Below are 53234 nucleotides of genomic sequence, written 5' to 3'. Positions count from 1 at the left end.
GGGGTCGCCGTAGCGTCGCGATTCCCGGCCGCCCGAGCAGGTCGGCGAGGAGCGGGACCGGGCATCGGACATGCTGCGCACCTAGTTTGGAACCGGTCCTGGCGATCGTCCGACAAGCCGAAGATGGAGCTGGGTTAGGCACGGGCGGCCCCTTCCACGAAGGGACGGAACCGCGCACCGGCCCATGCGTAAAACCCTCCAGGCCACGCTTACCGGGGATCAACCAAGGGAGCCGGGCCGCCAGCCTCAGCAGAATGCCGCGGTTGAAGTTCGGGTAGCATGGTGCTACCTCTTGGAGGCTGGATGGCGCCGCACAATCCCCTGGCAAAGGTCCGCGCGCTCGCCGCCGACGAGGAGGCCTGTTCGTTCTTTTCTCCCGTCCTCGAAGAGCTCAGGACCCGTAAGCTCGACACGGACGACCTGCGGGCGATCATCCAGACGGAATTGGGCGAGGCGCACTTCAGCAAGTCCGAGCCGACGCGAAGACACCACCCGACCACCGTGTCGGACTACTACTCGATCTGGGTCGACGACTGCGCCGACTGGATGTTCCTGAAGCTGCTGGTCACCGGCGCTGACGTCCTGGTCGTCACCTCATTCAAGAAGGATATCGATCGATGACGATGGAGGCCTGCCAAGCCTGCGAGGCGATCGCGGTCTGCGAGCGCATCGAGCCCTTCGTGGTCGAACGGTCGGGGAAGAGCCTCGCCATCCAGGACCGTCGCATGGTCTGCGTCGAATGCGGGAACGTCAGCTATCAGGGCTCTCAGATCTCCGAGCACGAGCTCGCCGTCGCCAACGCCGTGCGAGAGATGGACGGGCTCCTGTCCGCCGCCGAGCTCAACGCCATCCGCCTCAAGTACAAGCTCCGCCAGGCCGACATGGAACAGATCCTCTCCACCGGCCCGAAGACCTGGACCCGCTGGGAGCGCGGCAAGGTTCCTCAGAGCAAGGTCGCCGACCGCTACATCCGCGCTCTAGCCCGGGACCCCTACCTCGCCCGCCGCGAGATGCTTGCGGCCGGGGTCGTAAACCCGGAGGCCGAGGGCGTCTTCGCCCAGATCGAGCTTGACGATCGCAAGCGCGCCCACGCCGTCATGCGCGACGCCCTCGGGCGGCGCACCGAGATCGACCACGAGCGCTTCGCCGCCCTCGCTGCCGACGCGGCCTTCGACGCCTTCCATGGTAACCACGCGAACCCGGAAGCCGTCGCCGCATGAGCGAGAAGCCTCCCATGGGCGTGCTCCACCACCTTCCGCCGAGGAAACCCCTCGCGGATATGGAGGATTTCCGGCGCGACGTGGGAGAGACCATCGCGGCACAGTTCCGGGAGCAGAACGAGATCCTCCGCGCCGAGCGCGGTGAGCATCTAGCGCGTGTCCGGGAACAGGATGAGCGCCTCCAGCGGCAAGGCGAGCTCATTGAGCGGCTCACCCGCGGCGTCGAGCTCCTCGTCACCGAGATGCACGGCGTCCGGACCGGCAAGGCGGAGGAGGCCTTCGCCCGCGTCGGCGGCGAGGGCGCCGCCCCGGACCTGCCCACCGTCTCCGCGGAGTCCGCAGTGGTCTACATCTGTACCGCGGGCAGTATCGGCCGGAAGCTCGACTTCCGCGCCAGCGAGATCGGTACCCTGCTCGGCGCCAAGGGCCTGCGCTGGGCGGGCAACGGCGCCTACCAGGAACTCGGACGCGAGGTCGGCCCGAACCATACCAAGTTCTGGCACCGCGACGTCCCCGCCCGGCTCCGGCGCGTCCTGGACGAGAACAACCCAGCCCGCCACGGCATCACCGATCGCAGTGTCCTCGCGATCTTCCGCAAGTGGAGCGCCCGCCGGACCGGCGGCCCAGACCTCCTCGACAGCATCGAGGCGCTCAAGGCCTGAGCCCGGGCATCAGTTTCGGTGTGCCGCGGCGATTTGCTGTAACCTTGGTGACGGGGTTTTGATGAAAGCGCATCTAAGAAGCTATAAGCGTTGTCACGCGATCTATCTCATCGGATTGTATTGTACTTATACATATCCATCCCGGACTAATTATCACGCATTCGCTACGCGAACCTCTCAACCAGAGATAATAATGGCATGATAGGTATCGGAGGCGAAGAATTCTACAAAATATTTCACGAGGAAATTGAAAAACCTCGAATATTTGCTGATATAAATCAGCTTGCGCCGTCCGACATCGAACTCAGAATTCGCGCAATCTTCACTGGGCATAATTTCGATTTGGATGCTGTCGGCTTCGTACAAGCCTGTATGTATCAGCGAGAACAGAAGCTACCTTTCATAAAAATTGGACCCAAGCGACTTACTGAAGATGTTGACCTACTCGTTAAGGCCGTCGCATTCGGAATAGTTGCCTGTCAAGAAATATCAACCGATCTCAGATTTAGTCTGTCAAGACCAGATTCGAATCTATATGTAAACGGATTTCCTGCATGTTGTTTGAGAGATATAAATCGGATGCACGATGATGATCAAGATATGGATCACTTAGAATTCACACGATTACATGGAGCTGCCGTGCTTGATCAAATCCAGCCTGTCATTCGTGATTTAAAAACATATTGGGGGAACGAACCTCTCAATAAAAGCGTCCTGAAAAAGAGGTTTTTCTTACCAATAAAATATCAAACAATTTCAGATATTCTCGAAACTGTCCCCGGTGAAATCATGCAAAGTTCACTAAGAGGACAAATTGAAAGGGCAGCACATGTAAGACATGAAAGATTGAGACTGCTTAGGAGCCCCCGGTTACCTTCGATAGACGATGAAAAGGCGATTTTTGATATTTGAAAAATTGCCTTTTACACTGATCGGTGCGAACTACAAACGGCCGGAAGTGAACAGAAGCCGGGGCTGGCTCGATAGCCGGGAAGTCAGCCGACGACGCTGGTTCCCATCGCGTCGGGAGCCTTCAGGTCACACGACTGCATCCCGTGGGGCGATCACGTTAATTACGCGGCCTCGAAGGGCGGCACGACGACGCTGAAGTGCACCCTCGCCCAGGAATTCGCCCCGCGCGGGGTGCGCGTGAACGCCATCGACCCGGCGCCGTGAGGACCGGCATTAACGCGGGCCAGATGCAGGGTAAAAATCTGCGCAGTGCGGTGTCGCAGATCCAGTATGGTCGCATCGGACGGGTCGAGGACATCGCCTCAGCCATCGCGTTCCTAGCCTGCGACCTGTCCGACTACATCGTCGGCGACACCCTTCTCGTCGATGGTGGGATGACCACTCCTGGCACGATGCCTATCGGCGGTAGGCCGGGGCCCGTACCTCCAAATCCGATTGATAGGTGAAAACCGTTAAGGCGCATCAGGGCTCGTCGCGGCCTGCGATGTTCCGGTCGGCATCCCGCTCGAAGGTCGAGGTGGTCAGCGCGTCGGGGATCCGCTCGGCGATCATTAGAAAGGGGCCTTGCGTGGTGTCGGGGGCTAGCAGGGCCAAGCTGCCGCGGCGGAGGGCGCCGTCGATCTCAACTAGGTGGCCGCGGCACCTACTGCGGTAGGCGACGATGACAGAAGGCCGTCAAACGCCCTTTTGCTGCTCACGAAGCTGATCCACCCAGGCCCTCAGGTCCCCGACGGCCTTGAGCAGTTCGTCTGGGCGCAGGGGAGCAGCGTTCCGCCCGGGAGATGGATCGTGGGCTTCCGTCTGATTGCAGCACCGTTTGAAGCCGGCGGCGAAATCCTCGACGTTGGCAACGGTCAGGCTCGCCACCTTTCTCAGGTCCTTGGTGCTGATGTAGTCGCGGTGCCTTTGGATGACGCAGTTGAAGGCCACCTCCTCAAGGGCCCGTTCCCAGGTGCTTCGTAACCTGCTGAAGAAGTGGGAGGCCGCAGCCCCGTACTCATCATCCCGATTGTCGTCGTAGAGGACCTTGGCCGCCCGCGCGTCCTTCTCAAGAGCGTCGAGGCGCTCCCGGACCTTAGCCCCGATCCAGGGCAGTCCCTGGTTCACGACGCCCGCGCCGGCAGAGGTGTGGGTGAGCGAGATCAGGGAGACCGGGATCCTGCCGTCGATTGACAGCGCATGCAGGTCGTTCAGGAAGACGAGGTCATGCGTGAAGACGATAATCTGCCGGACGCCCCCTTCCTCGACCAGCCGCTCGGCGACCTTGCGCCGCCACCGATGGTCCAGCGAGGAGACCGGATCGTCGAAGACCAGCGTCGATCCATGAGCCGCGGTAGCGAGCTCGGTCAGGAAGGCGGCCAGGGCCACGCAGGTCTGCTCGCCCTCGCTCAGGATCTCGCCGACCTTCGCCCTCTCGTTGGCGAACAGCCGGACCTGGTACTGCGGGGAGCCGTACCTGCCGCCCGAACGGACGATGTCGACCCTCACCCTGTGGGCGGCCAGCTTCTGGATTTCTTCCTGAAAGCGATCGCGGACCTTCGGCGTGATGACCTTGTCGGCGATCGTGTTGCCGAGCGTCGTGATGGCATTCGTCGCCATCTCGGACAGGCAGTCCTTCAAACCCGCCAGCTCGCTCAGCCGTGCCATCTCGATCCTCGCCTTCGGCAGCAGTGCCTCCAAGAGTGCGCGGTCACGCAACTCGTCCCGTTCCGCAACCAGCCGTACCCGACCGGCGGGATCGACCGCCGTCAGAAGCTCCTTGGCATAGGCCTGCGTATCATCCGCAAGAGTCGTCAGCGTGCCGATGATGCCGGCCGCAACCACGGGCATTGGACCCGCCCCGCGGTCGGCGAGTGCCCGCGTGCAGATCCATCGCCGAAGCCGGACGGTCGCCAGCCCGCGCAGGATCGCGGCGGCGACATCCGGATGGGTCACCGACAGCTGGCGGCGCAGCGGAAACCCGGACATCCGCAGCGACAGACCCGACAGCTTCCCCAGGGCCTCCTCGTAGGCGACCTCGGCCTTCCGCGCCTCGCGCTCGCTGTCGGCCTTCACAAACTCCTCAAAGATCAGCTTCAGATCCCCGGTCCCTTCGGAGATCGGCTGGTGGCAGAGCACGCAGACCGCTTCCGCGTCCGTTCGCGGGAAGTCGTGCCCCTCGTAGGCGACATGCTCCGAGTAATGCCGCGCCGCGTCCCATAGGGCTCGCCAGGTCGCCTCCCCGACCCCCTTCAGGGCGCTTCCGCCGAAGGCGCGTTCGGCCGCGAGCGAGGCGGCGGAGCGTTTGGAGCGGGCGGTCCCGGCGAGCGCCGCAAGCTGCGCGAGCTCCGCATCCGACACCGCCCCGAAGACCCTATCAAGCTCCTCGGAGAGGCGGCGTACGGCCCGGGCCAGCTCGCGCTGCTCCCCTGAGGCCCGGACCAGGTCGCGAGCCAGGTCCTCCTCAAGCCGGCGAAGCCTTGCGCGCTCCTCCGCTGACAGGTTCGACAGCTTTTCCAGGGGTCCGAGGTCGGTACCCGGAGCGAGCGCGCCGAGAAGCCGCCCGACCCGGGTCCCAGACCCGAACGCGGGTTCCGTGAACGCCGAATCCCGCGCCTGCTCAACCGCCCCCTGTTCCGCCGTCAGCGCCGTGCGGATCGCTTGGCAGACGCCGGCGAGCTCATCGGGGATGTCGAGCCCGAACGGACGGAACGCGACCTCGTTCCTCTCGCGCACATGGACCATTCCGCATTCGCGGTCGAAGACGCTGACGCTGGAAAGGATGGCGTGGGGAGAGCCCGCGGCGGTCCAGGCCAGCGGCGCGATCGGATCGCCCGATACGACGCATCCGATCGTGGCGGATCCCGCATCGGCACCGCCGCCGAAGGCATTCGGCAGGATCTCGCCGGGGGAACGTGCCCGGCACGCCCGCTTCAGGATGCGGGCATACCCGGATTTTCCTACCCCGTTGTCGCCGTAGACGATCGTAATTCCATCGGGTTCAAACGAGAGTTCCTGGCCGGGAGCGAGCCGATTGACGCCCATGACATCCCTGATCGAGGTCAGCGCTACCTTCTCACCGGCGGTGGCCATGGACGGAACATGCTCGGCGCCCAAGGGCGACGGTGTCACCTCGATACCGGGAAAGCCACATCCCCTCTTGCAGAGCAGTGCAAGCTCTTGGTGATCGTCGGCGTCGAGGGTGCGCTTGGCCACTATGCGACGTAGGGCGTCCCGCTGCCAGTCAGGCTTATTCCTCGACCATTGCAGGATGATCTCGAAGACCGAACCCGTCGCCGCCATCGAGACTCGTTCCCCCGCACGGGTTCGAGCTTAGCAGCAGGGCCCTCGGATCCGTAAGGGGCGACGCGTCAGTTGAGTGTTTTCGACCAGGCCATCTCCTCCCCCCGTTACTCCTATCCGGTGTAACGCGGAAATTGCGAACTCCCGGACCTCAGGGATCCAGTCCGAGGCGGGCCGCGAGGGCGGTCGCGACGGCCTCGCGCCGGTAGACGACCGCCGGCTTTCCGGCCGCGATGGCCCGTTCCGTGCGGGCCTTGAGCGCGGCGGCCGCCGCCAGCAGAACCCTTCCCGCGTCGATCGGGCTCGCGAGGCGGTACCCCTTGGGCGCGCCTGCGATGACGACCGCCAGCCCGTCAGCGATCGCGCGGTCGAGCGTCGCCGGGTCGGGCGCGCCCGCCTCCGCCGCCCGGGCGCGGGAGGCCGCCTTGACGGCGCGGTTTGCCTCGCGTGCACGGGCGGCCGAGGATGAGGTGCGGGGTGCGGTCATGGGCGTAGGATGCCGTGACGAGGTGCAAGGCACCATGACATGTCACGCCATCGGCACTCACTCGGCACTCCCTCGTGCGCACGTCGTGCTGAGCTCAGCATTTCCTCAGCATATTTTTGGGCGTTTCAGTCTGCATGATCGGCGATTCATCAAGAGCGAAATCGCGATCCGTTCAGGACGCATGCTGCAGCCCCCCCGGAAACGGGGTGTTCACCATCCCATGTGGATCCACGTGGCACCGGGTTGACGGGGAGTCCCGCCCAGGCGCGAATTGGGCGGTGAGATCCGCCCCGCCAGGAGAGACGCCCATGTCGCACCAGACCCGCAGCTTCGCGATCGACAGCAGCATCCGCGTTGGCCAGGGCCTGGCTCTCGGGCACTCCGCGATCCAGGGTGCCTTCGACGGCCTGCGCGCTCGGCAGGACACGGACCGGCACGCCGTCTCGCGCCTCGCCGGCCGCCTCGGGCAAGCCCGCCGGGATGCCGTCGCGGTCGAGGCCGAGGCCGATGCCCTTGCCGCTGAGGCCGCCGAGCTCCGCCTCCTCCTCGGCGCCGCCCTGCAGCGCGCCGCGGCGGCCGAGGCCCGGGCCGAGCGGGCCGAGCGCGCGGTCGTCGCCGCCGCCCGGCGCCAGGGCCTCGTCTAGCCTCAAGCCCCCCCAGACATGCGAAGGGCCCGCCGGGATGACCGGCGGGCCCTTCGTCGTTCGGTCGCTGACACGTCACATGCGGCAGGCGGCGACGCGGGCGTGGGCCTCGGGGGTCTCCAGGAGCCTGTAGGCCTCCTCGATGACCCTCTTGTCGTCTGCGTCGTACTCGCCGGGGCGAGGCTTCGGGGCCTCGGCATCAAGGCGCGCCTGAAGGGACGGCATCAGGGGCAGGCCCCCATGGATCTCCGAGAGGGACTCGGCGCGGAGATGCTGCTCGACGCGGAACGCGGGCACGAATGCCAGATTGCACCGGGCGCCAGTGTCGAGGCCGGCGAGCCAGGATGCGACGTCCCGCGGGAGCGGGGCGAGATCCCTGCCGGAGCGGCCAGTCGGGTCCATCGCGGCTCGGTTGTGCGCGATAACGAGCTCTCCGAGGCCAAGCGCGACCGGGCGCGGGCCGGCCGCGGCGCGGTTGTCGTTGGCCAGGGCGACCTCGGCGACGTCGGACGCGTGGACGGCCGGACGGGGCAGCAGGGCCCCGAGGACACCGCCGATCCCGGAAGCCGTGAGATCCAGCGCCCGAGCCGGGCCCTCCAGGCCGGCTCCGACGGCGGTGGCGGTGCGGTCGACCGCGGCCTTCGCGACGCCGGCGACGCGCTTCACGTCCCCGTACAGGGACACGGCGGCCTCGCGGGCGTCGCCAAAAATGGCGGCGATGAGAGCGGCGATGAAGGCCAGGATTTTCTTGAGGTCGATCATTGCGGGACTGCCTAAGTTGAACTGAGGGAGACGGAGAGACAGGGGCGAGGGTATCGTCAGGCCGGGGCTAGCAAGTCGCCAGCTGGGACGCGGCGCCGGCCTCGGCGCACCGGGGCCTCGCCGAGGGCGCGCTCGCAGAGCTCGTCGGGCAGCTGCAGCCTGTGCTGATGGATCAGCGCGAGCCCGTGGGCGGCCTCGCCCCGGTCGAGGACCTCGCGCTCGGCGAGGACGTGACCGCTCCAGGTCGTGGTCTGGCTGAAACCCTCGCCGTTCTGGATGGCGGCCCAGTCCTCGTCGAGGGAGGCGAGGTAGCGCAGCCCCTCCAGGGTCGCAGCGCGCACCGCCGGGTCCTCTGCCCGGGCGTAGAAGTGCGGCATCGCCGGGCGCCCGATCCTCTGCTCCGCGCGGACGCGGTTGGCCTCGGCGTTGGACAGCCAGCGCTCCGCACGCTCAAGATCGTAGGGCCCCCATTCGGCCCGGTGCGCGGTCTCGGCCGCCTCCGTCAGGGACCGGCCGAACTGCCAGGGTGCCGCCCCGACGAGCGCCTGAAGCCGCTCGCGAATCGGTCCCGCCATCTCGTCGACGCGAGCCTGCGCGGCGAGCCGGCGTTCCTCGGCCCGAGCGTTGGCCTCGTCACGGGCGGCGCGGGCCTTAGCGATCGCGGCGTCGGCCGCCGCCCTGAGCGCCGGGACGTCCACGTCCTCGGCCGAGATCCCCCACCAGCACGGCGGCAGGTTCGGGGTGCCGGCGCGGTCCGTCCAGGAGAAGCCCGCCGCGACCATCAAGCCGCGCTCGGCTCGGTAGGCGTCCGAGAAGGTCTGCGGGGCCTCGTCCATGACGAAGAGCGCCATGGCGTGGCCGTAGCGGAGGCGCTCGCCGACGTGGCGCCAAGGGAAGCCGTCGAAATCGAGCGGGGGAGCGGTCAACCGGGGCATGGGGCGTGTCCACCGGGGAAATGGTTAACGCAAGCTTATGCTCCGAAATAAGCCCGGCCAATAGTCTTGTTGACAAAGCTGGTGCATTGGCTGCATGTTGATCTGCGTTCGTTAGGAGACCCCCGGTGCCCCGTACCCCCATGCCCCTCCATCCCCACACTTGGTCGCCCGACCTGGTCGAGCGCGTCAAAGCGCTGTGGCTCGCCGGCGTGTCCGCCCGCTCCATCTCGGCCACGCTCGCCGCCGAGGGCATCGCCCGTAGCCACAGCTCGGTCATCGGCCGGATGCGGCGCGAGAACGTCAGCTTCCAGGGCCCCGGGGCCAGCAGGCCCCCCCTTGCACGTAAGCCCCACGAGGGCCCGCGGAAGGCCCCGAAGGCCCTCGTGGTTAAGGCGCCGCCGCCCCCGCCGAAGCCCGCGCCCCGCCCGGCCGCATCGGACGTTCTCCTGCCGGAGTCCCGCCGCGTCTCGATCCTCGACGTCCGAGACGGGGTCTGCCGCTGGATCGCCGGCGATCCCCGTCTGGACCCGACGGCCTGCGGGCACCCGGCCGATCTCGGCTCGCCCTACTGCCCGGCGCACCGGACCGTCGCGCCGAGGTCGCGCGAGGCCGCCTACGTCCCCGCTTTCCGGAAGGCCGCCTGATGAGCCGCATGAGCGACCGTGCCATCGACCTTCAGCACAACCACCAGGTGATGGAGCCGGACGACGAGGACGAGGCGCTGCCCCCGCACCTCGATCCGGACCGCCTCGCCGCTGAGCACCGCGCCCACGTCGAGGCGCTGCTCACCGACCTCGCCAAGCCGGAGTGATCCCCGTGCCCGAGCAGCCCCCCGCCGACGAGTTCATGACCCTCTGGGATTACGTCCCGGATCCTGGCCCGATGGTCCGCGATCCGATGTGGCGCCAGATCGCGCTGCAGGAGCTCACCCGGCCGGCCGACTGGACGCCGCCGGTCCCTCTGATCCGGGAGGCGGCCCCCCTGCCGCCGTGCGCCCGCCTGACGGCCCTCATCGACGACGCGGGCGTCGGGCGCCGGCGGCCCCGCGACGTAGCCATCGTCGAGGCCGCGATCGCGAGGAGCCTGCCGGCCGACGTGCCGACGTTCGTCTCGGCGGTTCTCTCGGTGCGCCGGGACGGCGAGGTCCTGGTCACGCGCGTGCGCCTGTTCGATGGGGGCGTCGTCGTCCTGAGAGTGGACGGGGGCCCCGAGCCCCACGTGCGTGGGTGGGATCCCGAGGGCGAGGACAGGCGCGCCTTCCACTACGTCGACGGCGCGTGGACGCGCGTCGAGAACGCCTGTGTCGGGGAGGTCATCTGATGGCGGGCGGGATCCTGACCGGTTCCGGTCTCGACGAGCTGGTGCGCCAGATCGAGGAGCTCCGGACGAGGCGCTACGAGGGGGCGTTCGACGAGGGCCTTGAGGCAGGTACGCCGCTGGGCGAGGCCGGTGCCTACGCTCAGATGGTCGCCGTCTGCGAGGACGTCCTCTGGCTCTACGGGGTGTACGGGGACGGCGAGCCGGTGGACGTGCTCGGCATCGATCGGATCGTGGAGGACCTCCCCAGGATCAGGGAGGGACGTCGGGCCCTCGTGATCCCCCGCGACCCGGAGACGCCCTGGCACGATGCGGGGGTCATCGTCCGCTACGGCCTGCGTGTCGACATGCTGGCGGCCGAGACGGGGCCCGAGGGGCAGCGCATGTGGCGCCTGCTGACACACGAGCAGACGTGGATCAAGTTCCGCGACGACGACGGGCGGACCCACTACATCCAGGTCCGCGGGCTCCCGCCGGTCCAGCAGGCCGCGCGGCACGCGTACGAGGCCGAGGTGCGCGAAGCGGAGGCGGTCGCGGCGGCGCTGAGGTCGGCGCGGCCACGCGGGCGGGTTGCCCGGTCGTACTTGGAACTCGACGCCGCTGTTGAGCCCCTTCTGCGCAAGCTGCTGGTGCTCGATCCGGACGCCCTCGTGGGGCACGCCCTCGTCAGGATCGGCGCGTTGCCGCCCGAGTTCCGCACGGCGCGGGTCGACGCGGCGGTCCCGACGCTCGCGGCGCACCACCGCCACGCCGGGTTCGACGTCGCGACGTGCTTGCACTGGCTCCGGGTGATCCGCCGCCGGGTGGCCGCGGTCGAGGCGGCGGGGCCCAAACCGCCCCCCTCCGACGATGCCGATGCCCTCGGTAGCCTCGCGTGGTGAGGCGCCGGATCCTCCCGGGCACGCGCCGAGGCTGCGCGTTCCACCGAACACCCTCCCGGGCACGCGCCGAGGCTGCGCGTTCCACCGAACACAAGGACACCTGACCATGGCCACCAAGAAGAAGCCCGCCCCGACCCCGTCCGCTCCCCTGTCGATCACGTTCGACATGAGCATCACCGAGGCCCACAGCCTCGATCGCTGCGTGATCAAGCATGGGCATCTGGTGACGGCCAGTCCGCCGTTCACGGCGAGGGATGACGGGGACTCCCACCTCTCCCGCGATCCGGAGGACGAGTTCCTGGGGGAGATCCTCGGCGTCGAGGAGGGGCGGCTCCTGCTCTTCCGCCGGCGGGACCCGGACGCATGCCCGGCCCATTTCGGATGGCGGCCGACCTTGGGGCGGCAGTACATCGTCTTTCGGTTTTCGGAATCCGACGACGGCGATGCGTCGGCGGAGCTCCTCGCGGACGATAGCGCCGAGGCCGTCGATGACGCGATGCGGCAGATCTACCGCCGGTACCGCCCGAACCGGACCTACACGCGGACGGCCGAAACGCTGGGACTTCGAGCATGTCCCAGTAACCATCCCCCGCCGTGTTAACCGCAGCCTCTATTTGCCGTTGCAGTCGAAGCCCCCTCGATTCAGAATCGCACCATGCTCAATTCGAAGCCCACATTCGTCCTTCACGCCGGCCCGTTCGACTTCTCGGACGGCGCCCGCGACGAGGCCTCCATGGCCGGTACGGACACGCTGATGTCGCTCGACGTCGCCGCGTGGGCCCCCGAGCTAGCGGACGCCCTGGGCTTCCCGACCTTCTCCACCGCGCAGCTGCGGGCCGCGACGCGTGCCCCGGATCCTCATCGACTGAAATCGATGCAGCCCGGACACGCGATCTACACGACCCGCCAATACCTGCTCGACTGGAGAAATACGTGGCTCGCCCCAAGCAACCCTCCCGCCTTGTCTTCGACCGGAAGCGACAGGTCTGGGCAATCGCAGACTTCATCGATGGCGAGCGCTACAAGCGCAGAACACGACACGGCCTTGCAGCTCGCGGCGCGGCTCAAGAGGAGCTCGCGCTCCACATCGCGGAGCAAGGGCGCCTAGCCCGAGAGCGGCTCATGGCCTCGCCGGATCACGACGACCCGGCGAATTCCAACCCCCGCCTGGTGTCCGTCGCCGCTTGCTTGACGTTCTACGGCGCCCGCATGGAGGGCACGAAGAATGCCGCCTTGGTCGGCCAGCACATCGTCCACCTACTTCGCATCCTGAGGGGCCTGACGCTGGCGCAGATCCGTGGATCGACGTGCCGCGACTACGTCGAGAAGCGGACGAGCGAGCGCTACACGAAGCCCGGCTGGAAGATCTCGAAGCCGATCTCGACGTCGACGGCCCGGCGCGAGCTCGGGACCCTGTCGGCCGCCATCAACGCCTGGCATCGGGAGTACAACCTCTCGTCGGTTCCGGTGCTCGAACTGCCCAAGGCCTCGAAGGGCCATCCGGACTGGCTGACCGAATCGGAGTTCGAGCGCCTCCTGAAGGCGGCCTCCGGGTTCCGCTGGTTCTCCTCAGACATCGCCACGCGCGAGCCGTACTGGCAGCCGATCGAGGGCCTGCGCCACGAGCCCGGCGACCAGCTGGTGCGGTTCCTCCAGATCGCGTTCTACTCGGGCACCCGGAGCGCGGCCGTCCTCGACCTGCGCTGGCGCAAGCACAAGGTCGCCGGGTACGTGGACTTCCCGACGGTGACGATGTTCCGCGAGGGCCCCGAGGCGCCGGCATCCCGCAAGACGCAGCCCCCGTGCCGGATCCACGATCGCCTGCTCCCGCTCCTCAAGGAGTGGCGCGAGGAGGACCTGGCGGCCGGCGTGTCGCGCGTCGTCCATCGGAACGGTGCCGCCGTGAAGCGGGTCAGCAAGGGGTTCAGGATGGCCGCGATCCGGGCCTGCCTGGACCGGCGCGACATCGACGGGACGCACCGCGTCACCGACCTGTCGGCCGGCCTCGCCGCCGACCTGCCCGAGGAGGAGGAGGGCTACCTCTCGGAGGAGGCCGAGGGCGACGCCGACGAGATGGGTTGGCCGACGCCGCACATCCTCCGGCACTCCAGGGCAACGATCATGCTCCGCGCCGGCGTGCCTCCGGTGGAGGTGAGCGAGTACCTCGGCATGTCGCTGGCCATGGTCCTCAAGGTCTACGGCCACACGTCGAGCGCCTACCAGAAGGCGGCTGCGGCGGCCTAACGCGGAGCTTTATTTTTTACAAGCACCCCTTGCTTTCGGCCCCGTTGCTTGTATATTTACAAGCAACGGGGAGACGGTCTCCCCGAGGGAACCGCACCGATGTCCAAACTCACCGCCGCCAACGTCGCCCACAACCAGGCCGTCGAGCACGCCCTGAACGAAATCATCACCCAGTCCGACCTCGACACCGCGCTCGCCGAGATCGCGGCCCTCTCCGCCCCCACCGAGACCGCCACGGTCGACCTCGACGACCTCGGCTCCGATGCGATCGCGGTGCTGGGCGACGGCTCGGTCCTCTGCTGGGGCAATGAGCACAGGATCAACGGCCGCACGTACCGCGACATCGTCGTCGCCGGCGGCGCCGAGGACGGCCATGGCGTCATGAACGCCGAGCTCCAGGCCGAGATCTGGGAGGACTCCCAGGTCTGCGCCGACTGAGGGCGCGGACCGGCCGGGGGATCGCCCCCCGGCCTCAGGCGAGAACCCTACCCCCCAGCACAGAGGATCCGGACATGGCCAGGATGGTGGACTTCGACAACGACGGCGTGGACTTCGACGACGGCCTGCGCCTGACGACCGAGGGCGAGTTCAGGTTCGACGGCAATTGGATCGTCCGGGTCGGCGTCTACCGCCGCTACCAGGGCGAGCGGGACTTCGAGCGCGAGGCGACCGTGCACGTGCGCACCGGCCTGACGGCCCGCACGATCGAGGCCTCCGTGCTGCGCAAGCGCGCCGAGCGCCGCCTCTCCGGCGACTGAGGCCCGCCCCTCGGGAGGGGTGTGAGACCTCCCGATCCCGGGCCTCAGGACCGAACCCAGCCCTTCCGGAAGGACCACACCCATGAAAGCTGTCATCCCCGCCATCGAGGCCGTGCTCGCCGCGTCCCCGTCCCGGGACGAGGACGCGACCGTCTACGCCATGTTCGGCGCCCTCGGCACGATCGACGCCGAGGGTCGGGCCGCCGCCAAACGCGCCTTCCCGGAGCACCCCGCCGTTGCCGCGATCCTCACGTTCGACTTCTGCACCTCCGACGACCACGCTACCGTCGCCGCCGCCCTGGAGCCGCACGCCGCCGCGGCACCGACGCTGCGCCAGTCGACCGAGGACGACGAGTGGACGGCCGCTGAGAGGGCCGTCTACGCCGCCAGGACCTTCGTCGGAGAGGTAGCTCGGATGACCGGCCACGGACGCGCCGGCCACGACCGCTGGGAGGCACGCGAGCACTTGATTGCGACTCTGCGAAACCTGCAGGTGCGCCATCTTGAGGAGGTCGCGTGCGATCTCATCGGCCAGTTCCCCGGGTACGACGTCCGCGGTCAGGGGTGGTGGGCGTGGGGCGCGCCGGGAGGCATGAGCATCCAAGTCCGCGTGGGTGGCAGGCCGATCCTCTCGCTCCCCGGAGACGTCACGCGCCGCGAGGTCGAGATGGCGATCCTCGGCTGGAAGGCCGGCAACGACCAGGGCCTGCACGAGGGCGCCGAGCGCATCCGCCGGGGGATCAAAAACCTCCTCGAAGTCGAGGCCGCCTGAAGCCTGCACCTCCACCGGCCCCCCATCACGGGGCGGCCGGTGTAGAATTGAAACGCCCGTCCTGCGCAGGAGCCCGCACCGTGTCCTTCGATTTCCCCAAGCCGATCCGCGAGGCCAAGGTCGACCTCTCGGGTTTGACCGAGGCTCAAATCCTCATCCGACGGGGCGTCATCAGCCTCGGCGAGCGAGCCTTCGGGCCGCGCTGGCAGAGCTTCTTCGCGACGGCGCTCTCGGAAGTTGCGGGCCGGCGCATCACCCAGGCGCAGGTGTCGCAGTGGATTTCGGGCTCCCGCCCCGTGCCCGATGCCCTGTTCGAGCCCACTCGGCGTCTCGCGATCCGAGCGGCCGAGGACCTGGAACGCCGCGCGGCCGAGATCCGGATGGAGTGGGCCCCGGCGGCGCCGGAGGAGGACAAAGCCGACCTCGCGACACTGGCCTGAGGGCGGGCCCTGCGTCGGAAGGACCAGGGACTAGACAAGCGTAGTCGAAAGTCGATATAGGGGGCTATGTCGACTTTCGAGGTACACCATGGCTGAGGACGTCCGGCTCTCCGACACGACCCTGCGCGCGCTCAAGTTCCTGCTCTCGGCTCCCCTTGAGGGGAGGTCGGGCGCGGAGATCAGCAAGTCCGCCCGCATCGGGTCGGGGACGATGTACCCCATGCTCGCCCGGCTGGAGACCGCCGGCTGGGTCGAGGGGAAGTGGGAGGAGGTGGAACCGAGCGAGGCCGGGAGGCCGAGGCGACGGTTCTACACGCTGACGATGGCAGGGCGCGCCCGGGCCCGTGCCGCGTTCGCCGAGTACCAGGTCGCGCCGGAAGGAGCCCTCGCATGGAACTCCTGATCGGGCTGCTCATGAACATCCTGGGCGCGGACCTCTACGACCGCTGCCCGAGGCTCGCCCGCTTCCTCATCCGCAAGGCGGCCGCCCGGCTGCCGGAGGGCAAGCGGGAGTCCTACGCCGAGGAGTGGTCATCGCACCTCGCCGACTGCGACACCAAGCTCGATCAGCTCCGGCATGCTCTCGGCTGCTGGTGGAGCGTCGGCGGGATCCTGAGGACCGAGCCGCAGCCAAAGCGGGCTTACAGCCTCGACGCGCTCATCCTCGGCTCCGGCCTCATGCTGGTCGGATCCACCGCGGAGGCGATCATGTCCGCGATGGCCGGCGCGCCCTGGCTGTACCTGGTGAGCTACCTGTTCCAGATCCTGCCGGGAGCCTTCGTCGTCGTCCTGGGGATCCGGATGCGTCTGAAGGATGGGCGGTACGTGTATATCTGACGCCCGGAGCGGGGTCCCGGAATGGCCCCGCAATTACGAAATCCGGCCCGCATGGCCGTGCATGGCGCTCGATCCAATCGAACGGCGTTGCATGGGAATTGACGGGCCGGACGCCGGTCCCTAGGAAAGTTGCGGCGGGGTGAGAGCCTTGCCAAGGTTGGGGTCGAGGGTTCGAATCCCTTCGCCCGCTCCAATTCATCCAACCGACTTATAGTACTGCGACAGGCCGCCTTCGGGCGGTCTTCGTCGTTTTCGCCTTGTAACGCATCTCCTGGCAGACGGTTATGATGCGTCGGCTTCCCGCACATCGCTTCATCCGGTAGCGACCTTCCGGACCTGTCGATGAACCAATACGGCCCTCTGCATGTTGAGTGAACGACAGCAAGGGAAAAAACGTATGACATCAACGTGGATGACCCTCGAAGAACTCGCCTTGAACCGCCGGATTACGGTGAATGAGGCTCTCCGAATCGTGAACGAGGCCCATTGCCCCAAAGTGTTTCGCGCGTCGGCGACTCTCTATCTGGTTTGAGGGTCATACGGGCAGGTTTGGGTTTCGTTAACGATTTTTACCTTCTATGCCCGTCCCGGCCCTGAACCACTGAATCCAGACCGAAGGAATACGACGCGATGAAATCATTCCGGATTGCCGCCCTCACGGTATTCGTAGCCTGCGCCGGCTTCGCCTCCGCATCCCAGGCTGCCCCCATATCGCTCGGCAAGGTGGATATCGCTCCGTCGGGCGCCGTGGAACATGTGCAGTATGGCTACGGCTATGGCTATGGTCACAGCGCCCGCTATTTGCGACGCAAAGCCATCCGGCAGGAAATCCGTCGCGAGCGTCGTTGGGACGCCCGCCGCCGTGCTTGGCGCTACGGTTATTGAGCGTTACGCCATCGTCACGATTTGAATGAACTTAACGAAACAGCTCGGCGCCATCATTTGGCGCTGAGCTGTTTCGCTAGGCAGGTCTCTGCTGCTCAGCATTCGTACGGGACAGAGCGGGAATACAGACCCGTATCCGGGTGATCTCAGAACCGGCGTTTCCGCCCCGGCCTTGTTGGATCATATCGATATTTGGCAGGGTCTATCTCGTGATGAGATACCCCCAACTCATGGGATTTACCCTGATACCGGACGCCAAGCGAGTTCATCATGCTTGAAAGCCTCCAGACAGAGCTCTCGTTAAAGCGCTTGCCCGCCGGTCTGACGCATGGGATCGCAGATTTTCGCCGAAACCTTATCGAGATGCTCGCAGGCATTCTTCAGGTACCAAGTTTTCAGATCCGGCCGGGTTGGTGCGACGAACATCGCCACGAGGACGAAGCCGACGAAGCCGAGGACGACGAGCGTCAGAAGATTCCGCATCAACTCACTCCATAAAAAGGCGTTCTCTCCCGCTATTGGAGCAATAGCCCCTAGAAGATAACGCAAAACGGCCAGCCAATCGCCTCAACGGACAATTCGGCTGACCGGTTCGATAACACTACGGCTTGCAAAAGCCGACATGGGAAAGGCTGTTGAGACCTGATTCATCAACGATCTTTGAAGTGCATCGGTTCCCAATAGGAGTTTTAGGCCTCTACGGGTTCGAATAGCGGCACAATCTCCATGGCTGGGACCAATACGATGCCCTTGTCGGTGATCCGAATTTCCGGAATGACCGAGAGGGGGATCAGGTTGAACCCCATATAGGGAATCGTGCACCCGGCCCGCTCCCAGCCCTTCTTCAGCAGTCGGACTTCCTCGGCGACGATACTGACGCGCTTGTCCGAGAGAAGTCCCGCCACTGGCAGCGGAACCATGGCGGTCACCTGGCCATCCTCGACGACGCAGACGCCCCCTTGGATCGCCGACAACGCATCAATGGCGACGCGCATATCCTCCGCGTTCAGCCCCGCGACGATCACGTTGTGCGAGTCGTGGCCGACACTGCTCGCGACCGCGCCATGCTTCAGCCCGAAGGCACGCAGCAATCCGTGTGCGACGTTGCCGGCTCCGCCATGGCGCTCAATGACGGTGACGAAGCACAGATCGTTGTCCCGCAGGGTCGTCGGCCAATCCGAAGCAGGCGTCAGGTCGTACCGCTCATGGGTCAGTTCGATTCCGGGAAGCGTGGTGCGGATGGCGTTGACGACACAGCGGCCTTTGGGGAGCACCGGGACCAGGGCTGGTAGGGGCAGTGGCAGATGCATCGTCGCATAGGCCGGTGCAGGGTATTGGTAGGGACGCGAGAGCGCCGCATCGAGGAGAGGCGTGATCGTGCGATTCTCGACCACGCAACGGCCACCGTACCAAGTGGTCTGCGGAATGAAATCGTCGTCGAGGAGTACGAGATCGGCCCGGCGACCGCCACCGAAGCCACCGATCTCGCTATCGAGCCCATACCGGGTCGCCGGATGCAGCGAGCCCATCGACCACGCCTGTTCGCGGGGAATACCCATGCGGATGGCCTCTCGCACCACCCAATCGAGACCGTAGGCGAGGAGATCCTGGGCGTCCCGGTCGTCGGTACAGACGCAGACCCGCTTGGCCGAGGCCCCCAGTTCGATGATCGTGCCGATGGCCTTGGGCAGGCTGTGCCAGGGCGTGGTCGGCGGGCCTCCGCGCAGGTAGATCCACAATCCCGCTTCCAGCAAGTCGTCGGCAATGTCCCGGTCGATGGCCTCGTGGGTGTCGGTGACGCCGCTGGCGGCATAGGCGCCGACAAAGCCGCGTCCGTAGATGTGACCGGAGACCGGTCGCCCACGCTGCAGTGCAGCCGCGATGATGGCATGAGCCCGCTCGTCCCCCTCGGCCACGGCGACGAAATCCATCTTCTCGCCGAGGCCGATCGCCTCCGGCCACGCATCGAACAGGGCGCCAATCTTCTCCGCCGTGAGGTCGCCGCCGGCGGTCTCGAGTTCCGGCGAGGTGGCCGGAACCGTGCTCGGAACCGTCAGGTAGATATTGAGCGGCGCCGCGCGGGCATCCTCCAGCATCCAGGCGATCCCGTCCGTGTCGAGGACGTTGCCGATCTCGTGGCTGTCGCAGACGATCGTCGTTGTGCCATTGAGGAGCGCAGCTTCGGCATAGGCACAGGCCGTCACCATGCTGCTCTCGATGTGCAGATGGGGATCGACCAGGCCGGGAGCCAGAATGCCGCCGCCGGCCTCATAGCGTGGCGCACCGCCCCTGTAGGCTCCCGCCGTCTTCACGGCGGCGATGCGCCCGCCGGTGATCCAGACCTCGCTGTCGGGCCGCATCCGCTCGGAATAGGTGGACAAGATGCGCGCGCCGGTGATGACCAGATCCGGCTCGGCCCGTCCGCCTGCGACACTGGCGAGCTGGCGGGTCATCCGGCTCAAGGGAGCGACGGAGAAGCGCGTCAGCGGTTTCGGATCGGTCATCGTGCAATCGGCTCCTCGCTTCGCCCGGCCCCGTTCCGACGGGAGGGGTCCCAGCGGGCGGTCCGCACGCATCATGCCACCGTTCAGCACTTGCGGCAGGCTGCCTTGCGCCGCACCGTGCCGGAGGGGGATACGGGTTGCCTTAACGTCGCGACGGGATCATGTAGCGCCGGAGCCCGGTCGCGACCCTTCCGATCTATCGGCGACGGCGAAGAAGGCGGGATGCCGGCGGGACCACGAGGTCGATCGCCAAGCATCGTGCTTTGAGAGCCGTCGACCGGGCACCCTTCCGGTTTTCATCGTCCGAGCATCCGTCATGGCCAAGCGCACCAAGTCGAAACCGCAGGAGCGTGGCTCCGTCCTGTTCGATGTCCTCTACGAGGACGAGTCCCGCGCCTCGAACCGGCGGGTCCCCATGGAGATCCTCGGAGGCCTCGACGGCGACGAGCCGGCCCGGCACCTTATCGAGGAGCAGGATCGCGCCATCGCCGAGAAGTCCGGCCGCCCCTCCCGTGCCATCCGCAGCCTGAGCCGCTCGCCGATCCGCGCGCCGAGCGCCGTCTCCGGCGATTGATCTCAGGCCTTCTTAAGGAACTGGGCCTTCAGGACGAGCCCCTTCACCTTATCAGCGTTACACTCGATCTCGTCGGGATCGTCCGTGATGCGGATGTTTTTGATCAGCGTTCCCCGCTTCAACGTGGTCGACGTGCCCTTGACCTTGAGGTCCTTCACCAGGGTCACGGAATCTCCGTCCGCCAGCTTCGTGCCATTGGCGTCCTTGGTGTCGGCCATGGCTCAGGCGTCCGCGTCGGAGATCGGCGGCATGTACGGCTGACCGGCATTGGTCAGCGCCCGGTCGACCGCCTCGATCGCCAGCAGGATGCGCATGAAATCCTCCGCCGCGGAAGCAGCGGCGAGTTCGCTCGAACCGATCCGCTTGGCGAGGGCGCTGCGCTGCCGCGAGAGGCTGGCGCGGGCGCGGTTGAGGTCTGCAATCTCGTCGGGCGTCATGGCGGGGTCTTTCTGCCGATCGACCGTCCAGGCGGTCTCGGGTGGGGAGCGATGCAGTCTTTATCGGCGGGATGCAATGGCGCGTCCCCCGGAGAACGCCTTGCCTGCGTGGAGGGTCACAATTCCGCCGACCGCCCCGACAATTCGGCCCGCAGGAGCCGGGCCGCGTCAGTGAGGGCCGTATCCCGGCGCAGGCGCGGGCGGGGAACGTCGATGGGCATGTCGGCGGCGACCCGTCCGGGACTCCCCGCGAGCACCACCACACGGTCGGCGAGGGTTACCGCCTCGTCGATATCATGGGTGACGAACAGGATGGTCTTGCCCGTCGCGGCCTGGATGCGCTGCAGCTCGTCCTGCAGGCCCTCGCGGGTGAAGCTGTCCAGCGCGGAGAAGGGTTCGTCCATGAGGAGCACGTCCGGGTCGACGGCGAGCGCGCGCGCGATGGCGACTCGCTGGCGCTGACCGCCGGAGAGCTGGTGTGGCCAGCGCTGCCCGAGGTCGCCGAGACCCACGAGGGCGAGCATCTCCTGCGCCTTGGCCAGGCGCTGAGCCTTCGACAGGCCGCTGCCCTCGAGACCGAAGGCGACGTTGGCGATCACCCGGCGCCAGGGGAGCAGGCGGGCGTCCTGGAACACCAGCGCCATCGGCGTGCGGCAGCCCTCGCGCGTGGCGAGGCGCACGGTTCCGCCACTGGGCTCGGCGAGGCCGATCAGCACCCGAAGGACCGTGGATTTGCCAACGCCGGATTCGCCGACGATGACCACGAACTCCCCGCGCGCGATGGAGAGGTCGAGCTCCGACAGGATGACGTTGCGGATTCCGTCGCGCTCGTAGGCGAGGCTGAGGCCGCGGATGTCGATGATCGGGTCCATCAGGCGCGCCACCGCAGGAGCCAGCCCTGGAGAGCGACGAAGCCGGTATCGAACAGGCCGTAGAGCCCGGCCATGGTGAGCATGTAAACGACCACGATGTCGGTGGAGAGGAGGCTGGAGGCCTGCATCATGCGGGCGCCGACGCCGGGCACGCCGAAGATCTCGGCGGCGACCACCGCCATCCAGGCTTGGCCCAGCGCCGTGCGCAGGCCGACGAGGATGCCCGGCGTGGCGGCCGGCAGCACGATCTTGGTGAGACGCGACCAGGCGGAGCGGAAGCCGAAGGCCTGGGCCACCTCGATGAGGTCGCGGTCGACCCCGCGCACCGCCCCTTGCGTCGCGAAGAACACGATCCAGAACACGCCGATGGCGATGATGAACACGGCGGCCGAGGGCTGGACCCCGAACCAGATGATGGCGAAGGGCACCCAGGCGAGGCCGGGGATGGGGCGCAGCAGGCGCACGATCCAGGCGGTGAGCGCCTCGAAGCCGTGGAACATCCCCACGACGATGCCGAGCGCGATGCCGGCCCCGGCGCCGACGGCGAGGCCGACGAGGTAGTGGCTCAGGCTCGACCACACCGCCTCGCCCCACACCCCGAGCCGGATCTCGTTGAGAAAGGCGGCCGGGATCGTGCTCGGCGGCGGCAGGAAGGCCGGGTTGATCAGCCCGAGCCGAGGCATCGCCTCCCAGAACAGGAGGAAGGCGACGAGTCCGAGAGCCGCGAGGGCGGGTGCGCGAAGGGCGGTCATCCGATCAGGGCGCGATGGCCTTCTCGTAGTAGCGGGAGTCGAACAGCCCATCGAGGGGCACGTCCTTCTCCAGGGCGCCGATGGAGACCTGATAGGCCTGCATCGCCTTGGTGGCGACGATGATGGCGCGCGGATCGACGGTGAACTTCGCCGCCGGGGAGGTGAGGGCCTTCTGGATCGTGGCGAGATCGACGATGCCCTTGCCGAGGGCGGCGAGCACGTGGGGCGCGGCCTTGGCCGGGTCGGATTTCAGCAGGGTGTCGGCGCGGATGAGCGAGCGCACCAGGGATTCCACGGCGCCGGGATTCCGGTCGGCATAGGCGCCGTAGACGCCCACCACCGTGCCCGGCTGGTCGGGGAACATCTCGGCCCCGTTGGCGATCAGCGTGATCGCGGGGTTGCGGCCCTGGACGATGGTGAGGGCCGGCTCGCGGATCGAGGCGCCGTCCACGGCGCCGGCGAGAATCGCCTGCTGCGTGGCGTCGATGCCCATGGACACCACTTCGGCATTGGCCTTGTCGGCCTTGGCCACCTGCCACAGCCAATGCTGCAGGGTGGTGTTGGGCACCGAGCCGAGGGGCTGGGTGGCAAGCCGCGCGGAGCGGCCTTCCTTGGCCTTGAACTGCGCGAAGGCCTCGGCCTTGCTGGCGCCGCTGGCGAAGAACGGGGCGAGCTTCGGGCCGGCCACGAACACCATCTCCTCCACCGCCGTGGAGGCGACCACGCGGACGTCGATGTTCTTGGTCCGCGCCACGGCGAGCGGCGCGACCCCGGCGACGTAGACGTCGATAGTGCCCGACGCCAGCGCCTGGATCATGTTCGGGCCGGATTCGAAGGTGGTGAAGGTGGGGCTGAGGCCCGCCTCCTTGAGCCAGCCCTCGCCGTTGGCCACGAAGATCGGCGCGGCGCCGATGACCGGGATGACGCCGATCCGCATGGGGATCGGCGCGGTCTGCGCCTGGGCGGGGGCGGCGAGGACGAGCCCGACGAAGGCCGTCAGGAGCGTCGCGAGGACGGGGAGGGGAGAGCGCATCGGGGGATCCGGATTCCGGAGCGAAGGGTGGCCCGGCAAGGAGCCGTGAGCCCGGCCATGCCACAGGCGGCGCATTCTTCAAACACCCGTGAGCGAAAGAACGGCTTGCGTTCCTCAATCGGGGAGGGCGTTCCACGCTCGAAGGTCGCCGCGCGGTCTTTATTCCCCGGTGCCGATCTGGAACGGCCTCGGCCCGATTCCGTTAGGAGCAGGAGACCGGCCGCACCTCGTCGCGGCCGGCCAACGACAAGGACACAACGCCATGAGCTTTCTCGGCAGCATCGTCAGCAAGATCCTGCACCCGTTCGGCGGCGGAAGCACCACGGCTGAGGCCGCCCCCGCCGACGCCCCGGCCGGCACGGCCACGACCGACACGACCGGCGCCGCGGCGGCGAAGCCCGGCGAGCCGGTGGACGTGGAGGCCGTGCTGAACGGCATGGCCGCGAAGAACTCCCAGACCCTCAACTGGCGGACCTCCATCGTCGACCTGATGAAGCTCCTCGACATCGATTCGAGCCTCAGCGCCCGCAAGTCGCTCGCCGACGAGCTGCACTACACCGGCGACAAGGAAGACTCGGCCACGATGAACGTCTGGCTGCACAAGCAGGTCATCAAGAAGCTCGAGGAGAACGGCGGCAAGGTGCCGGCCGACCTGAAGGATTGATCCACTCCGAACCCTCCCCCCACGGACCTCGGGCTTGCCCGAGATCCGTCTTTGGCTGGCCAAGTCGGGCAGGCCCGACTTGGTGCGGGGGAGGGTGCCTGCGGAGCAGACGGGAGAGGGGGCGACATCTCCGGACAACGCGCTCCCCTCATCCGATCCGCTTCGCGGACCACCTTCTCCCGCAGAGGGGAGAAGGACACGTGCGCCACCGGCTCTCCAAACACCTTCACCCCCGCGCGCAACAGCGCCGGGGGCATGGCCCAAGAGAAGTCCCAACAGGGGGACGCGGGACGCCGCGGAACCCATTGAGCGCTAGAATTGTTTGCCGGTCCACCGGCGTCCCGACAGGCTCCGGCATTCCCGCCGGGGCCTGTTTTTGCGTCGCGGTGTCTCCAGCGGTCCTCGCGTTGCGTCGCGCCTGAGGTGGTCGTGTTGCATCCCAGCCCGGCTGTTCGAACCCGCACGCCCTCTCGTATTGGAGGGGCCGCAAACCTCATCATGGCAGCCGAGATCAGGGTCAGTGCCGGGGCATTTAACTCCCGACCTACCGCGCCCCCATCCGAGCCCCCAGACTATCGAGCCGCCGCCCGGGGCGATGGTGACCGACACCACCGACGCAGGCACCGCCCCGCCGCCCCTTTCGGCCCACCCGGTCGGTCACCGGACAGGCCCCCTTCGCTGGGCGGCAGGTGTGGGGATATAGGCATGGAATAGGAATTTTGTCAAGGTCGGATCGAAAATTCACACGTGCAAAGCCCCTGTACCGAGTTGCACCGCCGTTAAGAATATGAAAATTTGCCAACAGATCGATGATGCTGACCCAGTTACAACGCCTAACCTAAGAACCGCACCTCAGAGTAAACCTGCTAATATCGCAATATAGTGATGTTTTCGCAACAATCTAGGATATGTAATATAATAAAATGTCACGTTTGAAGAAAATCCATTATAAAAATCAGCCTATAGCGATTGATTTATTTAGCGGATGCGGAGGCGTGACCTGTGGCCTAAAGCAAGCTGGCTTTAAGGTTTTAGCATCCGTTGAAATTGAGCAAAAGGCGCGCGCAACATATAGTTTGAACCATAATTCGGTGGTAAGTCTAGGAACGGACATAAGAACAACTGATCCGGCAGAGCTCCTTAGCCGCTTTGATCTTCAGCCTGAACAATTAGATCTAATTGCTGGCTGCCCCCCGTGCCAAGGATTTTCCCGCATACGTCATCGAAATAGCTCTCAGCCCGCCCTCGATCCACGAAATAATCTGGTGCAAGATTTTTCTCGGTTTGTTGAAGTTATAAGACCGAGAATGGTAATGATGGAGAATGTACCGGGTCTATCAGGATATTCCGGCTACCATCAATTCAAGGAAACGTTGATCTGTCTTGGATACAACATCGTAGACTGTATAATCGATGTTTCTCAATATAATGTCCCACAACGCCGAAAACGGCTAATCCTTGTAGCATCTTTGGATCGCAGCCCGGTGCTTGCTCCACCCGAAAATCGCGTGATGACGGTGAGGGACGCAATTGCTTTGCTGCCTGAACCAGGCAGAAGTGGAGACGCGCTTCACGATCTTCCAGAGCGCCGTTCGGAACGAATCAAAACATTAATTCAAGCAATTCCTCAAAATGGAGGAAGCAGACGCGATCTTCCAGATTCTAGCAAACTTGCTTGTCATATGCGAACTAACGGTTTTTCAGACGTTTATGGAAGAATGTCGTGGGATCTACCATCTCCGACTATCACGGGCGGATGCTACAACCCGTCCAAGGGACGTTTTTTACATCCGGTTGCAGATCGGGCTATTACGCTGAGAGAAGCAGCGATACTTCAAGGCTTTCCACCGGACTACAAATTCGACATCACGCACGGTCGCGAAGCAATTTCCCTTATGATCGGAAACGCCTTACCACCCCCCTTTATATCTGCTCATGCACGCTCCCTCCTAGCAAGTAAGCAGTAAAAATGCCCTTTATTGAACCAAATATTGACGAATTACTTAAAACTCTAGAGCGATTTCGCCCTGGCTCTCCTTTGGATAAATTTATTGGCGAGGCAGTATTCCCAAATTTTAAAAACATCGCTCCTCATACTCGAATCAAATTTGAATTTCCTATAACTGCGTTAGTGGGCGCGAATGGAACTGGAAAGTCGTCCATTCTCCACGCCCTCTGGGGCATGCCCATGAAATATAGTACCGCCAGATTTTGGTTCTCTACCGCAATAGATCCGATCGATGACGGGGGCGATGCCGGAGTTCCAAGATATTTTTATAAGCATTGGATCGCGGAACTGAATCAATTTGTTGAGACAAAAAAAGTCAGGGGTAAAAGGAGAGCGGATTATTGGGAACCAGCTCGTGCTTTAGAAAGCGATGGCATGGCACCTATGCCACCGATAGACGATGCCTCGCGCCCTTTTCGGTCAAAAGAAAGATGGAATCCCACGGAAAGACCAGTCAAGTATATTAATTTTAAATGCGAATTTAGCGCCTTTGACCGCAATTTTTATTACCCATACCAATCTGAAGCTAGGGCAGAACGGCAAAAGCGGTTCCAGAACGGGGCGCGGCGCCTTAAAACTGTAATGAAGTACAATCTTAGCAAATACTCTCCCGGCGGGAAAAATGCAGTATTCGTAAATCGTAGCTTAAGTGAAATTGAACTATCATGGGTAAGCTATATTCTTGGACGTGAATATATCCGGGCTCGATATGTATTGCATGGCCTCTATGGGCGAATTGAGTCACCCTCAGTCTTTTTTGAACGAACTAGTGGGGCATACTCGGAAGCTTTCGCGGGCAGTGGGGAGTTAGCCGTAGTTCGGGCTGTCATGGAAGTAGTCGCGGCAGCTAATCTCACACTTGTATTACTAGACGAACCAGAAACTTCGCTTCATCCGGGGGCACAAGTAAGACTACTAGCTTTCCTAATGAAAATGACCGTAGAAAAACATCTTCAAATCGTGATCTCGACTCATTCCTCTACGATTGTTGAAAGCCTACCCCGAAAGGCCATCAAGGTATTGGAAGATGGTCCGGACGGTCGAGCTAGAGTTGTGTCGGTAACACATCCGCAAGTAGCTTTTAATAGGATTGGTCACTTAGGAACCAAAATTCTGCTTGCTGTTGAGGACGTATTGCTCAAAGCTCTAGTTGAAATTGCAATGAAAAATATGGATGCAGGTGAGCGGAGTGCTTTTCAAATTTTTGTTCCCGCTGGCGGAGCCGACGCTATTTTGACTTTCAATATACCAAACTGGATTCACGAAAGCAGAGATGCATACGTGATGCTAGATGGAGATAAAATTCCCAGCAAACCAATCCCTGATCCTGACACCTTTACTCCTCAACAGAAGAAGGTGGCCGGACAAACAATATTAGAATTGTTTAATGTACGACCTATACATTGCTCAAATTCGTTGCCGGATAATTCATCCGCATATTTAAAGTGGGCTTCGACAAGAGTTTTTTACCTAGATGCTGTTTGCCCTGAATTTGTAATTTTAGAGGTCCTCAGTACTGAGAAATTGAAAAACTCCATGACAAATCAAGAAGCAAAATCCGCGTTAATTGCCCATCTTGAAAAAGAAGATAAACCCCACACCGCTCAGGCGTTAGAGATCAGCGCACACTGGTTGTTGAAACCTTCAAATCCACATATAATGTATATTGCAGACCAATTGCGCGAAATACTTCGCAAAAGCAAATCATAGACATCACTATAAAAGTGGCCAAGAGCGATTCAAATCACCGCCCCGTCCGCACCCGCGTCCAATTCCGCGTGACAAACCGCTGCGTCCGGTCATCCCAGGCCTGGTTCGTAAACAACCGCTGCATCGTCGCCTCGTCCGGGTAGATGCCGGCATTCGAAAGAATCTCCGGCTTCACCAGGGGTTTGGCGGCGAGGTTGCCGTTGGCGTAAGCGACGAAGTTGGTGTTGGCGGCGGCGACCTCGGGGCGCATCAGGTAGTCGATGAAGCGGTGGGCCTCCTCCGGGTGGGGGGCGTCCTTGGGGATGGCGAGGGCGTCGAACCACATCAGCGCGCCTTCCTTCGGGATGAAATAGGCGATCTCGACGCCGTTCTTCGATTCCTCGGCGCGTTTCTTGGCCTGCATCACGTCGCCGGAATAGCCGACCGCCAGGCAGAGGTCGCCGTTGGCGAGCCCGTTGATGTATTCCGACGAGTGGAATTTTCGCACCGAGCCGCGCACCTTGAACAGGGCGTCGGTGACCTGGGAGATGTCGTCCCAGCGCTTGGTGTCGGGCTTGAAGCCGTAGGCCGGCAGCATGCTGGGAATCAGGTCCTCGGGGCTGTCGAGCATCATCACCCCGCAATCCTTCAGCTTGGCCATCAGCGCGGGGTTGAGCACCAGGGTCCAGGTGTTGAGGGGCTGATTGGGGCCGAGGCGCTCGCGCACGGGGCCGAGATTCACGCCGATGCCGGTGGTGCCCCACATGTAGTCCACCGCATAGGCGTTGCCGGGATCGTAGACCGCGAGGCGCTGGGCGATCTCGGGCCAGGCGTGTTTGAGGTTGGGGATCTTGGCCTTGTCGAGGGGGCGGAACACACCGGCCTTGATCAGCCGCTGCAGGAACGGGCCGGTGGGCACCACGAGATCGTAGCCGGACTGGCCGGCGAGCAGCTTCGTCTCCAGGATCTCGTTGTTGTCGTAGGTGTCGTACACGACCTTGATGCCGGTCTCCTTGGTGAAGGCGTCCAGCATCTTGGGGTCGATATAGTCCGACCAGTTGTAGATGTTGACCACCCGCTCGGGGCCCTTCTGCTCCTGGGCCTGCGCCGAATTGAGGAAGGCGAAGGCCAGGAACAGCGACCCGGCGAGGCTGAGCGCCAGCGCGATCAGAAGGATGACGAAAACGATCCGGCGCATCGGCTGGCTCCTCGCGTGTCGGTGCGTCAGGCGGGGAGTTTGGCCGCGACGACGACGATCTCCACGAGATATTCGGGTGCGGCGAGCTTGGCCTCCACCGTGGCGCGGGCGGGCGGGTTCTCCTTCGAGACCCAGGAATCCCAGGCGGCGTTCATCTCGGCGAAGGTGGCGATGTCGGCGAGATAGATCGTGGTCGAGAGGATCCGGCTCTTGTCGCTGCCGGCCTTGGCGAGCAGCCGGTCGATCTCAGCGAGGATCTCCTGCGTCTGCGCTGTGACCCCGGCCCCCACCACCGTGCCGGCCACCTGACCCGCGAGGTAGACCATGTCGCCATAGGTGACCGCCTGGCTCATGCGGGCGCCGGATTCGAAACGGGTGATGGTGGTCATGCGGGGAGACTCGACATTGGGGGAGGGTGCCCCCGCGTTGTGCCGTGCGGGAGGGGCGCCCGTAAAGGGGCAGGGGGACGCGCCCCCTCGCGGAATGAGACATTCTCGCCACGCCGGGCGCAACCCATCCCGCGATGCGGCGTTGCTTGACCAATACGGCCAAGTCCGGCGGGGACAATCCCGGCCGCCGCGTATCGGGGATCATCTCATGGGTATCATCTGGACCATCATCATCGGCTTCCTCGCCGGTGTCGTCGCCAAGTTCATCATGCCGGGCGACAAGGAGCCCGCGGGCTTCATCCTCACCACCATCCTCGGCATCGTCGGCGCCTTCGTCGCCACCTTCCTCGGCCAGGCGCTGGGCTGGTACGGCCCCAACCAGGGCGCGGGCTTCATCGGCGCGGTGGTCGGCGCCATCGTGGTGCTGGCTATCTACGGCTTCATCGCCAGCCGCCGCACCACCACCCTCTGAGACTCGAACGGCGTGGGTCGTGTAACCCGCGCCGGAGATCGGACGAAAGAAAGGGGCGCCCCATCGGAGCGCCCCTTTTTCGTGTCTTGGGTTCAGGAGATGTAGCCGGCCGACTTGACCGGGCAATGACCGGTGGCGCCCCGGATGGCGAGGCCGGCGCCGACCACGAGGGCGGCCAGGCTCAGCCACTTGTTCGGCCGGGGCTGGGCGGCGGCGGCCGCGATGCCGAGGCCGAGCACAACGGACACCGCCCGCTCGGTGGTGGACAGGTTCGCTTCGCCCTCGAAGATGCTCGGAATCATCGGATCGGCCATGGTGCAATCTACTCCTCGTGTTGCGTCGCGGGGCGAACGCGGCGGGAGGATGGGTGTTCCGAGAGAACGCATCCGAGCGGGCGCTCATCCTCGCCCCAAATAAAAAAGCGCGGCCCCTTCCGGAGCCGCGCTTCTCATTCTCGATCACCCCTCAGGGCTGAGACGGTTTACGCGTCCTGGCGAGGGCCGCGGGCGCGGTCCTGCTCGGCGTTGCGCTCGGCCTTGAGCTTCTCGGTGAGGTCCTCGCCGGTCTCCTGGTCGACGACCTTCATGGACAGGCGGATCTTGCCGCGGTCGTCGGCGCCGAGGAACTTGACCTTCACCTTCTGGCCGTCCTTGACGACGTCCGTCACCTTGGCGACGCGCTGGGCGGCGAGTTCCGAGATGTGGACGAGGCCGTCCTTGGCGCCGAAGAAGTTCACGAAGGCACCGAACTCCATGCACTTCACGACGGTGCCGTCGTAGATCATGCCGACTTCGGCTTCCGCCACGATCGACCGGATCCAGTTATAGGCGGCCTTGATGGCCTTGCCGTCGCTGGAGGCGATCTTCACCGTGCCGGTGTCGTCGATGTTGATCTTGGCGCCGGTCTTCTCGACGATCTCGCGGATCACCTTGCCGCCGGTGCCGATCACTTCCCGGATCTTGTCGGTGGGGATCTGCATGGTCTCGATGCGGGGCGCGTATTCGCCGAGCTCGGGACGGGCATCGGTGAGGGCCTTGGCCATCTCGCCGAGGATGTGCACGCGGCCTTCCTGCGCCTGATGCAGGGCGACCTTCATGATCTCCTCGGTGATGCCGGCGATCTTGATGTCCATCTGCAGCGAGGTGATGCCGGCTTCCGTGCCCGCCACCTTGAAGTCCATGTCGCCGAGGTGATCCTCGTCGCCGAGGATGTCGGACAGCACGGCGTAGCGCTCACCCTCGAGGATGAGGCCCATGGCGATGCCCGCCACCGGACGGCGCAGGGGCACGCCGGCATCCATCAGCGACAGCGAGGCGCCGCAGACGGAGGCCATGGAGGAGGAGCCGTTCGACTCGGTGATCTCGGACACGACGCGGATCGTGTACGGGAACTCGTGGGCCGGCGGCAGGACGGGGTGCACGGCGCGCCAGGCGAGCTTGCCGTGGCCGATCTCGCGACGGCCCGGGGAGCCCATGCGGCCGGTCTCGCCCACCGAATAGGGAGGGAAGTTGTAGTGCAGCAGGAAGGTCTCCTTGTAGGTGCCTTCCAGCGCGTCGATGAACTGCTCGTCCTCGCCGGTGCCCAGCGTGGCGACCACGAGGGCCTGGGTCTCGCCGCGGGTGAAGAGCGACGAACCGTGGGCGCGCGGCAGCACGCCGACCTGGGACACGATCGGGCGCACGGTGCGGACGTCGCGTCCGTCGATGCGCGAGCCCGTGTCGAGTATGTTCCAGCGCACGACCTTGGACTGCGCTTCCTTGAACGCGGCCTTGACCTTCTCAGGGCTGAACTTCTGCTCGCCCTCGGCCGGGCACAGAGCCGCGATCACCTTCGCCTTCACGGCGTCGACGGCGGCGTAGCGCTCCTGCTTGACGGTGTTCTTGTAGGCGTCGCGGAGCTCCGCTTCGCACACGTCGAGGACGGCCTTCTCCACGTCGCCGTTCTCGGGCGCGGAGAAGTTGCGGGGCTCCTTGGCGGCCTTCTCGGCGAGGCGGATGATCGCGTCGATGACCGGCTGGAAATGCTTGTGGCCGAACATCACGGCGCCGAGCATGACGTCCTCGTCGAGCTCCTTGGCCTCGGATTCCACCATCAGCACGGCGTCCTGGGTGCCGGCGACGACGAGATCCAGGGTCGAGTTCTCGAGCTCGGGAACCGGCGGGTTCAGGATGTACTGGCCGTTGACGTAGCCGACGCGGGCCGCGCCGATCGGGCCGGTGAAGGGCACGCCCGACAGGGTGAGGGCGGCCGAGGCCGCCACCATGGCGAGGATGTCGGGATCGTTCTCGAGGTCGTGGGTCAGGACGGTGACGACGACCTGGGTGTCGTTGCGCCAGCCTTCGACGAAGAGGGGGCGGATCGGGCGGTCGATGAGGCGGGAGACCAGGGTCTCCTTCTCGGAGGGACGGCCTTCGCGCTTGAAGTATCCGCCGGGGATGCGGCCGGCGGCGTAGGCGCGCTCCTGGTAGTTCACGGTGAGGGGCAGGAAGTCGATTCCGGCCTTGGGCTCCTTGCCGGAGACGACGGTGGCCAGCACCGAGGTCTCGCCATACGTCGCCATCACGGCGCCGTCGGCCTGGCGGGCGACCTTGCCCGTCTCGAGGACGAGCTTGCGGTCGCCCCAGATCAGCTCTTCACGTTGTACGTCGAACATATGTCATGCCTTCCTGCGGTCGGGCGTGCCCGGCGCCGCCAGGGGCAAGACGGCCAGGAGTTCCGCGCCGGACCGGCGAAGAACTCCTGGCGATCCTGTCCCCGACGAGTGCGCCTCGAAGCGGCCCGATGGTCGCGCGGCCAGACCCATTCCGGCAGCGCGGGACGTCAATGAAACGCGGCCCTGAGCCAGGCTCGGGACCGCGAAAATCGCCTTAGCGGCGGATGCCGAGACGCTCGATGAGGCTGCGGTAGCGGGCCTCGTCCTTGCGCTTGACGTAGTCGAGCAGCGAGCGGCGCTGCGAGACCATCTTCAGGAGGCCGCGGCGGGAATGGTTGTCCTTGCCGTGAGTCTTGAAGTGGCCGGTGAGGTTGGTGATCCGCTCGGTGAGGATCGCCACCTGAACCTCCGGAGAACCGGTGTCCTTGCCGCCGGTCGCGTATTCCTTGATGAGCGCAGTCTTGCGCTCGGCCGAAATCGACATCGCATTCCCTTTCGATACGGGTTTTCGGATCGAGACGGCGCTCGTCGAGAGAGTCCGCCTCAGCCTGGGACGGGGCCTGTGCCGGGATGTCGTCCAGCACGGTCGCGTTCACAAGCAGCTATAGCCCCGTGCCCGTTTCCGGGTCGAGGCCATGGGACACATACACGAATCCGGGCTTCGTGCCACCCCCGTCCCGGCGCCGACCCGGACGGATGCCGGGCATTCGCTCTGCCCTGGCGGGGGGCCGGAACGGCGCATGGCCCCGTCGGGCCATTCCGGCTCTAACGCGTTGATTTATTGCATTATCTGTCGACGATCCGAGCTTCATTTCGTCGTGAAGGTCACACCCTGGCAAATCCCAGCTTCTGACTTTTGCATTCAAACACAAATGTGATAATGGCTCCAACCTTGACTAAGAAGCGCAATCGGATTTGCGGAAACAACTGGGGGTGGAATGGAGCGGATCATCATCAAGGTCGCAAGACCGATAGCATTTGCGGTTATTACTTTCGTATCGAGCTATTACTTGTTCAGCTCGCCTTACATCTCCTCGGCACTCAGCCTCGTCCCCTTGCTGCTCGGATGGCTCGGCGTCTTCGAAGGCTTTTCCTACATCGTCGCGGCGCTGATCTTCGTCGCCGCCGTGATCTGGGCCGTCGTTCCCGTCGGGACGAAGGACTTCGTCAAGCAACAGTACGATGCCGCCGTGAAGGAGTTCGTGGCCGGCATGCCCGACACGAAGAAAGTGGACTGAGCCGGTCTCGAGAAAAACGGTCGCCGGTTCTGCGGCCGGAACTCCGCGACATTCCAGAAGCCTGAGCGAAGCCCGACGGGCGAACGAAATCAGCCGGAGGAGGACACTCGATCCGGGACGCCTGCGCTCACCGCGCGGATGTCCCGCACCAACGCGTCGATCCGCTCGGGCTCTGAATCCCAGGCGAACATGAACCGGGCGCCACCGCCTATGAAAGTGTAGAAACGCCAGCCCCTGTCCCGCAGAGCCTCCAGCCGCTCAGGCCAGGCCTTCAGGAACACGGCGTTGGCCTCCACCGGAAACATGGCGATGAAGCCCGGGCACTCCGCCACCGCGCCGGCGAGGCGTTGCGCGCAGGCATTGGCGTGGGCCGCGTTGCGGAGCCAGGCGCCGCCTTCCAGCATTCCGACCCAGGGCGCGGTGAGGAAGCGCATCTTCGAGGCGAGCTGGCCCGCCTGCTTGCAGCGATAGCCGAAATCCTCGGCAAGGGCGGGATCGAAGAACAGGATCGCCTCGCCCGCCGCCATGCCGTTCTTGGTGCCGCCGAAGCAGAGCAGATCGACGCCGGCCTTCCAGGTCATCTCCGCCGGCTCGCAGCCGAGGCTGGCGCAGGCATTGGCGAAGCGCGCGCCGTCCATATGGAGGCGCAGGGACAGCTCGCGGCAGGTGGCCGAGATGTCGGCGATCTCCCGGAGCGTATAGAGCTGTCCCGTCTCCGTGGGCTGGGTGATCGTCACGACGCGGGGTTTGGGAAAATGAATGTCGGAGCGCCCCGTCGCGAGCCCCCGGATGAGGGCGGGCGTGAGCTTCCCGTCCGGGCTCGCCGCCACCAGCAGTTTCGAGCCGTTGGAGAAGAATTCCGGGGCGCCGCACTCGTCGGTCTCCACATGCGCCGAGGCCGAACAGATGACGCTGTGGTAGGACTGGCACAGGGAGGCCAGCGCCAGGGAGTTCGCGGCCGTACCGTTGAAGGCGAAGAACACCTCCGCATCCGGCTTGTCGAACAGATCGCGGAACGCGTCCGACGCCCGCTTCGTCCAGGCATCCTCGCCATAGGCGGGTACCGAACCGCCATTGGCCGCTTCGGTGGCGGCCCAGGCCTCGGGACAGATGCCGGCGTAATTGTCGCTGGCGAATTGCTGGGGTTCGGGCTTCATCGTCGCTGCGCCTTCCGTCGGTCCCAAAGGGGAGCCGAAGCGACGCGTGGCGAAACCCGTTTCGTTGCCGGTTCGGCCACATCCCCTCCAGTCGATGAGGGCTCCACCTTGCTCGGATCAGCAGGTTGGCGTCGGGCGTCGCCGCGACTCTTGATGCGATAGGAGGCTTAGCAGCGCGCGGACCCAGCCGCAACGCGACGAGAGTGATGTGTGCCGCCCGTCCTCCGACGCTCGAAGGACGGGCGAAGAGCGACCTTCAGGCAGTCGGGCGACCCGAACGGCCGGCAAAGCGGCGGCGGAGGTAGGACACGACCTTGGGGAGAAGGAAGGCGAGGATCAGCTTGCGCATGTCGAGGACACTCCGGAACGGGAAGGGGATGCGGCGCCCATTCGGGGCCGCCAGTCCGAAGTGCAATGATCGGCAGGGCTTTGCGTTCCTCGGCCGGCTACATGGGTGGAATGCACCGGCCCGTCAGAGGTCGAGGGTCAGGGTCACCGGCACGTGGTCGGAGGGCCGCTCCCAGCCCCGCGCCTCGCGGAACACGTCCACGGAGCGCGCGGTGCCGATGAGGTCGGGCGAGATCCAGGCATGGTCGAGGCGCCGTCCCTTGTTGGCGGCCGACCAGTCCGGCGAGCGGTAGCTCCACCACGTGTAGATCTTCTCGGGCTCCGGGGTGAGCACGCGGGCGGCGTCGATCCAGCCGGCTTCCCCGCGCAATTCTTCCAGGGCCTGCGTCTCCACCGGCGTGTGGCTGACCACGGAGAGCAACTGCTTGTGCGACCAGACGTCATGCTCGAGGGGCGCCACGTTGAGGTCGCCCACCAGGATCGCCGGGCCGGCCATGCGCCGTGCGCCCCAGGCACGCAGGTCTTGCAGGAAGTCGAGCTTGTGCGCGAATTTCGGATTGAGCCCGACATCCGGAACGTCGCCGCCGGCCGGGACGTAGAAATTGTGGATCACGAGGCCCGCCGCCGCGCCCGCCTCGGCCCCGAGCACCGCCGAGATGTGTCGGGCATCCGGCTTCCCGCAGAAGGCCATGACGTCGCGGGTGAGCAGGGGAAAGCGCGAGAGGATGGCGACGCCGTTATAGCCCTTCTGGCCCGCGAAGACGACGTGCTCGTAGCCGGAACCCCGCAGGGCCTTGAGCGGAAAGGCATCGTCCGGGCACTTCGTCTCCTGCAGGCAGAGCACGTCGGGCTTCGCCTCGGCGAGGAACCGAAGCACGAGATCGATGCGCAACCGCACCGAATTGATGTTCCAGGTGGTGACGGAGAGGCGCAACGGGTCTAGCTCACAGATGTGATAAGAGACGGGATCGGCCGCTTCGATAGACCGGATCGGCCCGCCCGTCGCCGCACAAATGCCGCGTTCCACCACCGAGAGGGACGCGAATTCGAAGATACAGGAAGGATCGCCCGTCGTGTCGCGCACCCGCTCTGCGCTCTTCAACGTCTACTGGGCCGCCTGGACCGCCTGTTTCGCGCTTCCCCTCGTGGTGCTCGCGGCTCTCGGCTGCCCGACGAAGCCGATCCGGGCGGCGACGCGGCTGTGGTCGCGCGGCATCCTGTTCGGCCTGCGCCACATCGTCGGCCTGTCCTATGTGGAGGAGGGGCGCGCCCACATCCCCACCGAGCCGTGCCTCATCGTGGCCAACCACCAATCGGCCTGGGAGACCCTGGCCTTCCTCGTGCTGGTGCCCAACGTCGCCATCGTGGCCAAGCGCGAACTCGTGGCGATCCCCATCGTCGGCTGGTTCCTGCGCCGCTCGCCGATGATCATCATCGACCGGGCCAACGGCACCCAGGCCCTGCGCACGATGATCGACGAGAGCCGCCTCGCCATCGCGGAAGGCCGGTCCATCCTGATGTTCCCGGAGGGCACCCGCAGCACCATCGACGCGCCGGTGCAGTTCAAGCGCGGGGTCGAGCTGCTCTACGCCAAGCTCGGCCTGCCGGTCCTGCCCGTGGCGGTGAATTCCGGGCTGTACTGGCCCCATGGCGGCTCACGGCACGTCCCCGGCACCGTGGTGGTCAGCTACCTCGCCGCCCTGAAGCCCGGCCTTTCGGGCGGGGAGTTCATGCGAGGCACGCAGGACGCGATCGACGCCGAATTGAACCGCTGGCGGAGCGGAGCAGTAATGGAGCTTCAGGCGTCCTGATCGAAAATCCCTCCCCCCTCTGCGGGCTTATCGGATCCACGCTTTCCAGCGGTTGGCGCTGCCCTCCTCCTCCTTGTGGGGAGGAGTTGGAGGTGGGGGTGGTTGGGCGACCCTCAGCTTGCGGAGGCTGGCGGAGCCACCCCCACTCCTGACCTCTCCCCACAAGGGGGAGAGGGACGCGCTCTGCTCCTCGAGAGCAGATGTGTGAATCCAAGAGGCGCAGGGGAGCGGGAGCGCCCCCTCACTGCGCCTTGATCTGCTTCTCTATCGCCTTGTCCTCGCTGCGCCCGTAATTGATGAAGAACTGGCTGCCGTCGACGGCCTTGCCCTTCTGCAGGTTCGAGAGCTGCACCGTGGTCTGGTAGCCCTGCGGATCGGTGATGCGCCACTGGCTGAGGGTCTTCATCTCGGCGTCGAAGAACAGCTGGATCTTCGAGGTTCCGCCCAGCGTCGCCCGGTCCTCGAGGGAGATGCGGATGCCGCCCGGATCGTTGGAGACGTCCGACACGGTGAGATCGCGGGCCAGGTCGATTTTTTCGCGGAGCAGGAATTTCAGGGGCGTCTGCGAGATGAAGTAGAGGTCCTGGGTCTTCAGTTTGCGGTCCTTCACCGCCACCGAGGTCCCGTCGGCCACCACCTCCATGGGGGAGGGCTGGTCGTAGTCGAACCGCAGGCGGCCGGGCTTGGCCAGGGTCAGCTTGCCGCCGATGCGGCGCCCGTCGCCGGCGATCTGGACGAAGTTGCCGCTGAGCGTGGTCATTCCGTTGAAATAGGCATTGGCCTGGGCGAGCACGGCGGCGGGCTCGGCATCCAGCATGGACGACGCGGCAGTGGGGGCGCCGACGGCGGCGACCTTGGCGGGCGCGTCCGAGGGCGCGGCCTTCGCGGCGGGTTTTGCGCCGGGAGCCGGCTTATCCGACGCCGCCTTGGCGGGTTTCGGCGCCTGGGCCGCCGGTTTCTTCGGCGCGGCGGGAGCGGCCGGGGGCGCTTCCGGCTCGGGAGCGGGGGCCGGCGCGGGCTGCTCCTTGCGCCCGAACAGGCCGTCGAGGAAGGACGAGACCTGCGCCGAGGCCGGCGCGGGGTGGAGACCGGCCGCCAGCACGAGGAGCGAGCCGGCGGCGAGAAGGTGGCGTCGGCCGGTCATCCTGGGGCGTTCTCCGAAGTCGGGTGGGGTTCCGGCTTAGAACCCGAGCCTGTGGCGAATATGGGACGTCGATGCGGTGGAGGTGAGGGGCCGGAGACGGCTCGCCTCGTCCGGAGCCACCCCCACCCTCGGTCCCTCCCCACAAGGGGGAGGGAGGAGGAGTTCACTCGTCGTCGTCGTCCATCATCGGCGACGACATCGAGATCGCCCCCATGCTGGACGGCGCGGTCTCCATCAGGATCTCGCGCTTACCGGCGTGGTTGGCTTGGCCCACGATGCCCTCGACCTCCATCCGCTCCATGATCGAGGCGGCACGGTTGTAGCCGATCTGCAGGCGGCGCTGGATGTAGCTGGTGGAGGCCTTGCGGTCCCGCATCACCACCTGCACCGCCTGGTCGTAGAGGTCGGCACCCGCATCGATCCCGCCGCCCGCATAGGCCCCGGCATCGAAGATCGGCGCGTCGATCTCTTCGGCCTCGGCGGCCGCCGCCTTGTCGGCCTTGGAGGCCTTTGCCGGCTTCTCCTCGGGCGGGTTCTCGTCCACGGTGACGGCTTCGAGATAGGACGGCCGGCCCTGGCGCTTCAGGTGGGCGACCACGCTCTCGACTTCCGAATCCGAGCAGAACGGGCCGTGGACGCGGGTGGTGCGCCCGCCACCGGCCATGAACAGCATGTCGCCCTGGCCGAGCAGCTGCTCTGCGCCCATCTCGCCGAGGATCGTGCGGCTGTCGATCTTGGACGTGACCTGGAAGGAGATCCGGGTCGGGAAGTTCGCCTTGATCGTGCCGGTGATGACATCCACCGAGGGACGCTGCGTCGCCATGATGAGGTGGATGCCGGCGGCACGGGCCATCTGAGCCAAGCGCTGGATCGCGCCTTCGATGTCCTTGCCGGCCACCATCATCAGGTCGGCCATCTCGTCGACCACGATGACGATGTAGGGCAGGGCCGAGAGGTCCATCTCCTCCGTCTCGAACACGGCCTGGCCGGTCTCGCGGTTGAAGCCGGTATGGATCTCGCGGGTGATGATCTCGCCCTTGGCCCGCGCTTCCGCCATCCGGGCATTGTAGCCGTCGATGTTGCGGACCGCGATCTTGGACATCTTCTTGTAGCGCTCCTCCATCTCGCGCACGGCCCATTTGAGGGCGATGACCGCCTTCTTCGGGTCGGTGACGACGGGGGAGAGCAGGTGTGGGATGCCGTCATAGACGGAGAGTTCCAGCATCTTGGGGTCGACCATGATCAAGCGGCACTCTTCCGGCTTCATCCGGTAGAGGAGCGACAGGATCATCGTGTTGATCGCCACCGACTTGCCCGAGCCGGTGGTGCCGGCAACGAGCAGGTGGGGCATCTTGGCGAGATCGGCGATGATCGGTTCGCCGCCGATATTCTTGCCGAGGCAGAGGGCGAGCTTGTGCTTGCTGATGCAGAAATCGGCCGAGGACAGCAATTCGCGCAGGTAGACGGTCTCGCGGGTCTCGTTGGGCAGTTCGATGCCGATGACGTTGCGGCCGGGTACCACCGCCACGCGGGCCGAGACCGCCGACATGGAGCGGGCGATGTCGTCCGAGAGGCCGATGACGCGGCTCGACTTGGTGCCGGGGGCCGGCTCCAGTTCGTACAAGGTCACGACCGGGCCGGGGCGGACGGCGAGGATGTCGCCGCGCACGCCGAAATCCTGCACCGTCTGCTGGAGGTTGAGCGCGTTCTGCTCCAGTACGTCGGCATCGACCTCCTCGGTGCCGGTCACCGGCGGCTCGGCCAGCAATTCCAGCGAGGGGTGCTCGTAATCCTCGTTCTCCACCAGCGACATCGGCGTGTGCCGGCCGGCCGGGATCAGCGTGGCGCGGGGCTCGGGGAAGATCGCGCGGGACGGTGACGGGGCGGGCGGCGGGGCCGGCAGGGCGAGGACGGGAGCCGGGGCTTCCTCCATCTCGACCGGTGCGGCGGCTTCGGGGACGGCCGGCGCTTCCGCCACCCGAGGCTCCGGTTCCGGAGCCGGGGCGGTGGCCTTCGGGTTGCGCAGCAGGACCGGGCGCGGCGGCACCGGCGTGAAGACCGGAGCGACCGGCGCCACTGCGACAGGGGAGGGGGCCTGCATCGGGACGGTCTGCGCGACGGAGGCGTCCATCACGGGAGCTTCCGCGACGGGGGGCTGCATCAGGAGAGTTTGCATCGCGGGAGCCTGCGCCACCGGGGCGGCGGGCATGCGGGCCGGGCGGATCGCCGCGCGGGCGGCCATGGCCGAGACGGCAACCGAACGCTGGGGGGCCGGCCCGGTCTGCTCGATGACGAGAGCCAGGGTGGCCGCCTCGGCGACTTCGGCGACGCGGTCCTCGTGGCTCGGCTCGTCCCTGACGGGTACGGACTGGCCGTTATCTTGGCCGTTATCCTGGCCGTTGGCGGGCAGGGGCGTGCCGACACGGTCGAACCGCATCAGCCGGTCGAGGACATAGACGGGGCTGGGCGGCAGCGGGCGCAGGACCGAGATGTCCACGGTCGGCGAGACCGTGAAGGGTGAGGTCTCGTCCGCCTGTGTGCTGACCGGCGCCAGATCCGGCACCGCAGACATCTCCGGCACCGGGGCAAGCTCCCGCACGGGAGAAGCCTCCAACAGGGACGGAGCGGATGCCTCGGCGGAATCGGCCTGGATCGCCGACCACGTCTCGACGGCGGTCGAATCCTCGCCGTCGAACCAGGCGCGCATGGCGGCCCAGTCCGGAACTTCGGTCCAATCGCGGTCGACGGGCAGCGGCGCCGGCTCGGCGGCGGCCACCGGCTCGCTCACCGATGCGGGGATCGGAAGGGGCTCATCGACGATGGCGGCGAGGACGGCCTGCGGGCGGCGATCGGGCGAGCGGAAGAAGCGGACGCCGGGCGGCGGGGTATAGGGCTGGCGCCACAGGGGAGGCGGCGGCTCGGGAGGAATCGCGGCGAGAAGCGCGGCCTCGGCCGCCTCCCAGGCGGCACGCTCCGCTTCCGCGGCGGCCAGGGCCGCGCGTTCGGCGGCCTGCCGCGCCTCGTCCTCGGCCTGTCGCGCGGCGCGGACCTGCTCCTCCTGCGCCAGGCGCTCGGCATCGAGCGCCCGCTGGCGACGCTCCTGCAGCACCGGATCGGGGGTGCGGGTGTAGCGCACCGCCGGGGCGTCCGGCTCGGGCGCGGAATGGGCCGGCGCGTCGTAGCCCTCCGGCGTGATGGAAGCGGGGCGGCGCGGCGAACGGATCAGCACGCGCGGGCTCGATGCGCCGTGGTCGATCCGGCTCTCGCCGGTCGAGTCCATGGCCGCAATGCCCGAGGAGCGGGCGAGATCGGGGGTGGCGCGGTCGTCGAAGACGTGGTCCGGCCAGGCCTGCGCCTCGGCCCACTTGCCCTGCTCTGCCCAAGGCTGGGCCTGGGGAGCGGGGGCGTCGTGCACCATGTCCCGGGGGGCCGTGAGCCAGGATTGCGCCGGGCGCGGCGAGACCAGGCTCGGGCGCTGGGGCGGTCCGGCGAGGCGCCGGGTCAGGCTTGCGCGCAGGCTGATCAGCCTGTGCGCGAGGGCGCCCAAGGTCAGGCCGGGGCGGTCGCCGCCGCGTCCGGGCCGGGAGGGATCACGATGAGAATAGGGAGGCCGTCCCGATGCGCGCATGATGCTCTGGATTGACTCGAAGGGTACGGGTCCGCGTCCTCGACAGGAGCGGTTCTTCCCCAAGCTAGAGCCAACGTCGTTAACAGACGCTTGCCCGCATGCCGCGAAGTGTCGGATCTCCGGAGACCAGGCGCGCTCGCCTCCCCCTGGAGCCCCGGCGCGTAACGGGTTAGATGAGGGAACCCGATGAAGCGTCTCGGATCAAACGGGTTTCCCTCGGCGGAGCCTGCCCGCTCAGCCCCGTGCGCCGCGGACGCTGCGTCACCCTTGCGAGAGGCACCCCGCCCCTTGGCCGAAACGACACAAAGTACCGCCTTCAAGTCCCTCTACCGTCACGGTTTCGCCCGTGTGGCGGCGTGCGCCGGACGAAGCCATCCGGCCGATCCTGAGCGCAATGCCGACGAGATCCTGGCGCTCGCCGGCGAGTGTCATCGGAAGGGCGCGGTCCTCGCCGTGTTTCCGGAACTCTGCGTCTCGTCTTATGCCATCGAGGACCTGCTGCTGCAGGCGACCCTCCTCGACGCGGCAGAGACGGCGATCACCCGCATCGTCGCGGCCTCGGCCGAGCTGACACCCATTCTCGTGGTCGGCGCGCCCCTTCGCTGGCGCCACCGGATCTACAATTGCGCGGTCGCCATCCATCGCGGCCGGGTGCTCGGCGTGGTGCCCAAGAGCTACCTGCCGAATTACCGGGAATTCTACGAGAAGCGCCATTTCGCCTCCGGCGCCGGCCTCCTCGGCGAATCGATCACCCTCGGCGGCACTGTCGTCCCCTTCGGCCCGGACCTGCTGTTTTCGGCCGATGACCTGCCCGGCTTCACCCTCGGCATCGAGGTCTGCGAGGACCTCTGGGTGCCCGCCTCCCCCGGCACGGATGCGGCCCTGGCCGGCGCCACCGTGCTCGCCAACCTGTCGGGCAGCCCCATCACCGTGGGGCGCGCGGACTCCCGGGCGCTGCTCACCCGGTCGGCCTCGATGCGCTGCGCCTGCGCCTATGTCTATGCGGCGGCGGGCCTCGGCGAATCCACCACCGACCTGTCCTGGGACGGCCAGACCAGCATCGATGAGGCCGGCATCCGCCTCGCCGAGGGGGAGCGTTTCGCCGCCGGTCCGGTTGCGACGCTGGCCGATATCGACCTCGATCTCCTGGCCCAGGAGCGGCTCCAGGCGGGCAGCTTCGACGACAATGCGCGCGGGCGCGAGCTGTCCTACCGCACGATCCGCCTCCGCCTCGATCCGCCCTCGGGCGATCTCGGCCTGAGGCGAAGGGTGGAGCGCTTCCCCTTCGTGCCGGCCGACATCGCCCGCCTCGCCCAGGATTGCTACGAGGCCTACAACATCCAGGTGGCGGGCCTCGCCCAGCGGCTCGCCGCCACCGGCACGAAACGCGCCGTCATCGGTATTTCGGGCGGCCTCGATTCGACCCATGCCCTCATCGTCGTGGCCAAGGCCTTTGACAGGCTCGGCCTCCCACGGACGGACATCCTCGCCTACACCCTGCCGGGCTTCGCCACGTCGGACGCCACCAAGGCCAATGCCCACGCGCTGATGGCTTCCCTCGGCACCACGGCGGGGGAAATCGACATCCGGCCAGCGGCGCAGCAGATGCTCGCCGATATGGGCCACCCGTTCGGGCGCGGAGAGCCCGTCTACGACGTGACCTTCGAGAACGTGCAGGCGGGGCTGCGGACCGATTACCTGTTCCGGCTGGCCAACCAGAACGGCGCCATCGTCATCGGCACGGGCGACCTGTCGGAACTGGCGCTCGGCTGGTGCACTTACGGCGTCGGCGACCAGATGAGCCATTACGGCGTCAATTCCGGCGTGCCCAAGACCCTGATCCAGCACCTGATCCGCTGGGTCATCGCCAGCGGCCAGATCGGCGAGGGCGCCAACGCCACCCTGCAGGCGATCCTCGCCACCGAGATCTCGCCCGAGCTCGTCCCCACGGAGGAGGGCGGCTCGCCGCAGAGCACGGAGGCCAAGATCGGCCCCTACGCGCTGCAGGATTTCAACCTGTTCTACACCCTGCGCTACGGCTTCCGGCCCTCGAAGATCGCCTTCCTCTCCCTTCATGCCTGGGAGGATGCGGAGCGTGGCGCATGGCCGCCGGACTTTCCCGAAGCCAAGCGTCAGGTCTACGCCTTGCCGGAGATCCGCTCCTGGCTCGGCGTGTTCCTGCAGCGATTCTTCGGCTTCAGCCAGTTCAAGCGCTCGGCCATGCCCAACGGCCCGAAAGTCGCGGCCGGGGGGTCGCTCTCTCCGCGCGGCGACTGGCGCGCACCCTCCGACGGCAATGCCCGGATCTGGCTCGACGAGCTCGCCCGCAACGTCCCCGAGAACTGATCGACACACTCCGGTCCGATTATGGCACTATCGGCTGCGTCGGGGTGGCCAGTCGGAGACCGACCGATGCAAAGCTACAACGTGTTTTGCCTGAAGAGCGTCAGCGGCCTGTGCTGCGCAGTGCCCGAGAGTCGTGCCGTTCCGAGCTTCCTCAGCGGACGGAACTGGGCGTTCAGCGGACGCCTGAGCGACGAAGCCGAGGCCCCGGCCGATTTCGACGAGCGGGCCGCGACCACGGCGGTGCGCTTCAACGGCTTCTACCTGTTCGAGACCATGGACCAGCGGTTCAACTGAGCGGGCTCGCCCATCGCGGCGATCATTCCTTAAGGGACCTCATGCGAGGGTCCGGCCGGTCGCACCAAGCGGAGCCGGAGACCGGCCGTCATGTCGGACAAACGCAAGGAAGCGCGGCAGAGGACATTCCTCAAGGGCCGCATCATCTTCAACAACGGCGCGTCGAGCATGGATTGCCTCGTGCGCGACCTGTCGTCGATCGGCGCGCGCCTGGCTCTGACCGAAACCGCGACCCTTCCGGAGATGTTCGACCTCTTCATCCCCCAGAAGGAGCGGACCTATAAGGCGAATCTGCGTTGGCGCCGTGCCGACGGCATCGGCGTCGCCTTCGTGGACGAGACCACAGCCGCCACTCCGGTTCCGCCGCCCCCGGCCGATCCGGCCGCGATGCTGACCCTGATCCGTCGCATTGCTGAACTCGAAGCCGAGAACGCCGCATTGCGCCGGCTGATCGCCGCGACACCGGCACCTGCCAGCGTCGCCTGATCGTTCACGCCGCGTCGAGGGCCGCCCGGATCTGCGCCGCGTGGATGCCGAGGAGATCGCTGTCGGCCATTCCCCCCGTATGCCGGCCCAGCGCCACGCCGTCGAAGCGCGGCACGATGTGGATGTGGAGGTGGAACACCGTCTGCCCGCCGGCCGGCTCGTTGTACTGGAAGACCGTCAGGCCGTCGGCGGCGAAGGCGGTCTTCACCGCGCGGGCGACGCGCTGCACGGTCCTGACGGTAGCGGCGAGGGATTCCGGATCGGCATCGAGCAGGCCGCGCGCCGGGGACTTGGGGATCACCAGGGTATGGCCAGGCCCCTGGGGCATGACGTCCATGAAAGCGAGGGTATGCTCGTCCTCGTAGACCTTATGGGCGGGAATCTCGCCCCGCAGGATCTTCGCGAAGACGTTGTCGGGATCGTACTGCGCAGCTTCGACGTTTGAAGGCATGGGCCGGTCTCCATCGCGGATATGCGTCTGCGGTTTTCCGGCCGGTCCTTGCACAGACTGGCCCCCGGCGTCCACGGCGCGGGGCCGTTCCTTCGATGAGAGTTTCGCCGGCATGGCGCATGAGAGCAACGGCGCGATCTACACCGCCGCAGGGGCCAACCTCGCCATCGCGGCGGCGAAGTTCGTGGGCGCCTTCTTCACCGGTTCCTCGGCGATGCTGGCGGAGGGCGTCCATTCCCTGGTGGACACGGCCAACCAGATCCTCCTCCTCGTCGGCCTGTCGCGGGCCAAGAAGCCGGCGGATGCGCGCTTCCCCTTCGGCTACGGCCGGGAGGTCTATTTCTACGCCTTCATCGTCGCGCTGTTCATCTTCCTCGGCGGCGGCGCCTTCGCGGTCTACGAGGGCATCCACAAGATCCACTACCCGGAGGCCTCCGCCGACGCGGTCATCTTCGGCCGCACCATTCCGGGCTTCTGGGTCAACCTTTCCATCCTCGGTTTCGCGGTGCTGGCCGAGGGCTATTCCTGCGCCGTCGCCCTCAAGGCGTTCTGGGCCGAGAAGGGCGACCGGGAGGCGATCACCGCGATCCGCCGGAGCAAGGACCCGGCCCTGTTCACGGTCCTGATCGAAGATGTCGCCGCCCTCCTCGGGCTGATGGTGGCCCTGGCCGGCGTGATCCTCGCCGAATGGCTGCAGATGCCCGCCCTCGACGGCTGGTCCTCCATCGGCATCGGCGTGATCCTGATAGGGATGGCGCTGTTCCTGATGATCGAGACCCACGGCCTCCTCGTCGGCGAGGCGGCCGCCCCCGAGACCGTGGCGGCGATCGAGGAGACGGTGCGGACGGAACCGGGCGTCCGCCACGTCAACGCGGTGCTGACCCAGCATCTCGGCCCCTCCGACATCCTGGTGAATGTCAGCCTCGACATGGAGGACGACCTCAAGGCCGGCGAGGTCGAGGCGATGGTCGGCCGTCTGGACGCCCGGCTGAAAGCACGGAACCCGGCGGTGAAGCGGGTCTTCATCGAGATCCAGGCGAAGGACTCCGCCGCCTGACGGTCAGGCGGCGGCCAGGGCTTTCGCGATGTCGCCTTCGAGATCCGCGGGCTTGGCGGTGGGCGGGTAGCGGCCGATGACCTTGCCGTCACGGCCCACCAGGAACTTGGTGAAGTTCCACTTGATGCCCTTGGTGCCGAGGAGACCTGGCTTCTCCTGCTTCAGATGGGCGAAGACCGGGTCGGTACCGGCCCCGTTCACCTCCACCTTGGCGAGGACGGGGAAGCTGACATCGTAGGTCAGGCTGCAGAATTGCGCGATCTCCCCGGCATCGCCCGGCTCCTGGGCGCCGAACTGGTTGCAGGGGAAGCCGAGCACCACGAGCCCCCCCTCGCGGTGCTTGCGCCAGAGCGCCTCCAGCCCCTCGTATTGCGGGGTGAAGCCGCATTTCGAGGCGGTGTTGACCACGAGCACGACCTGCCCCCGGTGCTGGTCGAGGGGATAGGGCGTGCCGTCGGCGGCCTTGGGGGCGAAATCGAACAGGCTGGTCATGCGGCGGTGCGCTTCTCGACGAGGCGGGCGAGGTAGGAGCTGCCCAGGGGAATGATGCTGTCGTCGAAATCGAACGCAGCGTTGTGGAGGCCCGGCCCCGGCGTCCCGCCGATCCAGGCATAGGCCCCCGGCACCACCATCAGCATGTCGGCGAAATCCTCGCTGCCCATGCGCGGCACCGTGTCGTCGTCGACACCCTCGGACCCGAAGATCTCGCGGGCGATGTCGGCCGCCGCGGCGGCATGGGCGGCGCTGTTTTCCAGCACCGAGAACGTGTCGCGGATCTCCACCCCGATCTCGGCTCCATGGGCGAGGGCGATGCCCTGCGCGACCTCGCGGATGCGGCGTGAGACGAGCGCCCGCAGGCCCGCATCGAAGGTCCGGACCGTGCCGGCGAGATGGGCGCCTTCGGGAATGACGTTATAGGCCGCGCCCGCATGGATCTGGGTCACCGAAAGGACGGCGCTCTTCAGCGGGTCGGCATTGCGCGAGACGATGGATTGCAGCGCCTGGACGAGGGCCGCGGCCGCCACGATGGAATCCAGCCCGCGATGGGGTTCGGCCGCGTGGGCCCCGCGCCCGGTGATGCGGATATCGAAGAAGTCCGCCGCCGCCATCATCGGCCCGGGGCGGATCTTCAGCTTGCCGTGCGGGCCGCTGGGGGTGTTGTGGAGCCCGTAGATCTCGTCGCAGGGGAAGCGCTCGAACAGCCCGTCGGCCAGCATGGCGCGGGCGCCCCCGAGTCCCTCCTCCGCCGGCTGGAACACGAACAGAGCGGTGCCGTCGAAATCCCGCGTCTCGGCGAGATAGCGGGCCGCGCCGAGCAGCATGGTGGTGTGGCCGTCATGGCCGCAGGCGTGCATCTTGCCCGGAATGGTGGAGCGATGGGGGAGGTTGGTCTCCTCCTCGATCGGCAGCGCGTCCATCTCCGCCCGCAACCCAATGCGGCGGCCGTTGGCCGAGCGCCCCTGCAGCACGCCGACGAGCCCCGTTCCGCCTAGCCCGCGATGAACCTCGATGCCGTAGCTCGCGAGTTGCTCGGCCACGAGGTTCGAGGTCCGCACCTCCTCGAAACCGATCTCGGGATGAGCATGGATGTCCCGGCGGATCGCCGTGAGCTCGTCGGCGAAGTCCTTGATACGGTCGATCGGGCTCATGGGCGCTCTTCGTCCTTTTCGGTCTCGGGATCGGCCATCGTGCAGTCCCGGCGAAACGGGGTCATCTCACCGAGCACCGAGGCCGCCTCGAGCACGTGGTCGCGCTCGCGGCGGAGATAATCGGCGACGGCGCGGCGCAGGGCGGGATCGGCGATGTCGTGAGCCGAATGCATCAGCACCGGCCGGTAGCCGCGGGTGAGCTTGTGCTCCCCCTGCGCCCCGGCCTCGACCCGCTTGAGCCCGTGCCGGATCGCGTAATCGATGGCCTGATAGTAGCAGACCTCGAAATGCAGGAACGGGTGGTCCTCGACGCAGCCCCAGTTGCGGCCGTAGAGCGCCACATCGCCGATCAGGTTGATGGCGCCGGCGACGTAGCGACCCTCCCGCTTGGCCATGATGAGCAGGATGCGCTCCGGCATGCGCTCGCCGATGAGGCCGAAGAACGCGCGGTTGAGATAGGGCCGGCCCCATTTGCGCGCGCCCGTATCGGCGTAGAACTCGTAGAACGCATCCCAATGGGCCGGGGTCAGGTCGGCCCCGGTGATGTGCTCGATGGTGATGCCCTGGCTCAGGGCGTCGCGGCGCTCGCGCCGGATCGCCTTGCGCTTGCGCGAGGAGAGCGCCCCGAGGAAATCCTCGAACCCGGCATAGCCGGCATTGTCCCAATGGAACTGCTGGTCGAGCCTCTGGAGGAGCCCCAGCGCGCCGGCCTGTTCCCATTCCCGCTCCTGCATGAAGGTGACGTGGATCGAGGAGGCCTTGGTCTCCGCCCGGAGCGCGCGTAGCCCGGCGATCAGCGCGGAAGCGGCCTCGGTCACGTCCTGGCCCGGCGCGATGAGGAAACGCGGGCCGGTGACCGGCGTGAACGGCACGCTGATCTGGAGCTTGGGGTAATACGCCCCGCCCGCGCGCTCGTAGGCATCGGCCCAGCCATGGTCGAACACGTATTCGCCCTGGCTGTGCGATTTGAGATAGCAGGGCGCGACACCGACGAGCCGCCCCTCGCGTTCCACCGCCACATGCAGGGGCAGCCACCCGGTCCTGCGCGAGACGCAGCCCGAATCCTCCAGCGCCGAGAGGAAGGCGTGGGAGACGAAGGGATTGTGGGTCTCGTCCCCCGCCGCCAGGGTCTCGGGCGACGTGGCGCAGGCATCCCACTCCGTCGCCGGGATCTCGGCGAGGCCGGTGACCGCGCGCACCTGCAGGGTCGGTGCGGGATCCAGCTCTGGCTCGGCTACCGGTCCGGTCTTTTCCATGACCGCAATCTAACCCTGTCGGGCGAGGGGACAAGCGTGCGCGATGCGCGCGGGGAGACGGATCTATCGGCGCTGATCCATAAGCATCAACGCCAGGATATCGCGGATCTCGGCCGTATCGGCCTGGTCGAGGCTCTTCATCCCGAAATCCGCCAGCAGGCAGGCACGCGCGGCGTCCGCGTCGCTGGTGGCAGCCTCCGGATCGTAATCGGCCCGGTGCCGAGCTTCCTGCAACTCGACGAAGGAAGTTGCGAGGTAGCGCACGGCAGGACTGACGGCGGCTCGTTTCAGCTTGTCACGGTAGACAGGGCGCAAGCTCGGCTTATCGAGCTCCTCGCATACCTGCTTCATCCGGGCGTGGGCGAAGCCGCGGTACAGGAGCGTATAACTCGCCTCACCCTGATGGCGCCTGCCCACGAACTCATCAGCCGCGCGGCGCAGAAGCGCGTGAAACAAGGCGTAATAGGCCGTGGAGACGGCCCTGCATCGCCGCGCCGGGTTCTGGCCCGCGCTCCCCGACGACGTCGCGAGCTCCGTTGCGAGATCGAGAAGCTCACGAGGATCGAGCATCTCACCGGACGCCCCACTCATCCTGCGTCACGAGGCGGATGTAGGGATAGGATTCGTCGCCGTTCTCGATCAGTTCATCCCGGACCTTGTGGGCGATGTCCAAGAGAACCTCCGGCCGCCCAGTCTGGCTGGTCTCGGAGAGAAAGGACATGAAGTACGCAGGTTCGTCCCCAGAATCGAGGGCGGGACGAACCCTGATCGCCCGGACCTGCCCACCGGCAATGGCTCGGGCGGCCGCCAGCCCGATTTCCTCGATGCGGTGGATGGGAAGCTGTGCCATGCAGCGAATGTGGTCCCGATGGCGCGATGCGTCAAACCCTCAGGGCCGAAACCCCTCGAACACCATCTGGTCGGCATGCTCGTGCGCGCGTTGGCGCTGGTCGGGATTGCGCACCGTCCAGGTCATCACCGGCATCTGGCCGAGATGGCGGCAGAGATAGGTCGCGGCACAGGGCAGGTCGTCCACGCGCCAGGACAGGAAGTCGGGGCGACTCGCCCCGAGATGCAGCAGGTCGGAGAGCGAGCGCCGCAGGCTCTCCGGCATCAGTGCATAGGCCGGATCGTCCTGGGCGGTCTCGCCGACGATTCCGCGCGGGATGTCGGGTGCCAGAGCGGCGAAGGCCACGATCAGTGCCGGGTCGAAGGACTTCACCGCCACCGGGCCGTCATACCCTGAGACGATGGCGGCCACGCGCTCGACGAGGCGCAGGTCGCCGGTGAAGCGCGACTTGACCTCGACCACGAGGGGCACTCGGCCGGCGATGGTGGCGAGGGTGTCGGGGAGGGTAGGGATCGTCTCGGGCGAGCCGGCCACCGCCAGGGACCGGAGGGCGTCCGTCCGCGTCTCGGCCACGAGGGCGACGGCGCCGGTGAGGCGCCCGAGCGCCTCGTCGTGGAACACCATCGCCTCGCCGTCGGCGCTGAGCTGCACGTCGCACTCGATGGCGTAGCCGCCGGCGATGGCGGCTTTCACCGCCGCCAGGGTGTTCTCGGGGATGCCGGCGGCGCGGTCGTGTAGGCCGCGATGGGCGATGGGCGTCGCGGTGAGCCAGGCGGGGGCGTTCGACCCCATCCTCACTTCACCTCGAACATCGCCTCCACCTCGACGGCGGCGTCGAGGGGCAGTTCGGCGACGCCCACGGTGGAGCGTGCGTGCCGGCCGCGATCGCCCAGAACCTCGACCATCAGGTCGGAGGCGCCGTTCATGATCCCGGCGAGGCCGGCGAAGGTCGGCACGGCATTGATAAAGCCGCCGAGGCGCAGGCATTGCACGACGCCGCGGTCGAGATCGCCCACGGCCGCCTGCACCTGCGCCAGAACGTTGAGGGCGCAGAGCCGGGCGGCGGCGATGCCGGCCTCCGGGGAAATCTCGGCGCCGAGCTTGCCCTTGTGGGCAACGGCGAGCTTGCCGTCGGCTCCGAAGCAGATCTGGCCGGAGATGATCACCAGATTGCCGGTGCGGATGAAGGGTACGTAATTCGCCACCGGGGCCGCGGCTTTCGGCAGCACCAGGCCGAGGGCATCCAGGCGTTCCTTGACCGTGCTCATCCGTCCGTCCTTCCCTGAAGGCATGCCATTCTCGGGGGCACGCCCGACGGGGCGGGACAGAGCACACTTGCTCCGAACCGCGCAAGCTGCGAGCCGCGTTCCCGGCCACCCGAGCCGCACCCGCCGCGCGGGCATCGCAGGACCATCAACGGGACCGCCGGATCGTGTCCTCGCGCACAGCTTAACCCTCAGGCATGTCAGGCATATGAACCCGGCCGATCATTGACAGAACCGGCCAATTCTCTAGTAATCACAGCGGTGCCGCCCGGTTTCGAGGCGGCACTTTCATTTGGTGCCGCGGCCAATCCGCGTGCCCGCTTTGACGATGGGAAGTCGGGATCGTGACATCCGCCCTTCTGCCGACCTACGCCCGGGCTCCGATCGCCTTCGAGCGCGGAGAGGGCGCCTGGCTCGTGACGCGCGACGGCGAGCGATATCTCGATTTCGGCGCCGGCATCGCCGTCAACGCCCTCGGCCACGCCCATCCGCACCTCGTGGAGGCGCTGACCAGCCAGGCGCAGAAGCTGTGGCACACCTCCAACCTGTTCGAGATCCCCGAGGGTGAGCGCCTCGGCCGGCGGCTCGTGGACGCGACCTTCGCGGACGTGGCGTTCTTCGCCAATTCCGGGGCCGAGGCCAACGAGGCCGCCATCAAGATGGCGCGCAAGTACCACGCGGCGGGCGGACACCCGGAGCGCTTCCGCATCGTCACCTTCGAGGGCGCATTCCACGGGCGGACGCTGGCCACCATCGCGGCGGGCGGGCAGCAGAAGTACATCGACGGCTTCGGCCCGAAGGTGGACGGGTTCGACCAGGTGCCCTTCGGCGATCACGACGCGCTGGTGGCGGCGATCGGCCCGGAGACGGCCGCCCTGATGATCGAGCCGATCCAGGGGGAGGGCGGCATCCGCACGGTGCCCACCGAGATGCTGCGCGGCCTGCGGGCGCTCTGCGACGAGCACGGCCTCCTTCTCATCATGGACGAGGTCCAGACCGGCGTCGGCCGCACGGGCCGCCTGTTCGCCCATGAATGGGCGGGCGTCACCCCCGACATTATGAGCGCGGCCAAGGGCATCGGCGGCGGGTTCCCCCTCGGCGTCTGCCTCGCCACGGCGGAAGCCGCGCGCGGCATGACGGCGGGGAGCCACGGCACCACCTTCGGCGGCAATCCGCTGGCCATGGCGGTGGGCAACGCCGTCCTCGACGTGGTGCTCGCCGACGGCTTCCTCGACCACGTCCTGCGGATGGGCCTTCTCCTCAAGCAGCGTCTCGGCGCCGTCATCGACCGGCATCCGGGGGTGATCTCGGAGATTCGCGGCACCGGCCTCATCCTGGGGCTCAAGCTTGGCGTGCCCAACACCGCCTTCACCGCGGCGGCGCGCGACGAGCGCCTGCTGGTGATTCCCGCCGGCGACAACGTGGTCCGACTCTTGCCGCCGTTGATCGTCTCCGAGGCGGACGTGGCCGAGGCGGTCGAGCGCCTCGACGCCACGGCCGGACGGCTCGGCGCGCAGATGCGCGGAGCCGCGGAGTAACGCATGGCCGTCCGGGTCCGGCCTCGTCGCCGGACCGCGACGCCGGCACGACCGATATGCCCAACACGAAGAACGAGCCGATGATTCCCCAGACCAACGGGACCGCCACCGGGCCCCGCCACTTCCTCGACCTGAAGGACTTCTCCGGCGAGGATCTGCGTGCCGTCCTGACCTCCGCGGCCGCGATGAAGGGCCGTCGCCGCAAGGGCGAGATCGCCGCCGAGCGCCCGCTGACGGGCAAGATGCTGGCGATGGTGTTCGACCGGCCCTCTACCCGCACCCGCGTCTCCTTCGACGTCGCCATGCGCGAGCTCGGCGGCGAGACGCTGATGCTGACGGGCAGCGAGATGCAGCTCGGCCGTGGCGAGACAGT

At 66.4% G+C, this 53234-nt stretch carries 60 protein-coding genes and 1 riboswitch (1 of these 61 running past the window's edge); of the genes, 32 read left to right on the top strand and 28 right to left on the bottom strand.

Going from position 1 to position 53234, the window contains the following annotated elements:
* Nucleotides 1–303: 303 nt before the first annotated feature.
* The 4 genes from ASF26_RS05190 to ASF26_RS22495 all read left to right on the top strand — a co-directional run bounded on the left by ASF26_RS05190 (nt 304) and on the right by ASF26_RS22495 (nt 2794).
* Nucleotides 304–621, top strand: coding sequence for a type II toxin-antitoxin system MqsR family toxin (locus ASF26_RS05190; RefSeq protein ID WP_055958963.1), 318 nt, complete (start codon nt 304–306; stop codon nt 619–621).
* Nucleotides 618–1220, top strand: coding sequence for a type II TA system antitoxin MqsA family protein (locus tag ASF26_RS05185; RefSeq protein ID WP_082477521.1), 603 nt, complete (start codon nt 618–620; stop codon nt 1218–1220). Before ASF26_RS05190 ends, ASF26_RS05185 begins: the two co-directional genes overlap by 4 nt.
* Nucleotides 1217–1882, top strand: a complete 666-nt coding sequence (locus ASF26_RS05180; RefSeq protein WP_056149076.1) for a hypothetical protein — start codon at nt 1217–1219, stop codon at nt 1880–1882. The genes ASF26_RS05185 and ASF26_RS05180 overlap by 4 nt, the downstream gene beginning before the upstream one ends.
* 198 nt (nt 1883–2080) lie before the next feature.
* Complete coding sequence (locus tag ASF26_RS22495; RefSeq protein ID WP_147859846.1) at nt 2081–2794, top strand: hypothetical protein; 714 nt, start codon at nt 2081–2083, stop codon at nt 2792–2794.
* Nucleotides 2795–3529: 735 nt separating this feature from the next.
* Here ASF26_RS22495 and ASF26_RS05165 read toward each other — a convergent pair.
* A complete protein-coding gene (locus ASF26_RS05165; protein WP_056250422.1) occupies nt 3530–6136 on the bottom strand; it encodes an AAA family ATPase in 2607 nt (868 codons plus the stop codon).
* Between the two features lie 151 nt (nt 6137–6287).
* The gene (locus tag ASF26_RS05160) at nt 6288–6623 is read right to left on the bottom strand and encodes a hypothetical protein (RefSeq protein ID WP_056250420.1); all 336 of its coding nucleotides are present in this window, start codon (nt 6621–6623) and stop codon (nt 6288–6290) included.
* 308 nt (nt 6624–6931) lie between these two features.
* On the opposite strand from ASF26_RS05160, the gene ASF26_RS05155 reads away from it, so the two are divergent.
* The gene (locus ASF26_RS05155) at nt 6932–7267 is read left to right on the top strand and encodes a hypothetical protein (RefSeq protein WP_056250418.1); all 336 of its coding nucleotides are present in this window, start codon (nt 6932–6934) and stop codon (nt 7265–7267) included.
* A 75-nt stretch (nt 7268–7342) separates the two neighbouring features.
* Here the strand turns inward: ASF26_RS05155 and ASF26_RS05150 are convergent, their stop codons facing one another.
* Nucleotides 7343–8029: a hypothetical protein gene (locus ASF26_RS05150; RefSeq protein ID WP_056250416.1), complete on the bottom strand. Its 687-nt coding sequence runs from the start codon at nt 8027–8029 to the stop codon at nt 7343–7345.
* Between the two features lie 56 nt (nt 8030–8085).
* Nucleotides 8086–8964, bottom strand: a complete 879-nt coding sequence (locus tag ASF26_RS05145; RefSeq protein ID WP_056250414.1) for a hypothetical protein — start codon at nt 8962–8964, stop codon at nt 8086–8088.
* Between the two features lie 125 nt (nt 8965–9089).
* Between ASF26_RS05145 and ASF26_RS05140 the strand changes: the two genes are divergently transcribed.
* The 14 genes from ASF26_RS05140 to ASF26_RS05080 all read left to right on the top strand — a co-directional run bounded on the left by ASF26_RS05140 (nt 9090) and on the right by ASF26_RS05080 (nt 17098).
* On the top strand, nt 9090–9608 hold the full coding sequence (locus ASF26_RS05140; protein WP_156462870.1) for a GcrA family cell cycle regulator: 519 nt from the start codon (nt 9090–9092) through the stop codon (nt 9606–9608).
* Entirely contained in the window at nt 9608–9775 is a 168-nt protein-coding gene (locus tag ASF26_RS22485) for a hypothetical protein (protein WP_156462869.1), read from the top strand. The genes ASF26_RS05140 and ASF26_RS22485 overlap by 1 nt, the downstream gene beginning before the upstream one ends.
* 5 nt (nt 9776–9780) lie before the next feature.
* Entirely contained in the window at nt 9781–10284 is a 504-nt protein-coding gene (locus ASF26_RS05135) for a hypothetical protein (protein WP_147842680.1), read from the top strand.
* Nucleotides 10284–11162, top strand: a complete 879-nt coding sequence (locus ASF26_RS05130; RefSeq protein WP_056250408.1) for a hypothetical protein — start codon at nt 10284–10286, stop codon at nt 11160–11162. Before ASF26_RS05135 ends, ASF26_RS05130 begins: the two co-directional genes overlap by 1 nt.
* Nucleotides 11163–11268: 106 nt before the next feature.
* On the top strand, nt 11269–11763 hold the full coding sequence (locus ASF26_RS05125) for a hypothetical protein (protein ID WP_056250405.1): 495 nt from the start codon (nt 11269–11271) through the stop codon (nt 11761–11763).
* Between the two features lie 54 nt (nt 11764–11817).
* The gene (locus tag ASF26_RS23340; RefSeq protein WP_056250404.1) at nt 11818–12270 is read left to right on the top strand and encodes a hypothetical protein; all 453 of its coding nucleotides are present in this window, start codon (nt 11818–11820) and stop codon (nt 12268–12270) included.
* Nucleotides 12271–12284: 14 nt separating this feature from the next.
* Nucleotides 12285–13406, top strand: coding sequence for a tyrosine-type recombinase/integrase (locus ASF26_RS05115; RefSeq protein ID WP_056250401.1), 1122 nt, complete (start codon nt 12285–12287; stop codon nt 13404–13406).
* Between the two features lie 99 nt (nt 13407–13505).
* Nucleotides 13506–13844, top strand: coding sequence for a hypothetical protein (locus ASF26_RS05110; protein WP_056250399.1), 339 nt, complete (start codon nt 13506–13508; stop codon nt 13842–13844).
* Nucleotides 13845–13918: 74 nt separating this feature from the next.
* Nucleotides 13919–14164 (top strand): hypothetical protein, encoded by a 246-nt coding sequence (locus tag ASF26_RS05105; RefSeq protein ID WP_056250396.1) that lies wholly within the window; start codon nt 13919–13921, stop codon nt 14162–14164.
* Nucleotides 14165–14246: 82 nt separating this feature from the next.
* On the top strand, nt 14247–14936 hold the full coding sequence (locus tag ASF26_RS05100) for a hypothetical protein (RefSeq protein WP_056250394.1): 690 nt from the start codon (nt 14247–14249) through the stop codon (nt 14934–14936).
* A gap of 80 nt (nt 14937–15016) precedes the next feature.
* The gene (locus tag ASF26_RS05095) at nt 15017–15376 is read left to right on the top strand and encodes a hypothetical protein (RefSeq protein ID WP_056250392.1); all 360 of its coding nucleotides are present in this window, start codon (nt 15017–15019) and stop codon (nt 15374–15376) included.
* An 88-nt stretch (nt 15377–15464) separates the two neighbouring features.
* The gene (locus ASF26_RS05090) at nt 15465–15779 is read left to right on the top strand and encodes a helix-turn-helix transcriptional regulator (protein WP_056250390.1); all 315 of its coding nucleotides are present in this window, start codon (nt 15465–15467) and stop codon (nt 15777–15779) included.
* Nucleotides 15767–16213: a hypothetical protein gene (locus tag ASF26_RS05085; protein WP_056250388.1), complete on the top strand. Its 447-nt coding sequence runs from the start codon at nt 15767–15769 to the stop codon at nt 16211–16213. The genes ASF26_RS05090 and ASF26_RS05085 overlap by 13 nt, the downstream gene beginning before the upstream one ends.
* A gap of 630 nt (nt 16214–16843) precedes the next feature.
* Nucleotides 16844–17098 (top strand): hypothetical protein, encoded by a 255-nt coding sequence (locus ASF26_RS05080; RefSeq protein WP_056250385.1) that lies wholly within the window; start codon nt 16844–16846, stop codon nt 17096–17098.
* A gap of 300 nt (nt 17099–17398) precedes the next feature.
* Here the strand turns inward: ASF26_RS05080 and ASF26_RS05075 are convergent, their stop codons facing one another.
* Together ASF26_RS05075 and ASF26_RS05070 are read right to left on the bottom strand one after the other, a co-directional pair.
* Nucleotides 17399–17581 (bottom strand): hypothetical protein, encoded by a 183-nt coding sequence (locus tag ASF26_RS05075; protein WP_056250383.1) that lies wholly within the window; start codon nt 17579–17581, stop codon nt 17399–17401.
* Nucleotides 17582–17787: 206 nt separating this feature from the next.
* Nucleotides 17788–19602 (bottom strand): adenine deaminase C-terminal domain-containing protein, encoded by a 1815-nt coding sequence (locus ASF26_RS05070; protein WP_056250382.1) that lies wholly within the window; start codon nt 19600–19602, stop codon nt 17788–17790.
* A 316-nt stretch (nt 19603–19918) separates the two neighbouring features.
* Here ASF26_RS05070 and ASF26_RS05065 point away from each other — a divergent pair, with 316 nt between their 5' ends.
* A complete protein-coding gene (locus ASF26_RS05065; protein WP_018044140.1) occupies nt 19919–20176 on the top strand; it encodes a hypothetical protein in 258 nt (85 codons plus the stop codon).
* 2 nt (nt 20177–20178) lie between these two features.
* Here the strand turns inward: ASF26_RS05065 and ASF26_RS05060 are convergent, their stop codons facing one another.
* The 5 genes from ASF26_RS05060 to ASF26_RS05040 form a co-directional block, all read right to left on the bottom strand.
* On the bottom strand, nt 20179–20394 hold the full coding sequence (locus tag ASF26_RS05060; protein ID WP_056250381.1) for an alkylphosphonate utilization protein: 216 nt from the start codon (nt 20392–20394) through the stop codon (nt 20179–20181).
* Nucleotides 20395–20397: 3 nt separating this feature from the next.
* Nucleotides 20398–20613, bottom strand: coding sequence for a hypothetical protein (locus tag ASF26_RS05055; protein WP_018044138.1), 216 nt, complete (start codon nt 20611–20613; stop codon nt 20398–20400).
* Nucleotides 20614–20729: 116 nt separating this feature from the next.
* A complete protein-coding gene (locus ASF26_RS05050) occupies nt 20730–21485 on the bottom strand; it encodes an ABC transporter ATP-binding protein (protein WP_056250537.1) in 756 nt (251 codons plus the stop codon).
* Nucleotides 21485–22237 carry an ABC transporter permease gene (locus ASF26_RS05045; protein ID WP_056250379.1) on the bottom strand — a complete coding sequence of 251 codons (753 nt, stop codon included), beginning with the start codon at nt 22235–22237 and terminating at the stop codon, nt 21485–21487. The genes ASF26_RS05050 and ASF26_RS05045 overlap by 1 nt, the downstream gene beginning before the upstream one ends.
* Before the next feature lie 4 nt (nt 22238–22241).
* Nucleotides 22242–23270, bottom strand: a complete 1029-nt coding sequence (locus tag ASF26_RS05040) for an ABC transporter substrate-binding protein (RefSeq protein ID WP_056250378.1) — start codon at nt 23268–23270, stop codon at nt 22242–22244.
* A 262-nt stretch (nt 23271–23532) separates the two neighbouring features.
* Here ASF26_RS05040 and ASF26_RS05035 point away from each other — a divergent pair, with 262 nt between their 5' ends.
* From ASF26_RS05035 to ASF26_RS21835, 3 genes are all read left to right on the top strand, one after another.
* Nucleotides 23533–23934 carry a DUF3597 domain-containing protein gene (locus tag ASF26_RS05035; RefSeq protein ID WP_056250376.1) on the top strand — a complete coding sequence of 134 codons (402 nt, stop codon included), beginning with the start codon at nt 23533–23535 and terminating at the stop codon, nt 23932–23934.
* A 923-nt stretch (nt 23935–24857) separates the two neighbouring features.
* Nucleotides 24858–25901, top strand: coding sequence for a DNA cytosine methyltransferase (locus ASF26_RS21840; RefSeq protein WP_082477518.1), 1044 nt, complete (start codon nt 24858–24860; stop codon nt 25899–25901).
* A gap of 2 nt (nt 25902–25903) precedes the next feature.
* Nucleotides 25904–27652: an ATP-binding protein gene (locus ASF26_RS21835; RefSeq protein ID WP_082477524.1), complete on the top strand. Its 1749-nt coding sequence runs from the start codon at nt 25904–25906 to the stop codon at nt 27650–27652.
* Nucleotides 27653–27686: 34 nt separating this feature from the next.
* On the opposite strand, the gene ASF26_RS05030 is transcribed toward ASF26_RS21835, so the two are convergent.
* Both ASF26_RS05030 and ASF26_RS05025 read right to left on the bottom strand, forming a co-directional pair.
* Nucleotides 27687–28829, bottom strand: coding sequence for a polyamine ABC transporter substrate-binding protein (locus tag ASF26_RS05030; RefSeq protein ID WP_156462868.1), 1143 nt, complete (start codon nt 28827–28829; stop codon nt 27687–27689).
* A gap of 26 nt (nt 28830–28855) precedes the next feature.
* Entirely contained in the window at nt 28856–29218 is a 363-nt protein-coding gene (locus ASF26_RS05025; protein WP_056250374.1) for a RidA family protein, read from the bottom strand.
* 208 nt (nt 29219–29426) lie between these two features.
* On the opposite strand from ASF26_RS05025, the gene ASF26_RS05020 reads away from it, so the two are divergent.
* On the top strand, nt 29427–29690 hold the full coding sequence (locus ASF26_RS05020; protein ID WP_018044131.1) for a GlsB/YeaQ/YmgE family stress response membrane protein: 264 nt from the start codon (nt 29427–29429) through the stop codon (nt 29688–29690).
* 92 nt (nt 29691–29782) lie between these two features.
* Here the strand turns inward: ASF26_RS05020 and ASF26_RS05015 are convergent, their stop codons facing one another.
* The 3 genes from ASF26_RS05015 to rpsO all read right to left on the bottom strand — a co-directional run bounded on the left by ASF26_RS05015 (nt 29783) and on the right by rpsO (nt 32827).
* Complete coding sequence (locus ASF26_RS05015; protein WP_018044130.1) at nt 29783–30004, bottom strand: DUF2892 domain-containing protein; 222 nt, start codon at nt 30002–30004, stop codon at nt 29783–29785.
* Between the two features lie 167 nt (nt 30005–30171).
* Nucleotides 30172–32343, bottom strand: a complete 2172-nt coding sequence (gene pnp, locus ASF26_RS05010; protein WP_056250372.1) for a polyribonucleotide nucleotidyltransferase — start codon at nt 32341–32343, stop codon at nt 30172–30174.
* 214 nt (nt 32344–32557) lie between these two features.
* Nucleotides 32558–32827 (bottom strand): 30S ribosomal protein S15, encoded by a 270-nt coding sequence (gene rpsO / locus ASF26_RS05005; protein WP_018044126.1) that lies wholly within the window; start codon nt 32825–32827, stop codon nt 32558–32560.
* Nucleotides 32828–33353: 526 nt separating this feature from the next.
* On the opposite strand from rpsO, the gene ASF26_RS05000 reads away from it, so the two are divergent.
* On the top strand, nt 33354–33581 hold the full coding sequence (locus ASF26_RS05000) for a hypothetical protein (RefSeq protein WP_244475830.1): 228 nt from the start codon (nt 33354–33356) through the stop codon (nt 33579–33581).
* Nucleotides 33582–33670: 89 nt separating this feature from the next.
* Here ASF26_RS05000 and ASF26_RS04995 read toward each other — a convergent pair whose 3' ends face one another.
* Entirely contained in the window at nt 33671–34738 is a 1068-nt protein-coding gene (locus ASF26_RS04995) for a low specificity L-threonine aldolase (protein WP_056250369.1), read from the bottom strand.
* Nucleotides 34739–34788: 50 nt separating this feature from the next.
* Nucleotides 34789–34900: riboswitch (SAM-I-IV-variant riboswitch) on the bottom strand.
* Between the two features lie 310 nt (nt 34901–35210).
* A complete protein-coding gene (locus ASF26_RS04990; protein WP_056250367.1) occupies nt 35211–36020 on the bottom strand; it encodes an exodeoxyribonuclease III in 810 nt (269 codons plus the stop codon).
* Between the two features lie 79 nt (nt 36021–36099).
* On the opposite strand from ASF26_RS04990, the gene ASF26_RS04985 reads away from it, so the two are divergent.
* Nucleotides 36100–36897 carry a lysophospholipid acyltransferase family protein gene (locus tag ASF26_RS04985; protein ID WP_082477517.1) on the top strand — a complete coding sequence of 266 codons (798 nt, stop codon included), beginning with the start codon at nt 36100–36102 and terminating at the stop codon, nt 36895–36897.
* A 241-nt stretch (nt 36898–37138) separates the two neighbouring features.
* Here the strand turns inward: ASF26_RS04985 and ASF26_RS04980 are convergent, their stop codons facing one another.
* Together ASF26_RS04980 and ASF26_RS04975 are read right to left on the bottom strand one after the other, a co-directional pair.
* Nucleotides 37139–38041, bottom strand: coding sequence for an outer-membrane lipoprotein carrier protein LolA (locus ASF26_RS04980; RefSeq protein ID WP_056250366.1), 903 nt, complete (start codon nt 38039–38041; stop codon nt 37139–37141).
* A gap of 163 nt (nt 38042–38204) precedes the next feature.
* Nucleotides 38205–41669, bottom strand: coding sequence for a DNA translocase FtsK (locus ASF26_RS04975; RefSeq protein ID WP_056250364.1), 3465 nt, complete (start codon nt 41667–41669; stop codon nt 38205–38207).
* 288 nt (nt 41670–41957) lie between these two features.
* On the opposite strand from ASF26_RS04975, the gene ASF26_RS04970 reads away from it, so the two are divergent.
* The 3 genes from ASF26_RS04970 (at nt 41958) to ASF26_RS04960 (ending at nt 44795) form a co-directional block, all read left to right on the top strand.
* On the top strand, nt 41958–44015 hold the full coding sequence (locus ASF26_RS04970) for an NAD(+) synthase (protein ID WP_056250363.1): 2058 nt from the start codon (nt 41958–41960) through the stop codon (nt 44013–44015).
* Between the two features lie 66 nt (nt 44016–44081).
* Nucleotides 44082–44309, top strand: a complete 228-nt coding sequence (locus ASF26_RS04965; protein WP_056250361.1) for a hypothetical protein — start codon at nt 44082–44084, stop codon at nt 44307–44309.
* 90 nt (nt 44310–44399) lie between these two features.
* Nucleotides 44400–44795, top strand: coding sequence for a PilZ domain-containing protein (locus tag ASF26_RS04960; protein ID WP_056250359.1), 396 nt, complete (start codon nt 44400–44402; stop codon nt 44793–44795).
* Between the two features lie 4 nt (nt 44796–44799).
* On the opposite strand, the gene ASF26_RS04955 is transcribed toward ASF26_RS04960, so the two are convergent.
* Complete coding sequence (locus ASF26_RS04955) at nt 44800–45246, bottom strand: HIT family protein (protein WP_056250357.1); 447 nt, start codon at nt 45244–45246, stop codon at nt 44800–44802.
* Between the two features lie 112 nt (nt 45247–45358).
* On the opposite strand from ASF26_RS04955, the gene ASF26_RS04950 reads away from it, so the two are divergent.
* Entirely contained in the window at nt 45359–46303 is a 945-nt protein-coding gene (locus ASF26_RS04950; RefSeq protein ID WP_056250355.1) for a cation diffusion facilitator family transporter, read from the top strand.
* Between the two features lie 3 nt (nt 46304–46306).
* Here ASF26_RS04950 and ASF26_RS04945 read toward each other — a convergent pair whose 3' ends face one another.
* From ASF26_RS04945 to ASF26_RS04915, 7 genes are all read right to left on the bottom strand, one after another.
* On the bottom strand, nt 46307–46795 hold the full coding sequence (locus tag ASF26_RS04945; protein WP_056250353.1) for a glutathione peroxidase: 489 nt from the start codon (nt 46793–46795) through the stop codon (nt 46307–46309).
* Nucleotides 46792–47952, bottom strand: coding sequence for a M20 aminoacylase family protein (locus tag ASF26_RS04940; protein WP_056250350.1), 1161 nt, complete (start codon nt 47950–47952; stop codon nt 46792–46794). The genes ASF26_RS04945 and ASF26_RS04940 overlap by 4 nt, the downstream gene beginning before the upstream one ends.
* A complete protein-coding gene (locus ASF26_RS04935) occupies nt 47949–49208 on the bottom strand; it encodes a GNAT family N-acetyltransferase (protein WP_056250348.1) in 1260 nt (419 codons plus the stop codon). Before ASF26_RS04935 ends, ASF26_RS04940 begins: the two co-directional genes overlap by 4 nt.
* 63 nt (nt 49209–49271) lie before the next feature.
* A complete protein-coding gene (locus tag ASF26_RS04930; protein WP_056250347.1) occupies nt 49272–49778 on the bottom strand; it encodes a hypothetical protein in 507 nt (168 codons plus the stop codon).
* Nucleotide 49779: 1 nt separating this feature from the next.
* On the bottom strand, nt 49780–50058 hold the full coding sequence (locus ASF26_RS04925; protein ID WP_056250345.1) for a hypothetical protein: 279 nt from the start codon (nt 50056–50058) through the stop codon (nt 49780–49782).
* A gap of 39 nt (nt 50059–50097) precedes the next feature.
* On the bottom strand, nt 50098–50850 hold the full coding sequence (locus ASF26_RS04920; RefSeq protein WP_056250343.1) for a glycerophosphodiester phosphodiesterase: 753 nt from the start codon (nt 50848–50850) through the stop codon (nt 50098–50100).
* A 2-nt stretch (nt 50851–50852) separates the two neighbouring features.
* On the bottom strand, nt 50853–51326 hold the full coding sequence (locus tag ASF26_RS04915) for a RidA family protein (RefSeq protein ID WP_056250341.1): 474 nt from the start codon (nt 51324–51326) through the stop codon (nt 50853–50855).
* 341 nt (nt 51327–51667) lie between these two features.
* Here ASF26_RS04915 and ASF26_RS04910 point away from each other — a divergent pair, with 341 nt between their 5' ends.
* Together ASF26_RS04910 and argF are read left to right on the top strand one after the other, a co-directional pair.
* Nucleotides 51668–52861 (top strand): aspartate aminotransferase family protein, encoded by a 1194-nt coding sequence (locus ASF26_RS04910; protein WP_056250339.1) that lies wholly within the window; start codon nt 51668–51670, stop codon nt 52859–52861.
* A gap of 56 nt (nt 52862–52917) precedes the next feature.
* Nucleotides 52918–53234 carry the 5' end (the start) of an ornithine carbamoyltransferase gene (gene argF, locus ASF26_RS04905; RefSeq protein ID WP_244475829.1) on the top strand. Its footprint extends 652 nt past the window's final position, so 317 of the gene's 969 nt are visible here — the first part of the coding sequence; its start codon is at nt 52918–52920; its stop codon lies beyond the right edge, outside the window.

This window comes from Methylobacterium sp. Leaf93 (assembly GCF_001422345.1).
Taxonomy (GTDB): domain Bacteria; phylum Pseudomonadota; class Alphaproteobacteria; order Rhizobiales; family Beijerinckiaceae; genus Methylobacterium; species Methylobacterium bullatum.
The sequence above is the reverse complement of the archived record's forward strand: the minus strand, read 5'-3'. Positions and strand labels throughout refer to the sequence as shown.

What these genes read in the sequence shown, in the direction of transcription:
- ASF26_RS05090 (WP_056250390.1), top strand. Translation starts at nt 15,465, where the DNA reads ATGGCTGAGGACGTCCGGCTCTCCGACACGACCCTGCGCGCGCTCAAG.
- ASF26_RS04950 (WP_056250355.1), top strand. Translation starts at nt 45,359, where the DNA reads ATGGCGCATGAGAGCAACGGCGCGATCTACACCGCCGCAGGGGCCAAC.
- ASF26_RS05075 (WP_056250383.1), bottom strand. Translation starts at nt 17,581, where the DNA reads ATGCGGAATCTTCTGACGCTCGTCGTCCTCGGCTTCGTCGGCTTCGTC.
- ASF26_RS04985 (WP_082477517.1), top strand. Translation starts at nt 36,100, where the DNA reads ATGCCGCGTTCCACCACCGAGAGGGACGCGAATTCGAAGATACAGGAA.
- ASF26_RS04915 (WP_056250341.1), bottom strand. Translation starts at nt 51,326, where the DNA reads ATGAGCACGGTCAAGGAACGCCTGGATGCCCTCGGCCTGGTGCTGCCG.
- ASF26_RS04955 (WP_056250357.1), bottom strand. Translation starts at nt 45,246, where the DNA reads ATGCCTTCAAACGTCGAAGCTGCGCAGTACGATCCCGACAACGTCTTC.
- ASF26_RS21840 (WP_082477518.1), top strand. Translation starts at nt 24,858, where the DNA reads ATGTCACGTTTGAAGAAAATCCATTATAAAAATCAGCCTATAGCGATT.
- ASF26_RS05065 (WP_018044140.1), top strand. Translation starts at nt 19,919, where the DNA reads ATGGCCAAGCGCACCAAGTCGAAACCGCAGGAGCGTGGCTCCGTCCTG.
- ASF26_RS05055 (WP_018044138.1), bottom strand. Translation starts at nt 20,613, where the DNA reads ATGACGCCCGACGAGATTGCAGACCTCAACCGCGCCCGCGCCAGCCTC.
- ASF26_RS05150 (WP_056250416.1), bottom strand. Translation starts at nt 8,029, where the DNA reads ATGATCGACCTCAAGAAAATCCTGGCCTTCATCGCCGCTCTCATCGCC.
- ASF26_RS05125 (WP_056250405.1), top strand. Translation starts at nt 11,269, where the DNA reads ATGGCCACCAAGAAGAAGCCCGCCCCGACCCCGTCCGCTCCCCTGTCG.
- ASF26_RS21835 (WP_082477524.1), top strand. Translation starts at nt 25,904, where the DNA reads ATGCCCTTTATTGAACCAAATATTGACGAATTACTTAAAACTCTAGAG.
- ASF26_RS05160 (WP_056250420.1), bottom strand. Translation starts at nt 6,623, where the DNA reads ATGACCGCACCCCGCACCTCATCCTCGGCCGCCCGTGCACGCGAGGCA.
- ASF26_RS05050 (WP_056250537.1), bottom strand. Translation starts at nt 21,485, where the DNA reads ATGGACCCGATCATCGACATCCGCGGCCTCAGCCTCGCCTACGAGCGC.
- ASF26_RS05045 (WP_056250379.1), bottom strand. Translation starts at nt 22,237, where the DNA reads ATGACCGCCCTTCGCGCACCCGCCCTCGCGGCTCTCGGACTCGTCGCC.
- ASF26_RS04935 (WP_056250348.1), bottom strand. Translation starts at nt 49,208, where the DNA reads ATGGAAAAGACCGGACCGGTAGCCGAGCCAGAGCTGGATCCCGCACCG.
- ASF26_RS04945 (WP_056250353.1), bottom strand. Translation starts at nt 46,795, where the DNA reads ATGACCAGCCTGTTCGATTTCGCCCCCAAGGCCGCCGACGGCACGCCC.
- ASF26_RS05020 (WP_018044131.1), top strand. Translation starts at nt 29,427, where the DNA reads ATGGGTATCATCTGGACCATCATCATCGGCTTCCTCGCCGGTGTCGTC.
- ASF26_RS05130 (WP_056250408.1), top strand. Translation starts at nt 10,284, where the DNA reads ATGGCGGGCGGGATCCTGACCGGTTCCGGTCTCGACGAGCTGGTGCGC.
- pnp (WP_056250372.1), bottom strand. Translation starts at nt 32,343, where the DNA reads ATGTTCGACGTACAACGTGAAGAGCTGATCTGGGGCGACCGCAAGCTC.
- ASF26_RS05110 (WP_056250399.1), top strand. Translation starts at nt 13,506, where the DNA reads ATGTCCAAACTCACCGCCGCCAACGTCGCCCACAACCAGGCCGTCGAG.
- ASF26_RS05185 (WP_082477521.1), top strand. Translation starts at nt 618, where the DNA reads ATGACGATGGAGGCCTGCCAAGCCTGCGAGGCGATCGCGGTCTGCGAG.
- ASF26_RS05015 (WP_018044130.1), bottom strand. Translation starts at nt 30,004, where the DNA reads ATGGCCGATCCGATGATTCCGAGCATCTTCGAGGGCGAAGCGAACCTG.
- ASF26_RS05145 (WP_056250414.1), bottom strand. Translation starts at nt 8,964, where the DNA reads ATGCCCCGGTTGACCGCTCCCCCGCTCGATTTCGACGGCTTCCCTTGG.
- ASF26_RS04965 (WP_056250361.1), top strand. Translation starts at nt 44,082, where the DNA reads ATGCAAAGCTACAACGTGTTTTGCCTGAAGAGCGTCAGCGGCCTGTGC.
- ASF26_RS05030 (WP_156462868.1), bottom strand. Translation starts at nt 28,829, where the DNA reads ATGCGCCGGATCGTTTTCGTCATCCTTCTGATCGCGCTGGCGCTCAGC.
- ASF26_RS04925 (WP_056250345.1), bottom strand. Translation starts at nt 50,058, where the DNA reads ATGGCACAGCTTCCCATCCACCGCATCGAGGAAATCGGGCTGGCGGCC.
- ASF26_RS05080 (WP_056250385.1), top strand. Translation starts at nt 16,844, where the DNA reads ATGAAATCATTCCGGATTGCCGCCCTCACGGTATTCGTAGCCTGCGCC.
- ASF26_RS05105 (WP_056250396.1), top strand. Translation starts at nt 13,919, where the DNA reads ATGGCCAGGATGGTGGACTTCGACAACGACGGCGTGGACTTCGACGAC.
- ASF26_RS05165 (WP_056250422.1), bottom strand. Translation starts at nt 6,136, where the DNA reads ATGGCGGCGACGGGTTCGGTCTTCGAGATCATCCTGCAATGGTCGAGG.
- ASF26_RS05060 (WP_056250381.1), bottom strand. Translation starts at nt 20,394, where the DNA reads ATGGCCGACACCAAGGACGCCAATGGCACGAAGCTGGCGGACGGAGAT.
- ASF26_RS22485 (WP_156462869.1), top strand. Translation starts at nt 9,608, where the DNA reads ATGAGCCGCATGAGCGACCGTGCCATCGACCTTCAGCACAACCACCAG.
- ASF26_RS04980 (WP_056250366.1), bottom strand. Translation starts at nt 38,041, where the DNA reads ATGACCGGCCGACGCCACCTTCTCGCCGCCGGCTCGCTCCTCGTGCTG.
- ASF26_RS04920 (WP_056250343.1), bottom strand. Translation starts at nt 50,850, where the DNA reads ATGGGGTCGAACGCCCCCGCCTGGCTCACCGCGACGCCCATCGCCCAT.
- ASF26_RS05115 (WP_056250401.1), top strand. Translation starts at nt 12,285, where the DNA reads ATGGCCTCGCCGGATCACGACGACCCGGCGAATTCCAACCCCCGCCTG.
- ASF26_RS05180 (WP_056149076.1), top strand. Translation starts at nt 1,217, where the DNA reads ATGAGCGAGAAGCCTCCCATGGGCGTGCTCCACCACCTTCCGCCGAGG.
- ASF26_RS05085 (WP_056250388.1), top strand. Translation starts at nt 15,767, where the DNA reads ATGGAACTCCTGATCGGGCTGCTCATGAACATCCTGGGCGCGGACCTC.
- rpsO (WP_018044126.1), bottom strand. Translation starts at nt 32,827, where the DNA reads ATGTCGATTTCGGCCGAGCGCAAGACTGCGCTCATCAAGGAATACGCG.
- ASF26_RS05155 (WP_056250418.1), top strand. Translation starts at nt 6,932, where the DNA reads ATGTCGCACCAGACCCGCAGCTTCGCGATCGACAGCAGCATCCGCGTT.
- ASF26_RS04995 (WP_056250369.1), bottom strand. Translation starts at nt 34,738, where the DNA reads ATGAAGCCCGAACCCCAGCAATTCGCCAGCGACAATTACGCCGGCATC.
- ASF26_RS04930 (WP_056250347.1), bottom strand. Translation starts at nt 49,778, where the DNA reads ATGCTCGATCCTCGTGAGCTTCTCGATCTCGCAACGGAGCTCGCGACG.
- ASF26_RS05070 (WP_056250382.1), bottom strand. Translation starts at nt 19,602, where the DNA reads ATGACCGATCCGAAACCGCTGACGCGCTTCTCCGTCGCTCCCTTGAGC.
- ASF26_RS22495 (WP_147859846.1), top strand. Translation starts at nt 2,081, where the DNA reads ATGATAGGTATCGGAGGCGAAGAATTCTACAAAATATTTCACGAGGAA.
- ASF26_RS05190 (WP_055958963.1), top strand. Translation starts at nt 304, where the DNA reads ATGGCGCCGCACAATCCCCTGGCAAAGGTCCGCGCGCTCGCCGCCGAC.
- ASF26_RS04975 (WP_056250364.1), bottom strand. Translation starts at nt 41,669, where the DNA reads ATGCGCGCATCGGGACGGCCTCCCTATTCTCATCGTGATCCCTCCCGG.
- ASF26_RS05040 (WP_056250378.1), bottom strand. Translation starts at nt 23,270, where the DNA reads ATGCGCTCTCCCCTCCCCGTCCTCGCGACGCTCCTGACGGCCTTCGTC.
- ASF26_RS23340 (WP_056250404.1), top strand. Translation starts at nt 11,818, where the DNA reads ATGCTCAATTCGAAGCCCACATTCGTCCTTCACGCCGGCCCGTTCGAC.
- ASF26_RS05025 (WP_056250374.1), bottom strand. Translation starts at nt 29,218, where the DNA reads ATGACCACCATCACCCGTTTCGAATCCGGCGCCCGCATGAGCCAGGCG.
- ASF26_RS05100 (WP_056250394.1), top strand. Translation starts at nt 14,247, where the DNA reads ATGAAAGCTGTCATCCCCGCCATCGAGGCCGTGCTCGCCGCGTCCCCG.
- ASF26_RS04940 (WP_056250350.1), bottom strand. Translation starts at nt 47,952, where the DNA reads ATGAGCCCGATCGACCGTATCAAGGACTTCGCCGACGAGCTCACGGCG.
- ASF26_RS05035 (WP_056250376.1), top strand. Translation starts at nt 23,533, where the DNA reads ATGAGCTTTCTCGGCAGCATCGTCAGCAAGATCCTGCACCCGTTCGGC.
- ASF26_RS04960 (WP_056250359.1), top strand. Translation starts at nt 44,400, where the DNA reads ATGTCGGACAAACGCAAGGAAGCGCGGCAGAGGACATTCCTCAAGGGC.